The organism is Methanosarcina flavescens (assembly GCF_001304615.2).
Classification (GTDB): domain Archaea; phylum Halobacteriota; class Methanosarcinia; order Methanosarcinales; family Methanosarcinaceae; genus Methanosarcina; species Methanosarcina flavescens.
Map to the genome: position 1 here is coordinate 1095760 of NZ_CP032683.1, position 57671 is coordinate 1153430.

39 protein-coding genes and 2 pseudogenes (2 of these 41 only partly in view) are annotated in these 57671 nt (G+C 42.5%); 26 read left to right on the forward strand and 15 right to left on the reverse strand.

The features are described from left to right. Both AOB57_RS04955 and fdhD read left to right on the forward strand, forming a co-directional pair. A protein-coding gene (locus AOB57_RS04955) for a hypothetical protein (protein WP_054298395.1) crosses the window boundary here: on the forward strand, positions 1-1418 show its 3' portion. It extends 124 nt beyond the left edge of the window; only the last 1418 of its 1542 coding nucleotides appear in the window; the start codon falls outside the window, past its left edge; the stop codon is at positions 1416-1418. A gap of 84 nt (positions 1419-1502) precedes the next feature. Further along, complete coding sequence (fdhD, locus tag AOB57_RS04960) at positions 1503-2249, forward strand: formate dehydrogenase accessory sulfurtransferase FdhD (protein WP_054298396.1); 747 nt, start codon at positions 1503-1505, stop codon at positions 2247-2249. 23 nt (positions 2250-2272) lie between these two features. On the opposite strand, the gene AOB57_RS04965 is transcribed toward fdhD, so the two are convergent. Both AOB57_RS04965 and AOB57_RS04970 read right to left on the reverse strand, forming a co-directional pair. Then, a complete protein-coding gene (locus AOB57_RS04965) occupies positions 2273-2848 on the reverse strand; it encodes a flavodoxin family protein (RefSeq protein ID WP_054298397.1) in 576 nt (191 codons plus the stop codon). Between the two features lie 123 nt (positions 2849-2971). Continuing rightward, positions 2972-3538 carry a flavodoxin family protein gene (locus AOB57_RS04970; RefSeq protein ID WP_226999649.1) on the reverse strand — a complete coding sequence of 189 codons (567 nt, stop codon included), beginning with the start codon at positions 3536-3538 and terminating at the stop codon, positions 2972-2974. 309 nt (positions 3539-3847) lie between these two features. Between AOB57_RS04970 and AOB57_RS04975 the strand changes: the two are divergent. From AOB57_RS04975 to AOB57_RS04995, 5 genes and pseudogenes are all read left to right on the forward strand, one after another. Next, positions 3848-4083: pseudogene (locus AOB57_RS04975) on the forward strand (winged helix-turn-helix transcriptional regulator). A 130-nt stretch (positions 4084-4213) separates the two neighbouring features. Continuing rightward, on the forward strand, positions 4214-6538 hold the full coding sequence (locus AOB57_RS04980) for an ATP-dependent DNA helicase (RefSeq protein WP_054298398.1): 2325 nt from the start codon (positions 4214-4216) through the stop codon (positions 6536-6538). 436 nt (positions 6539-6974) lie between these two features. Then, entirely contained in the window at positions 6975-7481 is a 507-nt protein-coding gene (locus AOB57_RS04985; RefSeq protein WP_054298399.1) for a GerW family sporulation protein, read from the forward strand. A 108-nt stretch (positions 7482-7589) separates the two neighbouring features. Then, positions 7590-8468 carry a DUF2953 domain-containing protein gene (locus AOB57_RS04990; protein ID WP_054298400.1) on the forward strand — a complete coding sequence of 293 codons (879 nt, stop codon included), beginning with the start codon at positions 7590-7592 and terminating at the stop codon, positions 8466-8468. A gap of 34 nt (positions 8469-8502) precedes the next feature. Further along, positions 8503-8934, forward strand: a pseudogene (locus tag AOB57_RS04995) (beta-ribofuranosylaminobenzene 5'-phosphate synthase family protein); the annotation flags it as partial. 112 nt (positions 8935-9046) lie between these two features. Here the strand turns inward: AOB57_RS04995 and tnpB are convergent. Then, complete coding sequence (tnpB, locus tag AOB57_RS05000) at positions 9047-10159, reverse strand: IS200/IS605 family element RNA-guided endonuclease TnpB (protein ID WP_054297574.1); 1113 nt, start codon at positions 10157-10159, stop codon at positions 9047-9049. A 45-nt stretch (positions 10160-10204) separates the two neighbouring features. Between tnpB and tnpA the strand changes: the two genes are divergently transcribed. From tnpA to AOB57_RS05020, 4 genes are all read left to right on the forward strand, one after another. Further along, on the forward strand, positions 10205-10600 hold the full coding sequence (gene tnpA / locus AOB57_RS05005; protein ID WP_054297573.1) for an IS200/IS605 family transposase: 396 nt from the start codon (positions 10205-10207) through the stop codon (positions 10598-10600). Between the two features lie 88 nt (positions 10601-10688). Beyond that, positions 10689-11183 (forward strand): beta-ribofuranosylaminobenzene 5'-phosphate synthase family protein, encoded by a 495-nt coding sequence (locus AOB57_RS05010; RefSeq protein ID WP_226999650.1) that lies wholly within the window; start codon positions 10689-10691, stop codon positions 11181-11183. Further along, a complete protein-coding gene (locus tag AOB57_RS05015; protein ID WP_054297903.1) occupies positions 11180-12190 on the forward strand; it encodes an NOP5/NOP56 family protein in 1011 nt (336 codons plus the stop codon). Before AOB57_RS05010 ends, AOB57_RS05015 begins: the two co-directional genes overlap by 4 nt. Then, positions 12191-12871: a fibrillarin-like rRNA/tRNA 2'-O-methyltransferase gene (locus AOB57_RS05020; RefSeq protein ID WP_054297902.1), complete on the forward strand. Its 681-nt coding sequence runs from the start codon at positions 12191-12193 to the stop codon at positions 12869-12871. Positions 12872-13082: 211 nt separating this feature from the next. On the opposite strand, the gene AOB57_RS05025 is transcribed toward AOB57_RS05020, so the two are convergent. Beyond that, entirely contained in the window at positions 13083-13628 is a 546-nt protein-coding gene (locus tag AOB57_RS05025; RefSeq protein WP_054297901.1) for an ArsR family transcriptional regulator, read from the reverse strand. Positions 13629-14091: 463 nt separating this feature from the next. Here AOB57_RS05025 and AOB57_RS05030 point away from each other — a divergent pair, with 463 nt between their 5' ends. The 9 genes from AOB57_RS05030 (at position 14092) to AOB57_RS05070 (ending at position 37253) form a co-directional block, all read left to right on the forward strand. After that, a complete protein-coding gene (locus tag AOB57_RS05030) occupies positions 14092-14784 on the forward strand; it encodes a DUF2162 domain-containing protein (protein WP_054297900.1) in 693 nt (230 codons plus the stop codon). Next, positions 14781-15404, forward strand: coding sequence for a MotA/TolQ/ExbB proton channel family protein (locus AOB57_RS05035; protein WP_054297899.1), 624 nt, complete (start codon positions 14781-14783; stop codon positions 15402-15404). Before AOB57_RS05030 ends, AOB57_RS05035 begins: the two co-directional genes overlap by 4 nt. Positions 15405-15437: 33 nt before the next feature. Then, a complete protein-coding gene (locus AOB57_RS05040) occupies positions 15438-15830 on the forward strand; it encodes a DUF2149 domain-containing protein (RefSeq protein WP_054297898.1) in 393 nt (130 codons plus the stop codon). A gap of 147 nt (positions 15831-15977) precedes the next feature. Beyond that, the gene (locus AOB57_RS05045) at positions 15978-21215 is read left to right on the forward strand and encodes a cobaltochelatase subunit CobN (protein ID WP_054297897.1); all 5238 of its coding nucleotides are present in this window, start codon (positions 15978-15980) and stop codon (positions 21213-21215) included. Between the two features lie 456 nt (positions 21216-21671). Further along, positions 21672-23588, forward strand: coding sequence for a right-handed parallel beta-helix repeat-containing protein (locus AOB57_RS05050; protein ID WP_054297896.1), 1917 nt, complete (start codon positions 21672-21674; stop codon positions 23586-23588). Positions 23589-23614: 26 nt separating this feature from the next. Then, on the forward strand, positions 23615-24169 hold the full coding sequence (locus AOB57_RS05055) for a cobalamin B12-binding domain-containing protein (protein ID WP_054297895.1): 555 nt from the start codon (positions 23615-23617) through the stop codon (positions 24167-24169). Positions 24170-24781: 612 nt separating this feature from the next. Then, the gene (locus AOB57_RS05060) at positions 24782-30091 is read left to right on the forward strand and encodes a cobaltochelatase subunit CobN (RefSeq protein ID WP_054297894.1); all 5310 of its coding nucleotides are present in this window, start codon (positions 24782-24784) and stop codon (positions 30089-30091) included. Positions 30092-30374: 283 nt separating this feature from the next. Next, positions 30375-31169, forward strand: coding sequence for a DUF1638 domain-containing protein (locus AOB57_RS05065; protein ID WP_054297893.1), 795 nt, complete (start codon positions 30375-30377; stop codon positions 31167-31169). A 1737-nt stretch (positions 31170-32906) separates the two neighbouring features. Then, the gene (locus AOB57_RS05070) at positions 32907-37253 is read left to right on the forward strand and encodes a cobaltochelatase subunit CobN (RefSeq protein ID WP_054297914.1); all 4347 of its coding nucleotides are present in this window, start codon (positions 32907-32909) and stop codon (positions 37251-37253) included. A 359-nt stretch (positions 37254-37612) separates the two neighbouring features. Here the strand turns inward: AOB57_RS05070 and AOB57_RS05075 are convergent, their stop codons facing one another. Beyond that, on the reverse strand, positions 37613-37759 hold the full coding sequence (locus tag AOB57_RS05075) for a hypothetical protein (RefSeq protein WP_015411945.1): 147 nt from the start codon (positions 37757-37759) through the stop codon (positions 37613-37615). 16 nt (positions 37760-37775) lie between these two features. Here AOB57_RS05075 and cobN point away from each other — a divergent pair, with 16 nt between their 5' ends. Continuing rightward, the gene (gene cobN, locus AOB57_RS05080) at positions 37776-42329 is read left to right on the forward strand and encodes a cobaltochelatase subunit CobN (RefSeq protein ID WP_048038277.1); all 4554 of its coding nucleotides are present in this window, start codon (positions 37776-37778) and stop codon (positions 42327-42329) included. A 99-nt stretch (positions 42330-42428) separates the two neighbouring features. Here the strand turns inward: cobN and tsaA are convergent, their stop codons facing one another. Together tsaA and AOB57_RS05090 are read right to left on the reverse strand one after the other, a co-directional pair. Continuing rightward, positions 42429-42866: a tRNA (N6-threonylcarbamoyladenosine(37)-N6)-methyltransferase TrmO gene (tsaA, locus tag AOB57_RS05085; protein WP_011033548.1), complete on the reverse strand. Its 438-nt coding sequence runs from the start codon at positions 42864-42866 to the stop codon at positions 42429-42431. Further along, the gene (locus AOB57_RS05090; RefSeq protein WP_054297892.1) at positions 42859-43443 is read right to left on the reverse strand and encodes an FmdE family protein; all 585 of its coding nucleotides are present in this window, start codon (positions 43441-43443) and stop codon (positions 42859-42861) included. Before AOB57_RS05090 ends, tsaA begins: the two co-directional genes overlap by 8 nt. A gap of 860 nt (positions 43444-44303) precedes the next feature. Between AOB57_RS05090 and AOB57_RS05095 the strand changes: the two genes are divergently transcribed. Beyond that, positions 44304-45092, forward strand: coding sequence for a helix-turn-helix transcriptional regulator (locus AOB57_RS05095; RefSeq protein ID WP_054297891.1), 789 nt, complete (start codon positions 44304-44306; stop codon positions 45090-45092). A gap of 71 nt (positions 45093-45163) precedes the next feature. Then, complete coding sequence (locus AOB57_RS05100; RefSeq protein ID WP_054297890.1) at positions 45164-46087, forward strand: ribose 1,5-bisphosphate isomerase; 924 nt, start codon at positions 45164-45166, stop codon at positions 46085-46087. Between the two features lie 90 nt (positions 46088-46177). Here AOB57_RS05100 and AOB57_RS05105 read toward each other — a convergent pair whose 3' ends face one another. From AOB57_RS05105 to pyrH, 4 genes are all read right to left on the reverse strand, one after another. Then, positions 46178-46843: an ABC transporter ATP-binding protein gene (locus AOB57_RS05105; RefSeq protein WP_054297913.1), complete on the reverse strand. Its 666-nt coding sequence runs from the start codon at positions 46841-46843 to the stop codon at positions 46178-46180. Positions 46844-46934: 91 nt separating this feature from the next. Next, positions 46935-48050: an ABC transporter permease gene (locus AOB57_RS05110; RefSeq protein WP_054297889.1), complete on the reverse strand. Its 1116-nt coding sequence runs from the start codon at positions 48048-48050 to the stop codon at positions 46935-46937. A 159-nt stretch (positions 48051-48209) separates the two neighbouring features. Further along, the gene (locus tag AOB57_RS05115; RefSeq protein WP_054297912.1) at positions 48210-49385 is read right to left on the reverse strand and encodes a hypothetical protein; all 1176 of its coding nucleotides are present in this window, start codon (positions 49383-49385) and stop codon (positions 48210-48212) included. Positions 49386-49760: 375 nt separating this feature from the next. Beyond that, the gene (gene pyrH / locus AOB57_RS05120; RefSeq protein ID WP_054297887.1) at positions 49761-50462 is read right to left on the reverse strand and encodes a UMP kinase; all 702 of its coding nucleotides are present in this window, start codon (positions 50460-50462) and stop codon (positions 49761-49763) included. Positions 50463-50649: 187 nt separating this feature from the next. Here pyrH and larB point away from each other — a divergent pair, with 187 nt between their 5' ends. Together larB and larC are read left to right on the forward strand one after the other, a co-directional pair. After that, positions 50650-51456 carry a nickel pincer cofactor biosynthesis protein LarB gene (larB, locus tag AOB57_RS05125; protein ID WP_054297886.1) on the forward strand — a complete coding sequence of 269 codons (807 nt, stop codon included), beginning with the start codon at positions 50650-50652 and terminating at the stop codon, positions 51454-51456. Between the two features lie 34 nt (positions 51457-51490). Then, on the forward strand, positions 51491-52681 hold the full coding sequence (larC, locus tag AOB57_RS05130) for a nickel pincer cofactor biosynthesis protein LarC (RefSeq protein ID WP_054297885.1): 1191 nt from the start codon (positions 51491-51493) through the stop codon (positions 52679-52681). A gap of 106 nt (positions 52682-52787) precedes the next feature. Here the strand turns inward: larC and asd are convergent, their stop codons facing one another. From asd to AOB57_RS05150, 4 genes are all read right to left on the reverse strand, one after another. Continuing rightward, positions 52788-53816 carry an aspartate-semialdehyde dehydrogenase gene (asd, locus tag AOB57_RS05135; protein ID WP_054297884.1) on the reverse strand — a complete coding sequence of 343 codons (1029 nt, stop codon included), beginning with the start codon at positions 53814-53816 and terminating at the stop codon, positions 52788-52790. 89 nt (positions 53817-53905) lie between these two features. Next, entirely contained in the window at positions 53906-54088 is a 183-nt protein-coding gene (locus AOB57_RS05140) for an indolepyruvate ferredoxin oxidoreductase subunit alpha (RefSeq protein ID WP_054297883.1), read from the reverse strand. Positions 54089-54319: 231 nt separating this feature from the next. Beyond that, positions 54320-54628 carry a hypothetical protein gene (locus AOB57_RS05145; protein WP_054297882.1) on the reverse strand — a complete coding sequence of 103 codons (309 nt, stop codon included), beginning with the start codon at positions 54626-54628 and terminating at the stop codon, positions 54320-54322. A 91-nt stretch (positions 54629-54719) separates the two neighbouring features. Next, positions 54720-55817, reverse strand: coding sequence for a CobW family GTP-binding protein (locus AOB57_RS05150; RefSeq protein WP_054297881.1), 1098 nt, complete (start codon positions 55815-55817; stop codon positions 54720-54722). A 922-nt stretch (positions 55818-56739) separates the two neighbouring features. On the opposite strand from AOB57_RS05150, the gene AOB57_RS05155 reads away from it, so the two are divergent. Next, positions 56740-57671, forward strand: the 5' portion of a protein-coding gene (locus tag AOB57_RS05155; RefSeq protein WP_054297880.1) for a radical SAM protein. Its footprint extends 64 nt past the window's final position; 932 of the gene's 996 nt are visible here — the first part of the coding sequence; the start codon lies at positions 56740-56742; the stop codon falls past the right edge of the window.

Below are 57671 nucleotides of genomic sequence, written 5' to 3' on the forward strand. Positions count from 1 at the left end.
TCGTATTTACAATGGTTTCAATAGTCAGGCTTGAATATGTTCCTGAATGGAAATGTGCAGCAGAGCAGGATCATATGTATGAGATTTGGAATGACTTTCAGGAATTAAAAATAAGGATCGATATGCTTTCCAGGCTTATGGAGTCAAGCAGCTATCCTGCAAACGATTTCTCAATAACTGTGCCTTTCCGTATGGGGAAAGGAGATATCCCTGTTTTCGAGCCTTCGAGGTCAGATGGCAAACTTGAGGTAAATAAAGAAAGGTGTGTAATGATCATAACCCTGTATAATTCCACTAATGAGGTAATGAAATTTTACAATTTCAGCTGCGGTGGAATTACCTGCTACTTGCAGAATAAGCAGTATCCTGACCAGTTTTTCAGGTATGAAAACGGAGCCCTGATTCTTTCAGATGGTGCAAGTTCTGTAATGAGACAGCCGCCGATATTCACCATAGAAAATGAAACAATAGATGGCAGTAATAGTAATAGTAATAGTTATACCGTCAATATTCGTGCAGTTCAGCTTTCAGGTAAAGCCGATTCTGTTTCCTCAAATACCATTACTCCCCTTGAATTAACAGGACTGAGTAGCAACCAAGTATACGATAGCAGTGAAAATGAAAACACGAATCTCAAAGCCTTTAATTTGACAATTGCCACAAAATATCCCGATGCCTGGATCTCTTATCTCAACGAAACTGCAAAAAACGCAGGACTTAAGTATGACACGGACTATGAAATTGAAAAACGAGACCCCGATTGTGTATATTTTAAATTTATACACACCGATGACAAAAATCTCGATAGACTCTGTATAAATGAATCTGTTATCGAGGCAGCTCTGAGAGTTGGTGGAAGCAGCTTGAGCAGTGAAGATTTCGGTTCTCAAGAGTCTGGCGAAGGTGATGATACATCTGAAAGTGAGGAGGATACATCAGAAAATGAAAATACAATGAAGTTAAACCAGTGGTATTGTTTTGAAACCGTTTCTGGTACCAATGTAGATCTATCTAAGCTGAAGGACTATGATTCAAAAAGTAACTTTTTAACACAAAAATCAGGAAAGTTAAGTGATTACTCAAGCAATAATGCATTTGAACATAATTTAAATAATCAGCTAGAATCGACATTTGGGTTTAATAGTTTTACAGAGTTTGAATCTCAACCCAATTCAGTTACAATCTTAATGGTGTACCAGTGTAATCTTAATAGTGATCCTTACATGACTTTTGCGGGCAATAAACTTGATAAAACGTTACAGAAAGGCACTGGGAACAATTGGTATTTATATAAACAAGATATCTCTGCAGCATCAATAAATGACCCATCAGATCTAAAATTTTATTTAAACATTGACAAGAAAGGTGAGGGGAAAAAGTATATAAACATCGATTATCTTGCAGTCCGCCCTAACTGATGGAAAAGAAAAAGGTATATAAGGCATATAAGTCCCATAACCGTTTGCATCGAAAACCCGGATAAGCTGGAAAGATAGATAAACATGCCTGAAAAATACACAATTTTTTACCCTGCAAAAAGAGTTCATTCCGACGGCAGGGTTGAAAATTTGGAAGTGCTACTTGCCAGGGAATGCCCGGTTAAGATCATTCTTAACAGTAATCTTTTTACAACTCTTTTTGCCTCCCCACTCGAACTGAAAGAGCTTGCAGTCGGTCACCTGATTACAGAAGGAATTCTCAGTTTCAGGGAAATTGAAAATATTGAGGTAGAAGGAGGCGAGGTTCGTATCCTTACCCGGAAGGAAAAACAGACCCCCAGCACCGAAGCAGCCGGAGAAGCCAGAAAAGAAGTACAGGTTAACAAAGAAACCATTGTCGAATCGGACTCTGTCTTTGACCCGGAAGCTATTTTTGCAGGCACAGAGCACCTTGAATCCGATACCTATAGACTTACTAGAGGGACCCATCTGGCAGCCCTGATAGATAGGAAAGGGAAACTCGCAGTTCAGATCGTCGATGTCGGAAGGCACAATGCCCTGGATAAAGCAGTAGGAGCCGCCTTTCTCAGGGGCTTCGACCTTTCGCAGCATTATCTACTTTCCACTGGCAGGCAACCTGCTTATATGGTCACAAAAGCCGCAAGGGCAGGAATTCCCCTTATCGCAACCAAAGCCATGCCCTTCGACTCAGGCGTCGAAGCCGCAAAAAAAACAAACATATGCCTTGTAGGTCAGCTAAGAAAAGAATCAATACTTATCTTTTCCAGCGAATGGCGGGTCAAACTCTAACCTTTTTCAAAAAAAGGCTGTGATCACACATTGAGTTTCTTTAAAAGCCACGCCATGTTCTGACCTAAAATTTGCATAGTTCGAATGCCTTCTTCATCTTTTTCGACGTCCCCTTCGGCAAGCCCCATCCCCATATTCCAATAGCTTGATCCAGGGATTATCATTTGGGAAATTGTAAAGAAATGGTTGATGGAATCAAAAACGTGGATCGATCCTGCCCTTCGTACTGCAACGACTGCTGCTCCTACTTTACGCCTGAACATTTCGCTGTTAGCTTTAGCAACGAAACCTGCTCTGTCAATAAGGGCTTTAAGTTCAGGAGTCAGGTCTGCAAAATAGGTGGGCGAAGCCAGAATTATCCCGTCAGCTTCGAGCATTTTCTCAATGCATTCGTTGACTATATCATTGTCAATTATACATCTATTGTCTGCGTTTTCAAAACATTTCGTACAGGCGATACAACCATGAATAGTCTTTCCTCCAACCTGTACGATTTCGGTCTCTATCCCTTCTCTTTCAAGTTCTGCAAGTACGTACTTTATAAGAGCAGCCGTATTCCCTTCCTTTCTCGGGCTTCCATTAAATGCGACAACTTTCATTTTTTCGTTCCTCCGATGTACTGCCTTTATCTCTTCCCACTCATTTTTGCAGAAAAAAATGTATGTAGAAATCCGTAAATTACTTTTCAGGATTTCTTTTCGGATTTCCCTCTCTACTCCTCTTTACCTGAACAGATTCAAGCCTGTATTTTTCGCTTTTTCCATAAGCTCTATATTATTTTTTACTTCTCCCGGGGCGTGATAGCCAACCCCTACAAGCGTATCTTTTACGTCCATGCGCATGAAATTGGAAATCTGCCCTTTGAACTCCTCATAGACCCCTTGAAAAGCTGCCGGATCAGGAGCTCCCTGAGTTCCTATAATTACGGCCTTTTTCCCGGCAGGGAGGCGGGGAGAAAAGTCAGCATTTATAAGGGAATAACAGCGGTCAAGGAAGAGCCTCATCTGACCTGAAAACTGGCCAAAATAAATCGGAGCCCCAAAGACAATGCCATCAGCTGTTTTCATTTCCTCGAACAGCCCTGTAAGATCGTCTTCAAGCTTGCACTTATCATGGCTTTTGCAATAGTCGCAGGCCTGGCAACCTTTGTAGTTCATCTCGTTGAGAATAAATGTCCGGATATCGGCACCTGCTTCTGCTGCGCCTTCCAGGACCTGCTGGATAAGAATATTTGTGTTTCCGTTCTTTCGAGGACTGCCTACAATACCTATGACTTTCATTTTCTTCATCTCTCTTATTTTTAAAACGCTTAATCTGAATTCCGCTTCCTTTGAATTTATACCGGAATAAATTTTGAGTTTATTCCGATTCCTTCTTTCTTTAATCAAACATATTTATTCGATATCTAATTCACAGCAACTATACTTATATACTATACATACAATCCGAGTACTAATTAACGAAGTGGATACTATGAGCGCATAAGGTAAAAGTAGGATACAGAAAACAAAAATTACCAATGTCCTGTAGAAGCAACCCTAGAAGCAATAGGAGGCAAATGGAAACCCATTATCCTCTGGCAGTTGAGGACAGGAGAATTGCGTTTTTCAGGGTTTCAGCAAAGTATGCAGGTATTTCACCCAAAATGCTTACAAAACAACTCAGGGAAGTTGAGGAGGACGGGCTTATTCTCAGGACGGTTCATCCTGAAATCCCACCCAGAGTTGAATATTCTCTAACTGAATTTGGCAAAACCGTACTTCCAGTGTTGGATGCTCTTTGTAAATGGGGAAATGAGTATCTTGGTAGAGAATGTACACTGGATAAACAGTAACTGCCTGACAAAAAAATTTAATAATACCTTCAAAAATGTTTATAAATTTTCAAAGTTCAATTTCTTAACTGTCGGCAGAGAGGAAAGATACTGAAAACATCGGAAATCCGAGAGATACCAGGTTAAATGTATGACGCAGAAGAACGGATATATGCGATATTTTACAAAACAAAGCTGCTACCCCAATCAGGCAGAAGCCATGGAGAGAATTCATTCGGCTATCCAGCGGAAGAAAATCGTGCTCTTTGAAGGAGCTTGCGGGACAGGCAAGACCCTAAGTGCACTTGCTCCTTCTTTGAGTGTGGGGAAAAAACTCGATAAAGTCATTATTATAGTCACAAATGTACATCAGCAGATGGTTCAGTTTATACATGAGGCAAGAGAGATCTCCCGAGTTAACGATATAAAAGCAATTGTTTTTAAGGGCAAGACTTCTATGTGCCCTGAAAACCTTGATTATGAAGAATGCAGGCTTAAAGGGGAAAATACATATGATCTCCTTGACCTTGAGAGGGAAGTCTCTTCAAAGGAAAAAGAGCTAAAAGACGCTTATGAGAAGCACAAACGAACAAAAGACCCTGCCCTTCATGCCTTGCGAAATGAGCTTGAAAAAGAACTGGAAGAGGCAAGGACAAAAGCTCAGGCTTTAAGGAACAATTCCTGCCCGAAGCTTTATGAAGTGCTGAGATTTGAAGGAAACGAATTCTCCACCTGGCTTTTTTCCGATGTAAGAAGTCCAGAAGAAGTGCTTGAATATGCAGAAGACCGCGATATGTGCGGGTATGAGTTGCTTAAAAAGGAACTTAAAAATACCGAGCTTCTAATCTGTAATTTCCATCATGTGCTCAATGCCGAAATCTTTATGACTCTACTTAAATGGCTTGAACGCGACCCTGAGGATATTATCCTGATTTTTGACGAGGCACATAATATTGAAGCGTCTGCTCGCTCCCATTCTTCAATAACACTCTCGGAACTGACTATTGAAAAAGCCCTTTCTGAAGTAGGTGAGACTCCCGAGCATGACAATTCTCCTTTTTTCAAGGCAGAAACTGGTTCAGGCATCGGCATTCCTCTTGATCAGGACTATGCAGCTCGATTATATGCGAAAAAGCTGTTTACCTGTTTTCTGACCGCCCTCAGAGATACATATGACTCGAAATTGAAATTCGGGGAAAGAAACAGGCTTGGTAAGAACTGGCAGGACATTCAGATAAGTGACCCTTATGAACGTCTTGACATCCTGAAAGCCCACTTCTTGCGAAGTGCAGTAAAAGAAGGGTTTGGGGATGAAGAAAAGGTGCTTATTCGGTTACGTGAAATTGGTGAATTCGGTGGAAGGCTGGAAGAAATATATGCTGAAAATTACAAAAAAGGGCTGCTTTCCGTCCCGAAACGTTCCCAGATACGGTATGTTGCTGATTTTCTATCTTCTTATCTTGTGCTTTCGGACAGACAGAACTATTATCCTATCCTGAACGTGCGAAGGGATCTCAAAAGTGACAGGATAACTGGCAGGATAGAGCTTTTCACATGCATCCCTAAAAACGTAACTCAGCCTTTGCTGGATTCCGTTTATGCATCAGTGCTCATGTCGGCTACACTCCAGCCCTTTGAAATGATCAAATCTACACTCGGCATCTCAAGGGAAGTGGAAGAAATTTCTTACGGCACTACCTTTCCCAGTGAAAGAAGGCTCACACTTGCGGTTTCAGTTCCTCCTCTTTTTGCAAAGAACCGGGGCAGTCCTGAAACACTTGAGAGCCTTAAAGAAGCTTTGCTTGCAGCTACTGTTGCATCAGCCGGAAACGTAATTATCTATTTTCAGAGCTATGCTGAAGCGCTCCGTTATACTAAACTCCTGGAGCCTGAGCTTTCTATCCCCATTTTCCTTGACGAGACAGGGGTTTCAGCTAAGGAAATCCGCGAAAAGTTCTTTAGAATAGGGGAGCAGGGAGGAAAAGCCTTACTTGTAACCTATCTCTGGGGAACACTAAGCGAAGGTGTTGATTTCAGGGATTCAAGAGGCAGGACAGTAATTGTGGTTGGAGTGGGATATCCGGCTTTAAACGACCGTATCAAAGCTGTCGAGTCTGCCTATGACACAGTTTTTGGTTGTGGGGAAGGCTGGGAATTTGCAGTCCAGGTGCCGACAATCAGGAAGGTCAGACAGGCAATGGGAAGAGTGGTACGCTCTCCGGAAGATTATGGGGTAAGGATTCTTCTCGATTCCCGCTATCAGGGCTCTCAGGTACGTAAACTTGGGAAATTTTCGGTTTTTGATCATTTCCCGCCTGAAAAAAGGAAAGAATTCATTGATGTCGCGCCAGGGGATGTGGGTAGTCTCGTGGAAGATTTTTTTGCCCATATAACATTAGATAATCCCGAAAAAGAGGATCTGGAATCCCGGACTTCAAGTCGGCTGGATTTTGGAAGCCTTGCAGAGAAGCTTTGAAACTTTTTGAGCAGAGAAATTTAAAATTACGCGGTTTTGGTAAAAATAGTTGCTCATTATAGTTGTTCAAGTATACCCAATTATCTGGAAACTGATATTTTTATTTAATGAGCCTATTTCAAAGCTATCTCTAGTCGGTTTGAGTTAACATCTCGGAGTAGGTAAATTAAGATCAGCAGAACTAAACAGAATACCTGCTTTTAGTCAAAATACAAATTATCTTATAAATAATGTAAAAAATTGCTCTTAAAAACAATAAACTTCTTTTCTGAAATTGAAAGCAGCTTTAAATTAGTGGACGTAGATTATTTTATTAACATTAAATCCGAATATAATTTCTAAGAATTTTGATTAAATTAGATTAAAAACAAAAAATTATGGAAAATCTTTATTATCCTTATAGACGAAACAATATACAAAAAAAGGGGATGGAAAGTTGGGTGTAGAAGACACTATTAGAGAAATTGCAAGCGAACTTGAGAAAATCGCGACTACCAAAACCGTAGTAGGAGACCCTATTACTGCTGCCGGGAAAACAATTATTCCGATTTCAAAAATTAGTATGGGTTTCGGAGCAGGCGGAGGAGAGGGGAAGAGAGACTCTGAATCCGGATACGGTGGAGGCGGGGGGGCAGGCGCGAAGATTGAGCCTGTAGCGTTCATTATGCTTTCCGAAGAAGAAGCTAGAATCTTCCGAATCTCGGAAAGAGGTGATGCTGGGTCGCTTATTAGTTCGATTCCTGACCTTGTGCCTGAAATTATGGACAAGCTTAAAGGCATGAGAGGCAAGAAAAAAGAAGAAAAGGCTGAGGAAACAATATTTAAAGAAAGGGAAGTTTCGGAAAAAGAGATTTTGGAAAAAAAAGTTCCGGAGAAAGAAGTTCCGAAAAAGGAGACCGTAGAGGAAACAGAGATTAAGATTGAAGAGGGATGCGTTCACTGAATTTCTGGAATTTAAAACCTTTTAAGGGAATTTTTCCAGGGATTGGAATTTTAAAAATCCGGGCTTCGGGATAGTCAGGGCTATCCCTTTCTCCCTAACCTGTTTAGTATGCTGGCAATCTATATTCTCCTGTTTGTTCTCCTATTGATTTTATTCATACTTATTACAGCAATAGGTTTCACCTTCAAGCTTAATGTTCTCAGTCTGGAAGAGAAGAAAGAACTCAGAGGCATATTTACTGTAAAATGGCTGCTCTTTTCCCATACTTTCTCAGTTGAGGAACCTGGAGAAAGAGAGAGCCCTCTTGAAGAGCCCGAAATACCGATAGAGGGTGCAATAATAACAGGGGAACAAGGGGAAGCTGGTCCACAGGAACCTGAAAGAGTGCGAGCCGTTACAGAAACAAAGGATAAGGTTGAGACAGGGGAAAGAAGGGAGACTGAAGAAAAAAGGCTGAAAGAGGAAAGAGTAGAAGTATATGAAGATAAAAAGGAGAAAATACGCGAGGATAAATGTAAAAGAGGTATAATTGCAAGGATAAGGGGAAAAAATGAGCCTGAAGAGGAGAAAGCCCCACAAACGGGAATGACCACCAGGGAAAAACTTCATTGGGGCTTTGAAGCGTATAAATCCTTGAAAAAACCTATGCTTCGTTTATTTTTCGATTTGTTTAAAGGGATAAAAATTAAGCGTCTGGATTCTTACATGGCTTTTGGTCTTGACGATCCGGCAGACACGGGCATACTTTGTGGATTCATACATTCTATTGCGGGATTGGTCTACAACCGATGCAGGCACTGCAGTTTTTCTATTAATCCTGTGTTTATGAATCCGATAATGGATTTTCGGGGGAGTATAGAGATTCGTGTAAGAATATATTCTCTGATTTTCCCAATGCTAAGATTTATGCTAAACCGGAAAACTTTATCTTTTACCTATTTGATTATTAAGGAAAAAGTTTGGGGGAGATGGAAGTCCAACTCCTAAGCTTTAAGAATAGGTAATGAGGATACAGATAAACATGATTAGAGTAGTGTCTCCGGCCAGACTACATCTTACCCTAATAGACCTCAATGCAGAGATAGGCAGGGTTGATGGGGGAGCAGGAATTACCCTGGAATCTCCTGGCCTGGAAATCTCTGCAGTTGAAGCTGATACTATCGAAGTCATAGGTGATCCTCTTCTCGCAGGCAGAATGCGAAAAGCCGCACAGGCTCTTCTCCCGGCAGGAAAAGGAATAAGGATCCAAATTGATGATAGCTTTCCCGATCATGTAGGGCTCGGTTCAGGGACTCAGGCCGCACTATCAGCAGCAGCAGCCGCAAACAGAATATATGGACTCGGGAAAAGCGTCCGGGAACTTGCAGTTGCGGTAGGTAGGGGCGGTACTTCCGGAATCGGAGTCGCAGCTTTTGAGAACGGCGGTTTTATTCTGGATGGGGGGCACAAATTCAAAGGTGAACTACCACTGAGCTAAAGACTCAGTGGCTTCCTGTTTCATTCCCCTTTCTACTGAAAGCAAGTCAACAGGCTCTTCCCCGCGTTCCGCAGGTGTTGAATAGGTTTCAAACCCCTATTAGGTTTTGATCTATGAGAGCGAATTTCTTAATGTTGATAGCGGCGTTAATGTCCCTATCATGCTTTGTTTTACAATCTGGGCAAGTCCATTCTCTATCTTTCAATTGAAGCTCTTTATTGTGGTATCCACACACACTACAGAGCTTAGAAGAGGGTTCAAATTGTCCTATTCTCAGAACAGTTTTCCCAAACCATTGAGCCTTATATTCCAACTTTGTTACAAAACTACTCCATGCAGAATCACTTATAGCCTGTGCTAAATGATGATTCTTAACCATGCCTTTAACATTTAGAGTTTCCAGAGCTACAGCTTGGTTTTCGCTAACAAGTCTAAAAGAGAGTTTGTTCTGGAAGTCATTTCTCTGATTTGTTATTTTGTCATAGAGTACAGCAAGTCTTCGTTTAGCTTTTGCTCTGTTCTTAGAGCCTTTCTGTTTCCTTGATACTCTTTTCTGTAATACTTTGAGCCTTTTAAGAGAGTTTTTCAAGTACTTTGGATTCTCAACCGTTTCTCCTGTTGAAAGGACAGCAAAGTCTTTGATACCTACATCAATTCCTACTGTTGTTGATTCTGTGAAAGTTTCCTTTACTGGAAGTTCTTTTCCATCTTCAACAAGGATACTAATGTAGTAATCTCCTTTACAAGTCTTTGAAACGGTTGCTGTTTTCAACTCACCTTCAAAGTGTCTGTGCAGAACTGCTTTAATCTCTCCAATTTTAGGAAGCTTAACAGTGTTGTTTTCAAAATCAACACTATAGTGCTGAGGTACTGGGAAAGACTGTATAGGATTCTTTTTAGACTTAAATTTAGGGAATCCGTTCTTTTCTCTAAAGAATCTAGTGAAAGCGGACTCTACTTGTTTAGTCATTCCCTGTAATGATTGAGAGTTTACCTCACCTAACCATTCATTAGAGGTTTTTAAAGCTGGAATTAATTTGTTTAAGTCAAACCTAGAAATAGACTTTCCAGTTTGTTCATATGTTTTAATTTTCTGACTGAGTGCCCAGTTATAGACAAAGCGGCAGCTACCTATGTGCTGATTAAGTTTACCAGCTTGGGCTTCTGTCGGATATAGTCTAAACTTGAACGCTTTCATCATACATGGTATTATATGCTTTACCAACATATATAGTTTTTGGTAAATATGGAGTATGAGCACAAGAATCACAGTAAGTTTTTGCTTATGTACCATGTTATTTTTGTTTGCAAGTACAGGAAAAAGATATTAGAACCACTTAACGCAGAACTTAAACAGACTATTCACGATATTGAAAAAGAGTCTGACTTTGAAATACTGGAAATGGAAACTGACAAAGATCATATCCACATGTTAATTAAGAGTGAGCCTAAAGTTTCAGTTGTATCTATAGTTAGAAAACTGAAACAAGAGACTACAAATAGGTTATGGAAAAGTCAAGGCAACTATCTTAAAAGATATTATTGGGGAGAAAAGACTTTGTGGAGTGATGGGTATTTTGCCTCAACTATAGGAAATGTTAGTAAGGAAATAGCTGAGGCATACATCAGGAACCAAGGTTAAGTTGACGCTTACATCCACTAGGCTAAAGACCTAGTGGTTTTACGCTTCTTCCTATAAATGTGCATTTTCCCCTTCTGCAGCCAGCCATGTGCCTCCAGGACCTGTCCTCTTTAGAAGAAACTTCCCGGATTGGCCTATAGTCCTTGCAATTCCTAATAGCAAAGGGGCTCATGATGCTGAAGAGGTAGATATTTTTAAAAAATTCTGTCCAATTCCCCTTGCTGAAGTTCAGGAAATCTGCCATGTAATTCTAATGTTGATGCTTCCTGCACTTGTGGAGGAAGACCTGGAAAGTTTCGGCAGGGCAGTTAACTACTTCCAGACTGTAGGCTTTAAGAGAAGAGAAGTCGAGCTCCAATCTCAACCTGTTCTGGATATTATGAGATATATGCGTGATAATGGTGCAAGCGGCTCAGGCATCAGTTCTTTCGGCCCGGTGGTTTACGGAATTGTCGGAAGTCAAGGGGAAGGCAAAAGGCTACAGCAAGAAGTCCAGCGCATGCTTGACGAGTCCCTTGGCGGAAGAGCCCTGCTCACAAAGGCAAGAAACCGAGGTGCAGACGTTTTCGGGGGCCCGGATTGAAGATCAATACCTGGTTTGGAGTTCTTGAGACAGACATGGCCGGAGAAATTTTGGAATCCAGACTTCTCCCAAAAAATGTCCGGGAGCTTGCCCTTAATTCTCTTTCTCTAAGGGATGGCAGGTTGAATCTTCCTCCTGAAGGCTTTGATCTTAAAGCTGCAGCTCTTGAGAGCGGGTTTGCAGAATCTTCGGCTGAATATTACTCTATTTTACACGAAATTGCTCTTGAAGCTGCAAAACTCCAGGTTTCAGGTGCTCTCACCCCTGACCAGCGAATTATTCAGGCTGTGGAAGCGCTCGACGATATTAATGAGACGTCAAATGTCCTTTCTGAAAGGCTTTCCGAATGGTATGGAGGTTATTTCCCGGAGAGTGGGTTAAGTGGAGAAGACCTCGCCCTTTTTATTATAAAATATGGTTCTCGCGAAAATGTTGGCTCGGAAGACCCATTTTATTCGAAAGCAAGTACTTCGATGGGTGCAAAACTTGAGTCTGCAGACGAAGCACTCCTTAAAGGTTTCGCAGAAAGTGTGCGCAGCCTCTATGAGCGAAGGCGACAGCTTGAGGCTTATATTGAGAATAGCATGGAGTTGGTCGCACCCAACCTTAAACTTATTGCAGGTCCAATGCTTGGGGCAAGATTGATAAGTTTGGCAGGAAGCCTCGAAAAACTTGCTGAGTTCCCCTCCAGCACCATACAGGTTATAGGTGCTAGCAAAGCGCTTTTCAAACATCTCAGGGCTCGGGCTCCCTCTCCTAAGCACGGGATAATTTACAGTCATCCTCTGATAAATACTGCACCCTGGTGGGTAAGGGGAAAAATAGCGCGGGCTGTTGCATCAAAACTTTCCCTTGCTGCGCGAATGGACTTTTATTCCAGGGAAATAGATCCTTCTATTACGGAAAAACTTGAGGCAAAGGTTTCGCAGATCAGAGCTCAAAATCCCAGACCTCCTCTCAAAAGGCAGGAAATCGAAGCAAAGCCAAAGAAAAGGAGGAGAAGGTGAATGATTGAAGTCAAAAAGCTGTCTGATGGAATCTTTGAAGTCATAAAAGACAAAAAACAGCTTGCTACAAAAAACCTTGACCCCGGCAGAATAGTTTATGGGGAAAAACTGATCCCGGTAGAAGGAATTGAATACAGGACATGGGACCCTCGTAGGAGTAAGCTCGGAGCCATGATCCTTAAAAAGTTCAATATTCCCCTCAAGGAAGATTCGAAGGTGCTTTACCTCGGGGCAGCTTCAGGTACAACGGTCAGCCATGTTTCTGATATCGTCTCTGAAGGTGCAGTCTATGCTGTTGAATTTGCCCCGAGAAGTATGAGAGATCTGATAAGACTCGCATCAAGGAGGAAAAATATCTACCCGATTCTGGCTGATGCGGGAAAACCAGATAGTTACTCTCATCTCGTTGAGCCTGTGAACCTTATTTTTCAGGATGTTGCACAGCCTAACCAGGCCGAAATAGCTGCAAGAAACGCTGCCCGCTTTTTGAAAAAGGATGGAAACCTCATGCTTTCCATCAAAGCCCGGAGTATCGATACTGCAGCAAATCCAAAAGAGGTTTTTAAGGCAGAAGTGAAGAAACTCGAACAAGCTTTTGAGCCCAAATTTGAGATTCTTAATGCAAAGGAACTGAAGCCCTATCATGAAGACCACCTTGGAGTCCTGGCGAAGTTGAAGTGACATACCTACTTTTCAAGAATTATCTGGTTTTTCAGGGGAAAGTTTTTATATTTCAGAAGACTAACCATATTTTTTAAAGATCTCATGAGTAAATATTTTAAAGATTTCATGATTTTCATGAGTAGACATTTTGAAGATCTCATGAGTAAATATTTTGCAGACTCCGTGAAGGGACATTAGCCTCTGAAGGGGGTTCAACCTTGTGGGCTATTTACCTTCTGATGCTTACCAGCAGTCTTTTTTTCGTTACGGGCACTAGCTTTTTCCACTCTACTACGGCATCTTCATGAAATTCATATTCGTCTACCGTCTTACTCGAGAATTTGCCATCCACTTCATATACATAAAATCCTTCTTCTCCATCCGTAGAGACAACCTTGATTCTATTCCCCACTTTCTTAATTTCTACTGCAGCCACGCTTTTCAGAGCCTCGAGGAGGGTCGTGCCTTGTTCAACCTCAAGTTTCCTGTTTTCTGCAAAGTGATCCAGAAAAGAATAGATATTGCTCAGTTTGATGCCTATCATATGAGTATTTCCGAACTTTTTCCTTTCTATAAGTTCGGCTTTTTCCAGGATTTTCACATGTCTGGCAGCCACAGGCACGGAAATTCCTATTTCTCTTGCTAAGCCGGATATATGTTTATCCCCTTCACTCAGGTGTCCGAGAATTGAGAGGCGCGTGTCACTTGAAATCGCTTTAAAAAGGTTTTCTCCATCTCTATTCATTCCTGAATCCTTCATAACATTTGCTACCATGAAGATCCTTTATTTTTTCGCAAATATTTATAATTATTGCTCTCTATAACGCAAGTAACTCATAATATTGATTCTCTTAATTGTGTTTTTAATATATTACTTTAACAAATTTACTTTAATTTCCTTTTTCTGTTTTTCTTTTTTCTAAAATACTGCCTGGTTAATAGAGAGAATTTTTATGTAATTTTTGTTAAATTTTGATCTTAATTTGTTACCTCTGTCAGATGATCTTGTTTTAAAACAAAAAATATCTTAAAATATCTAAATCTCTTGCGATTCCTTCGGGCTAACTTATTTATTTATTTATTTATTTATTTATCTTCACCTTTAATCTGCAGAAAATGAGAAAAGTTTAAAATCATTCAAAAAGGTGTTCAATGGGCACTCGTTACCCTGGGAGGTAACAAACGTTATCCAAAAGCCAGTTTTTATTTAATCCTACTATAGATGCTCAGGAGATATTATGGACTCTGCGGCATTATCTCTTATTGGTATTTTGATAGGTATTCTTGTCTTTGGGATTAAAACTGGAATAGGTTGTGGATTTTCAAACATCACCACAAAAGAAATTCTGGCAATTGGAGGTAGTTACTTTTTTTTGGCTCTTTTATTCGGAACCGTTACTGACCGCATAAGCCTGGAAACCTTTGAGAGTTTTTCCTCAATGGGTATGGGAATTCATGTACTTGTTTCCCTGTTTCTTATAGTGGCCGGAGTTTACACCCAGAAAAAGTGGAATGCGGGAAAGGATGTATCCAGGCATACTTTCCTGGCTATATCCATGCCCTGTCCTGTCTGTCTGGCAGCCCTTGCAGCATCCTGCATGTTACTTTCAGGAAGCCTCAACTTTTCCGGGATAAAAATAGGGATTTTTGTAGGGATTGCTTTTTTTATAGCAGTGGTGGCCTCTTCTTTTCTTTTCAGGTTTGGGAAAATCAAGCTTGGAAAAACCCCTGAAACTATGGGAAGTGCCATGATGCTGATCGGAATTTATTATCTTTTAGGGGCTCTGCTAATTCCAGCTTATATACAAACAAAAAAGATGAACCTTGTTTCAACCGGAGGAGGAGAGACCGGAATCGTTCCTCTTATGGCTTTTGGGATCGTTGTCCTTGCAGGTTTCTTCCTGGAACGCATAAGGAGGCATGACCTGTGAGCATGATGGATTTATTATCTGACATGATGAATGTTTTCTCCTCGGCTTTGCTGATCCCTGTAATGCTGCTCCTTACTCTCCTTGTGTTTCTGTCCCTGATTCAACTGGGAGAATTCCTCTCCGAATACACAAAAAGGAATAGGGACTGGAGTAATCTGGAAACTAATTGTAAGAAAATTGAGCGTGATCTTCAAAATTCGGATTTTTCGGAAGCATCCAGATCTCTTGAGGACATAAAGCAAAATTACATGGTCACTTCTTTTGCAAAAGATGCCGCAAAATATCTGGAAGAGCGACATCTACCTGCAATTGAGAGACTTTCGCAGGAATATGAGATAAAGATGGCAAAACGGCTTGAGCATACAAAAATTATCTCAACCATTGGTCCCATGCTCGGGCTTATGGGAACTCTGATTCCATTAGGTCCTGCTCTTATAGGTCTTTCGTCAGGAGACCTCGAGACCCTTGCACGAAACCTCATGATCGCCTTTGCAACAACTGTTGTAGGACTTTTTGCAGCCGGAATAGGCTATGTACTTACACAGGTCAGAAGGCGCTGGTACTGGGAAGACATGTCTGATATCGATTACATCCTGGATACAATTGAGGACAACAACTGAAGCCTGGTATCTTTTAATAAGGAGGAAGAAAACATGCGAAAATCCAGAAGATTCAGGCGGACAGGACTTTTAAAAGACGAGGATGAGCAAAATCCCATGGCCACTGTTGCCAATGTTTTTGATGTCGCAATGGTCTTTTCTGTGGCTCTGCTGGTTGCACTTGTTATGTCATATCAACTTCCTGAACTTCTGAGCTCTAAAGAAGATTTTACGATTGTTAAAAATCCGGGAGCTCAGGATATGAAGATGATCATCAAAGAAGAAGGGAAACCCATTGAAGTTCTGAACATGACTGATAGTATTGGAGGGGGAACAGGAGAAGCCCTTGGAACGGCTTACAGGCTTGCCGATGGAAGGGTAATCTACGTACCTGAGGATGCCGAAGATAATAGTACATCCAGTTCAACTACGTCTACTTCAGACTAATTTTTTTCAACAACCAACGCAAGTTTAGTTGTTTCCACTTAAATATATTTTTAGTTAAACTCTATAAATACCAAAATTCCCCCGTTTTCCGTTCTTCAATTTGAAGAAAAATAGCATATTTAGTGTGATATTTAGTGAGTTGTAGGTATGAAAAAGAAACGTGAATATGGGAAAAAATTATTTTATGTGCTGATCCTGTTTTTATTATTTTCAGCACCTGTATCGGCAGACGAAAATAAGATAAACATAACTTATATTGCATATTCTCCAAGTGATGCTCTGGAGTTAGCCAGCAAGACAAATCAATATAGCAAATCCATAGAGTACACCTATATCCCTGCATATAATTCTACTACATATGGGGCAAGCGACGAGCTGCTTGCAGCAGGGAAGAGTGGATTCCTCAAGACACAGGATGTAATCTTCTGCCAGATGCTTGGTAAATCTGTATATGAATCAATGGATGAAAGTTTCAAAGCGGCTTCAGAAAGTGGGGTTTCACTTCTGGCAATTCAATCCTCAGATACACCTTCTTATTTTGCTTATGCTTCTAACGGTTCTATTAACGATTCCATAGGCAATTATTACAATAACATGGGCACTGAAGGAAACGGGCTCAAGAATGCGGAAGACCTATTGATCTATCTTGCAACAGAATACGGAGGGCTCTCGGAGACCAGTGCGGATTCAAATAACACTAATGAAAGTTCAGGTAATGAGTCTCTGGAAAACACTACTCCAGCTGCTGATTCTAACAGCACAAATGTAAACCTGGGCAACGAACTTCTTTTTATTCTCGGTTCGGAGGTCAATGAGCCTGCGCTTAAAAATGCTGCATCAAATCCCGGCATTTCATCGGAATTGAATGTAACTATTTTCACAAAGAACGAAGCTGTTCCGGAAGGGTTTGATTTCTCTAAATATTCGATGATCTTTATTGAGTCGCAGGAAGAATCCGCAGTAGAAAGCTGGAAAACAGGCATCGCTTCTGCTGAAGCAAAGGGTTCCATGGTTATAGGTTACAACCTTTCGCCTAACATTACCTTCCCTAACGTTGACCTGTACTCTGAGAACTACACTGACATTGAAAGATACTGGGTACAGGGTGGCGAAACGAACATGGAGAGCATGCTCAAATTAATGGGGCAGAAGTTCTCAGGTGTTTGGGAAGGAGAAACGATTGCTGAGCCTATAATCTTACAACCAAAGACTAAGATCACATACATTATCAATTCAGACTCCGGCGTTTCTTACCTCAAGCAGGTACTTGCCGAAAGGAAAGTCATCACAGATCTCTTCGATGTTAATGTTATGATAGGGCTCGAAGCTGTAAACACCACACTGAATGTTTCTGATAATGATGTAGTCATGCTGTATATGGTCGGAGCAAATGAGTTTCCTCAAATCAAGGATGAGCTTCTTGTAGCAAAGGGGAACGGTGCACAGATAGGAATGTTCGGTATGCTTCCAGACCCATACGGCATTGCAACTCTAAACATGTCGGAATCCCCTTACAGTGCAATGACGGATTATCTGTATAATGACGGCTATGAGAATATGGAGAACTGGATTCGCTGCATAGGGGCAACTCTTGAAGGTGTTTATATTGAGTATTCTCCTGCAGAAGAACCGGAAGTCTCTGAGGATGGTATTTACCATCCGGATGCATTTCCCAGAATCTTTGAGAACAGTACGGAATATCTGGAATGGTATGCTGGCCATGGATATAACCAGCCTGCTCCTACAATAGGAATAATCGGAAACAAATTTGGCAGTAGTTCTCTTGAATTCAATACCGGAAATGCCATAATCAGGGAACTTGAGTCCAGGGGATGTAATGTAATTTATACTTCCTACAAAGTATGCACGGATGATGTGGATTATTTCACCAGTAATGGGACAGTACTTGTTGATTCTATCATTTCATTGAAAGGTTTCTATCTCAACTATGATGACCAGGAAAAAGGGGTAGAATATCTCGAAAGATATAATGTCCCTGTAATAAAAGGAATAGAAGATTACTACCAGACTCCTGATGAATATAATGAAAGCGTATCTGGGTTAAGTTCCAGCTCAATTGCCTATCAAGTTGCTCAGCCTGAAATCGACGGCCTTACAGATTACATATGGGTGGCTGGAAAAGTCCAGAACGACGTTACAGGACAGTATTATTATGAGCCTCTGGATTCTCAGGTTGAATGGATCTGCGGCAGAGCTATTGCCTGGGCAGAGCTTGGAAGAAAGGAAAATGCAGATAAAAAGGTCACTATTCTGTATTATAACCATGACGGAGGCAAAAATAACATTGGAGCCAGTTATCTTGACATCGGCTCAAGCTTGTCCCTGCTTCTGGAGGAGATAAAGACAGCAGGGTATTACACTGGGAACAACACTACTCCAAACGGTAGTGAATTCATAGACCTGTTCATTGAAAGCAGAAATGTTGGGGCATGGGCACCCGGAGAGCTTGAAAAAGTTGTTGAATCCGGACTTGTAACCCTCCTGCCTGCAAATGAATATCTTGAATGGTATAATGCTCTTCCTGAAAGCGTCCGCGCCGAGGTTGAAGGAACATGGGGAGTAGCTCCAGGCAACGTCATGGTCTATGAAAACGAGAGTGGGAAGCATTTTGTAATTCCAACTATACAATTTGGGAATATCAACTTCATACCCCAGCCAACAAGGGCAGGGCTTTCCGATGAATCCCTAATATTCCATAATTCCTCGATACCTCCAACACACCAGTATCTTGCAACGTATTTCTGGATCAACAATGTATGCGATGCTGATGCCATGATTCATTTCGGCACCCACGGAACACAGGAATGGCTACCAGGAAAAGAGGTTGGGCTGTGGAGATATGACTATCCATCTATCATGGTGAATGAAACCCCTGTTATCTACCCCTATATCATGGATAATGTAGGAGAAGGTACGCAGGCCAAGCGTAGAGGAAATGCAGTAATTATCGACCATCTGACACCTCCAATCGTTGAATCAGGCCTTTATGGGGATCTTGCTACAATGAGAGATAAGATCGAGAGCTATCAGAAGGCTACACGTAATAATGATACATCAATGATGGCGCTTTATCGCAACAGCACGATAGAACTGTATAACAATCTAAGTCTTGTGGATGACCTCAATGTCTCAACCGATGAATTAAATGCAATGACTGATGATGAATTCGAAAATTTTCAGGACACCGTACTGCTTGACTATCTGGATGGTCTGGAATCCACACTAATGCCTTACGGACTCCATATTTTCGGTGTAGCTCCTGAAGGAGAAAAACAGGTGGCTATGGTAAAGTCCATGCTTGGAGGCAATTTCACTGACCATATTTATAATTCAATATCCAGCGGCAATATAAGTGAGGACTACCTGGAAAATGAACCGGGTTCAACTGCTCTTTTACTTTTGAATGCTACTTTGCTCAATGGAACAAACGTGTCAACTGCGCAGTTTGACATTCTCGGTGATACAGATGACAATATAAAATCTGATCTTAACCTGGCACTTGAGTATGCTGAGAACCTGAACCAGACCTCCCGTGAAATAAACCAGACTCTGCGTGCACTTAATGCGGAGTACATTAAACCGGGCACAGGAAACGACCCTATCCGCAATCCAGGAGCATTACCCACAGGGAAGAACTTCTACAGTTTTGACCAGAGAACGATTCCTGATGACGAAACTGAAAAAATGGGCAATGTTCTCATAAATAACTGGCTTGATGAGTATTATGCAGAAAATGGTACATATCCAAATAAAGTAGCCTTTACGCTCTGGTCTGTTGAAACCATGCGTCATGAAGGGCTCATGGAAGCAGAGATCTATGCGCTCCTGGGCGTGAAATTGGAAAGATCCAGTGGCAGGATAACCGGATTTAGTGTGATCCCTCAGGAAAATATGACACATCCGAGAATTGACGTGTTACTTGTACCTTCAGGACTTTACCGTGATACTTTCCCATATCAGATTGAATTGATGGACACGGCAGTACGTATGGTTGCGGAGCTCAATGAAACAAATGAGACAAGCTATGTAAGGTGGAATTCCCTGAAAATTGAAGATTCAATGCTGGAAAGCGGATATAATGAGAGTACGGCACATAATATCTCGATGTCAAGGGTCTTTAGTGAAGCTCCGGGTACTTATGGGACTGGAGTTACCGAGGCCGTAGAGGCAAGTGACACTTGGGATAATGAATCTAAAGTTGCAGATCTATTCATTTCCAGGATGTCTAACATTTATGGTCTTAATGATTGGGGCACCAATTACGAAGACATATTTAAAAAGAATCTGGAAGGTGTGGATACATCCATGCATAGTGATACATCAAACCTCTATGGACTCATAGACAATGATGATTACTATTCCTACTTCGGAGGCCTTTCACTTGCTGTGAGGTCGCTGACAGGAGAAACCCCTGATATGTACATATCTGACCTGACAAGTGTAGATAACTCAGAAATAGTCACGCTGAATGAGGCTTTCAGGACAGAGCTGCGTTCAAGGTACCTCAATTCCAAATGGATTTCAGGCATGATGGAGTTCGACTACCAAGGTGCCAGAGAGATGATGAAATTCACGGAATATATGTGGGGCTGGGATGCGACTACCCCTGAGCTTGTTAAGGATTCAGACTGGAACCAGATATATGATGTATATGTAAATGACAGGTATGATCTTGGCCTGGACGAATACTTCAAGGAAACCCCATACCAGTATCAGTCCATGACCGGAAGGATGCTCGAAACCTCAAGAAAAGGCTACTGGGATGCTTCTGATGAGGTCATCCAGAATCTGGTTAAAGAATATGCTGAATCTGTAGTCGAAAGTGGGGTCACCTGTTGTCACCACACCTGTGGAAATGCCCTGCTTGACGAATATGTTCAGGGGGTAATGTCAGTTCCGGGGGTTGTCGACCAGGCAACTGCAGATGAATATAAGAGATTGATGCAGGATGCAACAACTGCTCCGCAGCAACCCAGCGATAGTAGTAGCAATAGCAGCAATAGCAACAGTAGCAGCAGTAGCAGCAGTCATGGCAGTCACAGTATTGGGAAAGCTACTGTAGTTTCAAAAGATAGTACAGTCAACAAACAGACAGCAAGTGCCAGGGAATCGACTCATAATCAGACAGTTAAGGATTCAGATGCAGGGTATGGTATGGATTCTCCTGAGCCTGCTCCTGAAGCCCGGCAGACTTCTCAGACATCTGATTCCAACTATGTTGAAGGTTATGAGATGCAGAAAAATCCTGTCGAAGAAAAAGAAAGTGGAGGTACTTCCTTCTCGGGAGCTGATATCATAGGAATTCTCTTCGTGGTAGCAGCAGTGGGAGGAATTTATATGGGATTCAGGAAAAAGAAGTTTTAAATTAGACTCGAAAAGGGGTAAGCCCCTTTTCAAATTTCATCTGAAAAAAGGACTTTATTTTTGATCTATCAACTTGATGTATTAATTTTTTGTTCATGTTCTGTCCTTTGCTTCTTCATCCTTTTCTTCATTTTTTTTCATTTAGAGCTTCAGGGCGCCAGTGCAACTTTGGCAATAGTAGGAGCTTACAGGGCGGGGTAACGAATGTTACCCAAATAATCAGATCTAAATAATAATATTTTAATTCTTTTTTTAATCCTCTAATTGATCCATTAAAGATCACCTTTTGAGATTAGCTGGGTGTAGACTGTGAGAAATTGCTCGGCCAATAGACTTTTACTGTTTACCCTTGGAGTTTGCAGCCTCACACGCGCCGAGTAGAAAGCCTCTCCCAGCTTCCTTCTAGAACTCATGAGCGAAGACTAAACCTGGATTCATCTATAGGAAGATGATAACTTGAAATGGAAGAGAATACTCGTATTAACTGTCGTTTTTGCACTGTTAATCCTGATCTCAAGCTCCGCATCCGCAGCTACTCTTTATGTAAAGGAAGGAGGAGGTACAGGAGAATATGTAAACCTGCAGGAAGCCATAAATGCCGCTTCTGAAGGGGATGTTATCCTTGTCAAGGAAGGAAGATATAGTGAAAATGTACTTGTAAATAAATCACTGGATATAATCGCCAAAAACCCATGCCCTAATAAAACCGTCATCACTGCTCTGAACCCCGAGCACCCTGTGTTCCATGTGATTTCTGATTCCGTAAATATCAGTGGATTTACTTTGAAAGGAACAAATTTGACACATGGAATTTATCTCGACGGTGTTTCAGAAAATAATATCCGTAACAACTATTTTTCAGGAAACTGGAGAAGTATCATGCTAAAAAATTCGCATGAGAATTCTCTGGAAAACAATTATTTATCTAACAGTGACGATGGAATCTGGCTTGAAAGTTCTGGACACAATTTAATAAAAGATAATAAGGCTAACTTTAATCGGCATTATGGTTTCTATCTGAACGCGTCCGAAAACAATACCCTTCAAAATAATTGCGCGTTTAAAGGAGCAATTGGCATCTACATAACAAATTCTTCTGGCTGTCGTGTTATTGACTCGGAAACATCAAACAACTTTTATGGGATCTATCTTATAGGCTCTGGAGAAAGCCTGCTCGAAAACAACACCGCAAACTCAAATGAGATGTATGGTATATATTTAGGAAACTCGAATGGAAGTACTCTGGAAGGAAATCTTGCAAATTCAAACAAATGGGGGATTTATCTCGACTCAAGCTTCTGTGTGCTTAAAAACAACACAATGCCTTGCAACAGCAGGAATTTCGGAGCCTACACCTATCACTATACTGGAGAGATGAATAATACAATCGATACCAGCAACACCGTGGATGGAAAATCGATATACTATCTTGTAGGGGTTTCGAACCAGACTCTTGATTCGGGCTCAAATGCGGGAGTTATCTATTGCATTAATTGTGAAAATATTACTCTAAAAGACCTGGTCCTTGAAAATAGCAGTTTCGGAATTTACCTGTACAATACTCAAAACTCATTGCTTGAAGGAAACAATATTTCAAACAACGAACATGGGATTTACCTTGGAAATTGTTCGGTAGTAACTCTCAGGGGCAATGAGGTCAATTCGAATGAAGGTGATGCCTTCATCTTAAGCAGCTGCAACAATTGCCTTGTAGTGGAGAACAATGCTTCGAACAATATGGCTGGTATATGGCTCTGTGATTCCAGCAAAAACAATGTCCTTAAAGAAAATACAGTTACTTCGAGTAGCTGGTGCTGCATAGACCTTGGGGACACAAGCTGTAACAATACTCTTGAAGGAAATGTTCTTTCCGGGGCGTATGAAGGAATCTACCTTTACGGAGCCAGTGAAGAAAACATTTTGAACAACAACACTATCACAGCCAGTTCCTATGGATTATTTACAGAGGGCTGCGGCAACAATACTATCTCAGGGAATAGAATTTCAGAAAATGATGTTGGAATATCTCTTAACTTGAACTGGAAAGATGAGACAAATTCGAATTACAACACCATCTACAACAATTATCTGAATAACAGCAAAAACGTCGAAGACTACGGAACAAACACCTGGAACATTTTGAAAACCGAAGGTAGGAACATCGTTGGAGGACTTTACCTGGGTGGAAATTTCTGGGCTTCTCCGAAAGGAGATGGTTTTTCAGAGACTGCTTCGGATGAAGATGGAGATATGATTGCAGACCTGCCGTACAATGTAACGGAAACGAACTATGACTATCTTCCCCTTGTGTTCGAGAAGCCGGTAGAAAAAACCGAAACTGCGGACGGAAATAAGTGTAATAAGACAGAGTAAGCCTGGAGAAGAAAGGAGAGAAAAATATGTACGGAAAAAGTTTGAATTTATTTGTTCTGTTAATCCTGGGCATAGTTATTTCACAATTAGTCTTTTCGATGCCAGTAGGAGCTTGTTGCGGGCAGGAAAATAAGAGTGTGGGAACAGTAATAATCGCTACTGTTGAAGGAGATTCTCACACTTTTGGGAAGGATAGCATTGCGTCTGCACTTGAGGAGGAAGGTTTTGAAGTAATTAATCTTGGGAATGGTATTTCGGCTGAAAGTTTAGCTGCAAACGCAAAAGAAAAGAAAGCCGATTTTGTATTCAGTTCCGCCTCCATGAGTACTACCATGGTCCACCAGATCCAGATTGAAGAGCAACTCAAAGCTGCTGGTATCAGGGATAAAGTTATAACAGGTGTAGGAGGATCGCTGGTAACTCAGGCCTGGGCTGACCAGATAGGAGCTGACATTTATACTGCAGGCTCTGCAGACGCGGTGTCCAAAGCAAAATCGTCTCTACTGAAAAGTAACAATAATGTTCTAAAAAATCATATTAAAGTCAATGAAAGTACCAGTTGCAAAAGCTATCAAAGATAAATTCCTGTTTTAAATCCCTATTTGAAATGCGGCGCAATTAAATCGCCGTATTTTTTCATTTTATCTGAATCTGAATCTATTTTTTCATAAACTCTGCATATTTTTAGTTTTTTTTAATTAAGGCCTATTTACTGTTTTAATTTCGTAAATATGCTCTAAAATTCTCTTATTACCTTGAAAGCTAATAATTGTGAGCCAAAAACCTCTATTTATGTATTTTCTTCCCTAATGCTCCAACGTTGAATATTCCAAAACAGAATCGGCTGCTCATTTTTTTAAAAGGTTCTGGAGTGAATTAAAGTCAGAACCGAAAGCTTCCACTCGATCTTTTAAAATTTGAAGGCTGTTTCTGTGCAAGTTCCGACATTAGAATAATTTCAAATCAACCTTGTATTGTGGAGTGACATTCTGGTTTTTTTTCACCAGGTGGTCAGGATTCATAATACATTGGTGGGATAAGATACGTATGGCACAAAGTAGGTTACTGGTTTTATGTGCAGTAGTTCTTTTACTGCTAACACAGAATGTATTGGCTACTAAAAACAAGGTAAATAACTATAATTTTTCTTCTGTAAGGCCCCAAGACTCCTTGCAAATTATCTGAGGGATAATATGCATAAAAAAGCTTACTTGTTGTTCTTAGGTGCATTACTTTTCCTGATGTTTATACCAGGTGTACTGGCAGACGAAAATAAGATAAACATAACTTATATTGCATATTCTCCAAGTGATGCTCTGGAGTTAGCCAGCAAGACAAATCAATATAGCAAATCCATAGAGTACACCTATATCCCTGCATATAATTCCACCACAAATGGGGCAAGCGACGAGCTGCTTGCAGCAGGGAAGAGTGGATTCCTCAAGACACAGGATGTAGTCTTCTGCCAGATGCTCGGTAAATCTGTATATGAACCAATGGATGAAAGTTTCAAAGCGGCTTCCGACAATGGGGCTTCACTTCTGGCAATTCAATCCGCAGATACCCCTTCTTATTTTGCTTATGATTCTAATGGTTCTGTTAGCGATTCCATAAGCAACTATTACAATAACATGGGCACTGAAGGAAACGGGCTCAAGAATGCGGAAGATCTATTGATCTATCTTGCAACAGAATACGGAGGGCTCTCGGAGACCAGTGCGGATTCAAATAACACTAATGAAAGCTCAGGCAATGAGTCTTCTCTGGAGAATACCACTGATTCAACCACTGGTTCTACTACTGATTCAACCACTGGTTCTACTACTAATTCTACTACTGATTCAACCAATGATTCAACCAATGACTCTAATCGCACAAATATGAACCTGGGCAATGAGTTCCTATTTATTCTCGGTTCGGAAGTCAATGAGCCTGCACTTAGAAATGCTGCATCAAATTCCGACATTTCATCTGAATTGAATGTAACTATTTTCTCAATGAACGATGCCGTTCCGGAAGGTTTTGATTTCTCTAAATATTCAATGGTCTTTATCGAATCGCAGGATGAATCTGCAGTAAATGCCTGGGCAACGGGCATAAATTCTACCAAAGAAAGCGGCTCCATGGTTATAGGTTACAACCTTTCGTCTAACATTACCTTCCCTAACGTTGACCTGTATTCTGATAACTACACTGACATCGAAAGATACTGGGTGCAGGGCGGCGAAACAAATATGGAGAACATGCTTAAATTAATGGGGCAGAAGTTCTCAGGTGTTTGGGAAGGAGAAACTATTGCACAACCAGAAATCCTGCGGCTTAAAACCAATATAACGTACATCACGAATTCACATACCAACATCTTTTATCTAAATAATGTCCTTTCGGAGAGAAGCATTATCACTGATTTGTTTAATGTCAATGTGATTTACGGCATGGGCGGCAAAGAAATAGCTGCAAACCTATCCAGTCTTCCCCAGCAGGATGTTATCATACTGTACATGATCGGCTACAACGATCTGCCGGAGTTCAAGGATTTACTTCTCAGTGCCAGGGCAAATGGAACCCAGATAGGACTTGTTGCGACCAGCGATGTTTATGGATTAGCCACAGTAAACATGGATGATCTGCCATACAGTCCGATCAAGAGTTACATCTACAGAGATGGTTATATCAATATGGAGAATTTTGTCCGCTCGATTGGAGCAGTATTCAAAAACATATACATAGAGCATTCCCCTGCTGTAGCTCCTTCGATTCCTAACCATGGGATCTACCATCCGGATGCTTTCCCAAGGATTTTTGAAAACAGCACCGGATATCTCGAATGGTATGCAGATAATGGTTATAATGCCTCTGCACCCACAATAGGCTTAATCATAACTCATAATATTCCAAAAGAACGTATCTCCCTCTCTGCAGAGGATGCCATAATAAGGAACCTTGAGTCCAAAGGTTACAATGTAATCTGTTCGACTTATAAGGTCGCTGCAGAAGATGTGGATTATTTCACCAATAATGGGACAGTGCTTGTCGATTGTATAATTTCCTTAAAAGGCTTCACGCTGAATTATGAAGACCAGGAAAAGGGCGTGGAATACCTGAAGAAGTACAATGTTCCGGTACTTAAAGCAGTTGAAGATGCATCCCAATCACCAGACCAGTTCAATGAAAGTGAACGCGGCCTGGGACTCATCATGGCCCCATCTTCAGTGATCCAGCCTGAGATTGATGGATGTACAGATTATATCTGGGTGGCTGGATACGTTCAGGATCCTGAAACACAACAGTACTATTATTCACCACATCTGGACCAGGTGGACTGGCTGTGCAACAGGGCCATTGCCTGGGCGGAGCTTGGAAGGACCAATAACGCCGACAAGAAGGTCAGTATTCTGTACTGGAATCATGAAGGAGGCAAAAACGACATCGGGGCCAGCTACCTTGATATCGGGTCAAGTTTCACGCTACTACTTGAACAGATGCGTGCAGAGGGCTATTATGTAGGAAATGAGACTATCCCCAATGGCAGTGAGTTCATGGACCTGTTCATCGAAAGCAGGAACGTTGGCGCATGGTCACCTGGAGAACTAGAGAAAGTTGTAAATTCAGGAAATGTTACTCTCTTGCCGGTGAATGAGTATCTTGAGTGGTATAATACCCTGCCTGAAAGTGTGCGCACGGGTATTGAAGGAACATGGGGAGAAGCACCCGGCAATATCATGATTAATGAGAACGAAAGTGGAAAATACTTCGTTATCCCAACGGTGCAGCTTGGGAATGTCAATTTCATTCCACAGCCATCCAAAGCTGGACTTTCCGACGATTCTCTGATATACCATAACACTTCGATCCCACCCACACACCAGTACCTTGCAACATATTTCTGGATAAACAAAGTGTATGATGCCGATGCAATTATCCACTTCGGTACACACGGATCTCAGGAATGGTTAGCAGGAAAGGAACTTGGCATTTCCAGATATGACTACCCGGCGCTGATGGTAGATGACACTCCTGTTATCTATCCATACATAATGGATAACGTGGGAGAGGGCACTCAGGCCAAACGTCGCGGTAATGCGGTGATCATAGACCACCTTACACCGCCTATAGTAACGGCTGGAATTTATGGCGACCTTGCCACAATGGATGAAAAAATTAACAACTACCAGACATCTGTAAGTGAAAATGACACTGCTATGATGGCATTCTATCGCAACAGTACCATAGAGCTTTACACAAATCTTTCAATGGAAAATGACCTTGGAGTAACTCCAGATGAACTCAGAACGATGTCAGAAGACGAGTTTGGAGGTTTCGTAAGTAATACTGTCCATGATTATCTGGATCAACTAAAGTCTACATTGATGCCCTATGGAGTTCATACCCTTGGTGTTGCGCCAGAAAATGAAAAATTGGTGTGGATGGTCAAATCACTGCTTCGCAGCCATTTTGTAGACCATATCTATAATATCATGCCAAAGAACAGCAGTATTGAGGAAGACTGGGAAAGTGTGGCTGATGCCCTTGCAATGGATCTTCTGAATGCCACCTTGCTCAACGAAACAAACGTGTCCACTGCCCAGCTTGAGGTTCTTAGCCTGACAAATGATACCATTGCAGAGGATCTTAATCTGGGCATGGAGTATGCTGACAAACTGAACCAGTCAACACTTGAGATTAACCAGACACTGCGTGCACTTGATGCAGAGTATATCGAGCCAGGTCCAGGCAACGATCCTATACGTAATCCGGAAGCACTACCAACCGGCAGGAACTTCTATAGTTTTGATCAAAGAAAGTTCCCTGATGAGGAAACCACCGCAATGGGTACAATACTCGCAGACCAGCTGGTAAAGGATTATTACGACAGCCATAATGGCACATATCCGGAAAAAGTTTCGTATACCCTCTGGGCCATGGAAACAATGCGCCATCATGGACTTATGGAAGCCCAGATCTATGCCTTGCTTGGTGTAAGTCCTGTAAGAAACAATGGAGTGCTCACCGGGTTTACTGTAATTCCACTTGAAGAAATGAACCATCCAAGGATTGATGTGCTCATCCAGTCTTCCGGAATGTACAGGGATACTTTCCCATATCAACTTGAACTGATCGACACCGCACTCCGAACAGTTGCAGAACTGAATGAAACCAACGAGACTAACTATGTAAGATGGAATTCTCTGAAGATGGAGGATGAACTTCTTGCAAGCGGTTACAATAACACCACTGCAGAATACCTCTCAAGGTGCAGGATATTCAGTGAGGCAATAGGAGATTATGGAAACGGGATGCCCGATGCAATAGCTGCAAGTGATACGTGGGAAAATGAAACAAAACTTGCTGATCTGTTCATCTCAAAGACATCCTATGTATATGGGCAGGACCTCAGCGGAAATGGTCTCTGGGGTGAGAATCATGAAGACCTGCTTACAATGAACCTTCTGGATATAGATGCAGCTATACACAGTGACTCTACAAACCTGTTTGGTATCATTGATGGAGATGACTATTACGGCTATCTTGGAGGCATCGGGCTTACAGTAAGGGCATTAACAGGAGAAACTCCTGAAATGTACATAGCCAGTCTGGAAAATGTGGATAATCTACAGATCATCTCATTGAAAGAGGCTTTGAGGACAGAGCTGCGTGCACGTTACTACAATCCAAAATGGATAAACGGAATGATGGAAGCTGACTATGCAGGTGCCCGTCAGATGATGAAATTTACAGAATATATCTGGGGATGGGATGTTACGAACCCGGATCTGGTTACTGATTCTGACTGGAATGAGATCTATGACATCTACGTCAACGACAAATATGATCTTGGTCTTGACGAGTTCCTGAAAACGGATAACCCATACCAGTATCAGGCTATGACTGCCAGGATGCTCGAAACCTCAAGAAAAGGATACTGGGATGCTTCTGACGAGGTCATCCAGAATCTGGTTAAAGAATATGCGGAGTCTGTGGTTAAAGATGGCGTTACATGCTGTCACCACACCTGTGGAAATGCCCTGCTTGATGAATATGTCCAGGGGGTAATGTCCGTTCCTGATGTTGTTAACCAGGCAACTGCAGACGAATATAAGAGATTGATGCAGGAAGCAACGACTGCCCCACAGCAACCCAGCGAGAGCAGTAGTAGCAGTAGTAGTCACAGAAGCCACAGTACTGGAAGTGCTACTGTGGTTTCAAAAGATAGTGCCCCCAGAAATCAGACTTCAAGTGCCAGGGAATCGACTCATAATCAGACAGTTAAGGATTCGGATGCAGGGTATGGTATGGATTCTCCTGAGCCTGCTCCTGAAGCCCGGCAGACTTCTCAGACATCTGATTCCAACTATGTTGAAGGCTATGAGATGCAGAAAAGTCCTGTTGAAGAAAAAGAAAGTGGAGGTACTTCCTTCTCTGGGGCTGATATCATAGGAATTCTCTTCGTGGTAGCAGCAGTGGGTGGAATTTATATGGGATTCAGGAAAAAGAAGTTTTAAATCCCTATTTGAAAATCGGCGCAAAACAATGAGTGCCGTATTTTTTTCTTTTTACTCATTGTCAGAATATTGCCTTTGGCATTAAAGTGATTTCAAGTACTTTCATTTATTTGCTCCTGTTATGCGAAGAATTACATGTTCGTTTTTTAAAAAGTCGGCTTATTTGTGGACAAGAAAACATTGTAAGGAATGGTATATATAGATATATTTTTGCTTTCTGCTAAGAGTTATTAGCTCTCCCGTTAAGGATATTCTTTAATAGCTGAGGATCAAACTTATAGCCATGACAGTTCTGGGCATAGTTGGCTGCAGAGTTTTTGAGGACGAAATTGCCCACGTGCTCGCAAGCGACCCTGATATAGATTGGGTCTGCATTATAGAGGATGAAGAAAACAGCGGTCTTCTGCACAAGCTTGAAGCTGAAGGGATTGAACCAGTAGTCCTGCCTTTTTACAAAATCAAAAAAAACCTGAGATGTAGTAATGAATTCAGCGTTATTGTCCAGCTTCAGGGAATGGGACTCCATATAGACCCTGCCCAACTTAAAAGTAAGACGTACACAAACGTTAACCTCATGTCCCGGCTTGCGGATGGAATTCTACTTTTTTACGGCTCCTGTGGGCAGGCGTTTTCCAGAATACAAAGAGATTTTGCTCATACAGGATGCCTTCTAAAGCTGCTGCAGGATAGGAGCACAGGCCAATCAACCGAACCCCTTGATGACTGCATTGCAGCAGCCCTCGGGGGCAACTCTCGTTACCGGGAAATCCTGAAAAGCCACAGTGATACCTTCTTCTTAACTCCTATGTGGGCTGTAAACTGGAAAACTGCATTCAGAGTTGGCAATGAGTCACTTTCGGGTTTTGAATTTTCTCCTGAACGTCTGAGAAAACTCGGTTACCGAAAAGTTGCCAGGATTAACACAAAACTGTCTTATGAATCGGTTTTTGAGAAAAAAATTGAAGAATTTGCATGTAACTTCGGTTTCGAGGTAATAGAACTGGAAGGAAGCACTGAAATAGTGCAACAATCGTATAATCAGATGCGAAATATGCTTCTCAGGCCGCTTGATGTCTGATTTTTTAATTTAAAAGTTCTTAAAGAGCTTTAGATCTAATACTTTCCTTAAAAAATTATCTTTTTTGAAATTCAAACTTTCCTCTCTTTCTTGGTTCCTGCGCTTTCAATGATTTATGTTTTCATTTGATTTTTTCCAGGGATATTACTTAAGGTTATAGTTTTTGTTTGTGTAAATCTTTCCTGCATTGACTAGGCTTTCTCTAAAAAAGGATACTCTCTTATTTTTCGTATTTATATTATCTCTGAAGCTAAAATCCATTATTCAAATCCATATCCTTACTTAGTTCTCGAGTTTATTAGATGATGGTTAAAAATTCAATCCTCTATGTAAAAGTAAACAGACATAGTAAACAGACATGCAATAAGCTGGTGTTTATCCCGGGAGTGTGCAATCCCGGGATACATCGAGATAGAAAAAGAACAAATTCTTAAATGATATGAAATTCGGAGGAATAAGATGATTTGAGCAAAAACAATAGCAAGAGCCCTAAAGTCGTATGGAATTGATATCAGTGAAAATGGGATATCTTATCAGGAGAATTAAATGCTCCTATTTCCAGGTACTTCGGTGCGATAGATGAAGAATGAAATTTAGAAGCCTTAATGATAAAACCTAAAAAACAACCCAGTTTTCAAATACCTACCAAATATCTATCAAATATCGCTCGAGGGTAAATACTCTCGAGCAAACCTCCAAAAAAATATGTGATGGGTAATCCTCCAAAAAACCCTATAAAAAACCATGTAATACCTTGTCAAACATTGTTCGAGGGTATATACCCTCGAGCAAACCTCCAAAAACTTCATGTAGTTTATTATCAGAAATAGACATCTTTAGTTCTTTGTTTACACATTTGTTCTGGAGTATTATATAAATATATATTATGTCAAAACACTATCTATTAACCATTTCATCTGAATAACTAATAATCGTGAGCCAAAAATCTTGTTTTATGTATTTTATTCCCTAATGCTCCGAATGTTGAAGATATAATCCAGAATCAGCTATTCATTAGTTTTTTGAAAAATTGAAGTTTATCTCGTTGTAGTTTTCAAAAATTAGAGATGTTTTAGAACAAAATCGCCTAGCAGATCAGATATCCTGGTTATTTTTGCTAGGGTGCTCTAGGATTCGTAACACATTATCTGGAGATAACATGCAAGAAAAATCTATAACGATATCAGTTTTAGTCCTATTGTTGTTTACATCATTATCAATTATTCTGTATTGGCGGAGCCTACTTCGGATTCAAAAAGGTTAAATTAGCATTAAAATCTCAGTATGAAATAATAAATGTCATATTTTTCTTTTTCGGGGAAAAGAGTCTCAATTATTTAGAAATTCTTTTTCCAGACTTTATATAATTTGAACATACTCTGAACATATTCTGAAAATATTCTGAACATACTTGTCTAAAAACACTATTTATTAACCATTTTACCTAAACAGCTAATAATTATTAGCCAAAAACCTTGTTTTATGTATTTTATTCCCTAATGCTGAGTGTTAAAGATATAATACAGAATCGGCTGCTCATTAGTTTCAGGATGTTCTAGATTTTTGTTGCATGTTATATCGAGAGCTTCCAACTCCACTTTTGATATTTAGTAGCTGTTTATGTGTAAATATCTAAAATTCACAATCTTTTAAAATAAAATCGTTCTGTGTACCGGGCATTCTGGTTATTTTTCTCCCGGGTGCCCAAGGTTTCATTATGCAATGTTTGGGGATAAAATGCGTACGGCACAAAGCAGATTATTGGTTTTATGTGCAGTGGTACTTTTACTGCTAGCACAGAATGTAGCGGCTGGTGAAAATCAGGTAAATCTTACTTTTATCTGTTATGATGGAAGTGCTCTTGCTGCGGCAGAGGAGTCCAATCCATACAATGTGAGTATAAATGTAACGTACATCTCAGGTTATTCCAATTTTTCTAATATTGATCTGGGAAACCCTGACGTAATATTTACCTACATGCTCTGGAATCAGTTCGAGTATATAGGTGACGGCCTTGAAAGGGCCCATGAAAAAGGAGCTGCACTCATAGACATTACCTCTATGATGGACCCGACATATATCAACGCTTCAACTTATGATAAGATCTTTGCCGGGACTAAACCATACAATTCTACTGAAGAGAAATTCTTTTACAATATGGGTTCAAGAGGAGTCCTGAAGAAAAACGCTGAAAACTTCCTTATCTATCTAGCAAAAACTTATGGAGATAAACCTGAGCTTACGGATAGCTGGATTTATCAGGACCCAATAGATTTCCCTGAAGCCGGACTCTACCATCCGGATGCACGCTCTTCTACAAATGAATCTCAGCCCGACTGGTTTGAAAACACAACTGATTACCTTGAATGGTACTCTAACTCGGCTAACTTAACTAACTCAAACGAATCAAGACATATTTATGATAAGAGCAAGCCAACTATTGGAATATGGTTCCACGCTTCCGATTATACGGGTGATAACCTTGAAGTCATAGATGCGCTCATCCGTGACCTGGAAGGAAAGGGCTGCAATGTAGTTGCAGGTTTTGAGACCTTCAATGATATCCACAAGTTTTACTTTGATGAGAACGGAGAGCCTCTCGTTCAGTGTGTAATTTCTCTTAAGAGTTTCCGCTTGAATTACGAAGATCCTGATAAAGGTGTACAGGAGCTAGAAGACCTTGATGTTCCTGTTCTCACGGGATTGGTTGTTACAAACCCCTCTAATTCTATTGATGTGGCTGACAGCAACAGGGGTATTCCTAGCAGCGAAATTGTATACAAGACCCTGCTTCCAAGCATTGACGGGATTTTCGAGTACATTGTGATAGGATTTGATAATTACGATACCGAAACCGGTGAAAGCAACTACGAACCTCTGCCCTCTCAGATTGACTGGATGTCAAACAGGTCAATTAACTGGGCAGAACTAAAGTTAAAAGAAAATCAAGACAAGAAAGTAGCTGTCATCTATTACAACTACCCTTCGGGAAAAGACAATATAGCGGCAAATTACCTCAACACCACCCAGAGCATGTTTGATCTTCTCAAAGCAATGAATGAAAGCGGGTATGAGGTCTCCGGAATTCCGGATAACAGCAGCGAACTCCTGGAGATGCTTCAGGCGCAGGGTATCAATGTCGGTTCCTGGGCTCCGGGGGCCCTGAATAAAATGGTAGAAAATAGGGCTGAATGGGGACTGCACCTCATACCCATGGAGACTTACAGAGGATGGTTTGAGTCTGAAATTCCGGAAAACCTGAGGGCCAATGTAACTGCTGAATGGGGAGAACCCTGGTCTGAAGACCTGCCTCAAGACAAGAGTGTCATGATCTATGAGAACGAGACCGGAAAATACATTGTAATTCCCACAGTGCGTTTCGGGAATGTCTGGCTCATGCCTCAGCCTGCCAGGGGTACAGGGCAAAACAATGATACTCTTTACCATAGCAGTGTTGTGCCTCCCACACATCAGTACATAGCTTTTTATCTCTGGCTGAACCACGATTGGCAGCCAGATGCAGTTATTCACATGGGCACCCACGGTACGCATGAGTGGCTTCCTGGTTCAACTTACGGTATGAACCGGACTTCAGAGTGGTCTCCACTGCTGCTTCAGGACATTCCGAATATCTACCCTTATATTGTTGCTAATGTTGGAGAAGGGATAACTGCGGAGTATAGGGGAAATGCCCTTATTATCGACCACCTTACTCCGACTCTTGAACGCAGTGGGCTTTATGGAGGCTTACTGAACCTCTCAATTGGTGTCCAGCAGTACTACGACCCTAGCATTACTTCCCAGACCAGGGCAGGATATAGGCAAGCCATAATAAACGAGATCACAGCGCTCAACCTCAGTGTCGATCTGGGAATTGAAAACGTAACCTCTCTCCAGGATTACAGTGAAGAAGAATTTGAGACTTTCATCAAAAATGTCCTTCATGAATATCTTGAAGATGTAGGGAATGAAAATATCCCATACGGAATGCATATCCTCAGCCGTGTTCCCGGAACGAATATGACAGACCCTGAGAAAGACGAGCTCTCTGCAATGGTAAGGGCTATGCTTGGAGGAAGTTTTGAGAAGAATGTTACTGCTGCCTTTTACTCTGAATCTGCTTATCCTCTTGGAATTCCATTAAACGATACAAAAGTTACAAGACTTGTCTGGGAGGTTGTAACGAATAATACCAATGTTTCCAGTGCACAGCTTGCAGTTTATGGAAAAACCAATAGCACAGTTACACTTGATCTTGAACAGGGGCTGGATTATAGGAACCGGCTTCTTGACTGCGATGTAGAAATTGACAGGATTCTTTCAGCCCTGAATGGAGGATTTGTACCACCGGCTTCTGGGCTTGATCCCATAATGAATCCTGATGCCGTACCGACAGGCCGAAACTATTACAGTGTAAACTCAAAGCTCTATCCTTCGGAGGCGACCTGGGAAATTGGAAAATCCCTTGCAATCCAGTTACTTGAGGACTATTATAGTGAGCACGGGGAATACCCTGAAAAGGTTTCATTCTCAAGGTTCGGTGTTGAATTTATCGGCGACCACGGGACCCTGGAAGCCGAAATTCTTTACCTGCTTGGGATCCAGCCCGTATGGGACGAATACGGGTATGTGACAGGAGTCGAAGTTATTCCCGAAGAAGAACTGCTGCCGAATTACGACAGCTCAAAGCCAGGGAGGCCGCGTATTGATATTGTCTATAGTACGGCAGGGATAAGGGATGCTTTCCCGGATAAGATCAAAATGGTGGACAGCGCTGTAAAACTTGCAAGCTCTCTCCCCCCCGTAAACTATCCCAACTACGTCAACCAGAGTTCACTTGCACTCTACGGTTCCCTTGTTGAGACAGGATATGACAACGATACTGCAACAAAACTCTCAACAATGCGCTGCTTTGCGGTAATGGACGGCACCTACGATATAGGGGTCTCGGACGCTGTCAGTGCAAGCGGGACATGGGAAAACGAAGAAGCCATTGCAAACGTATACCTGGACAAGATGGGATACGCCTACGGAGAGGATTTCTGGGGAATACAGTCCAGAGGCCTCCTTGAAGGGAACCTGAAAAATGTTGAAGCATCGGTACATTCAGCCTCTTCAAACCTTTACGATTCTCTTGACAACGACGACTTTTTCCAGTATTTCGGAGGCATGAACCTTGCAACAAGGTATGTAAAAGGTGACGGGACAACTCCTGAAATGTATGTTTCTGATACAAGCAACCCCGACGGGGCTCAGATGCTTGGAATGCGGGAATACCTCAGCAAGGACCTGAGAGCCAGATATTTCAATGACAGGTGGATTGAAGGCATGCAGAACTCAGGGTATTCAGGCGGCAGTATGATGTCCGAATTTGTGGACAACCTCTTTGGCTGGGAAGTAAGTTCCCCTGAGCTTGTGGATGACACTGTCTGGCAGCAGGTGTATGAGACCTACTCCAATGACCCTGCCATGAGAGAATGGTTCAAACAGAATAACCCGGCCGCTTACCAGTCAATCACTGCCAGGATGCTTGAAGCTGTCAGGCACGATTACTGGGCACCTTCGGAAGACGTTATTGAAAGCCTTGCAACGGAATATGAACAGTCTGTGGCTGAGAACGGGGCTTCATGCTGCCACCATACCTGCGGAAACCCCCTGCTTCACGAGTTCGTAAGCGGGATGGTATCTGTTCCTGGCTATGCTGAGCAGATCGAATCAGCGACCAGAGTCGAGACCAAGGAAATAACAGAATCTCAGAGCAGCAGTAGCAGTAAAGGGCATCAGACAAGTGTTGCTGAAAAACTTAACCAGACATCCAGATCAGGTTCGGAATCACAGGAAAGCAACCAGACTGTTCAGGACTCCGGCACAGGCTATGGAATGGATTCTCCAGAACCTGCTCCTGAAGTCCGCCAGAATTCGGAATCCGATTACGTGGAAGGCTATGAGATGCAGAAAGAAACTCCTGTAACGGAAGAAGAAAGTGGAGGTCCGTCTTTCTCCGGCTCTGACATATTCGGAATTCTTTTCGTCCTGGCAGCAGTTGGAGGAATTTATCTGGGATTCCGTAAAAAGAAGGTTTAAATGCTTTTTGGAAGAAAAGGGCTTTTTTATGCTCTTTTCTCTTCATTTTCCTCTCTCTAATTCTCTCCTTTTTTTAGCCCTGACTTAAATTTTTCCTGATATTTTTTTCTTATCTTCCGTATCCTTTTCTGTTCTTTTTATCGCTTTTCCGTTCTTGTTATCTCCAAGGCTAATAATTGTTACCAATAATCGCAGGTTTTTATGCAAATAAAGTAAAATTGCGTTCAAATTATCCGGTATTATTTATGTTTTGAGGTGAGGTACTGATATTTTATTGGGCTATATCTATCAAAAACAGCTTTTGACAACCAATATTTGAGTGATGTTTTTCCCTGAATGACAGGTAAAGTTTACTTTTGTTATTTCTTTGCTGTGTAGTCCGGGTTTTCTACCAGAATGTACTGGTATCTCTGGCGGCGATATCCTGTAAATAAAATTATAAAGTATTTTGCAGGCATCCGAACAATTCCGCGATAAGTGGCTCTCACAGCAATAAGCTTAATCATATTCTGGAGCAGGATTATGAAAGAACAGGTTAATGTTGATAAAAATTCTTTTAACAAAAAAATTAAGGCTTCCGGATTGACAATTTTAATCCTTTTAATGCTATTTTCTTCTTCTCCGGCGGCGGGCAGTACAGGCACGGAATACGAACTTGTTGCTAACACTACAAGTGACGCTGAGGGAAACTATCTGCTTTCCGGTATTCCCAATGGAAACTATACTCTTGTTGCTATTTCCAGTGAGGACAAATGGCGTCGTGCCGATGAACAGATCCAGGTTCAGGGGGCAGATCTTTCTGTAAACCTCGATACTTCAAGCAGGGATATTGATGAAACCGAATCCCAGGCAATTCTTGACCTGAAGGGCAGTGGAGTTCCCCTGGAAGGAGCCTCTTCAATCCGCGGGCTCACCCGACAAAAACAGATGGGAGGAGACCCTATTTCTCTGGGGTTCACAGAAGTTCTTCTGCTGAGAGAGCAGGTAAAGGAAACTCCTGTAGACTCAAGCCCCGGTCAGCAACTTGATATTGCTATTGTTACCGGGTACCGGAGCCATGAACTTCCCCTCAAAAACCTGATGGAGGAGATCAACGGCAACAGCAGCCTGAACCTTTCCCTTAGCTGTTTTATGGCTGATTATGTTATGGAAAACGATGTTGACCTGAGCGGTATGGATATCATCTACATCAACATGCTCAGCCCTTCAACTGCCCGGAAGCTTACACCCACAGTAGACAGCGCAATTTCTAACGGGTGTGTGGTTATCGACGACGATACCCTGCTGAACGAGAGCATCCCTCTTCCTGCAGACCTGATAGAGAGCTACAGGGAAAAACTCAACAATTACTGGCTCAACGGGGCTTACGACCAGAGTAACCTGAAAAATCTTTTATTCTGCATAGCCAGTGACTGCTGCGGCAGAACTGACCTCCTGTACGAGGACCCACACACACTTCCTGAAAGGGCTATCTACCATACAAACATGACAGGTTACTTCACCGATTCCCTTGATACATACCTCACCTGGTACTCTAACAGGAGTGACGGAGGACATGTTTACGATCCGGCAAAGCCCACGGTTGCTATTACCATGTACCAGAGTTATTTCCCCTTCCAGATTGAGCCCATTGACGCTCTGATTTCGGAACTGGAAGCCAGAGAATACAATGTTATTGCTACTTACGGGTCTGATAACCTTTCCTCGGGAGATTTCTTCAAGCAGGGTGACGAGGTACTTGTAGACGCTATCATCTCTTTTACGTACTTTGGAAACAAGTTTGATGCCGAGGGGCTTGATGTGCCTGTAATCAACGGCATAGTTAACAATTACATGAACAGGACCGGGTATGAAGCTAGCAGCAGGCCGCTTCCCGCGGATAAAATGATGAAACTCGATTTGCAGGAACTTTGGGGAGCTATTGACCCGGTAATAATGGCTGCCACTGAAATAGATCCCGAAACCGGGACCGAGACTTCGGTTTCTATAGACTACCAGGTAGACTGGCTCATTGACCGGGTTGAAAGCTGGGTAAACCTTGGGGAAATTCCTGACTCCGACAAGAAAGTTGCTATCATTTATTATAACCACGGAGGAGGAAAGGACAACATAGGGGCTTCTTACCTCGATGTCGTCCCAAGTTTGTCAAGCCTGCTTGATGCTATGGCTGCCGGAGGATATGCCATTAATGAAAACCAGTCCCTGAATGAAACCGAGCTACTTAATCTGATGCTTACCCAGGGCATCAATATAGGTACCTGGGCTCCCGGAGAACTCGAGAAGATGGTTGCTACAGGCAAGGTAGTTCTCGTCCCTGAAAGCACATATGAAGTATGGTTCTCTGAACTTCCTGAAGAGAAACAGCAGGAGGTTATTGAACAGTGGGGCCCTGCTCCTGGAGAGATCATGGTCTGGGAAAACGAGAGTGGAAGATATCTTGTAATCCCCAGAATTGAGGTAGGGGATAACGTGCTTCTGGCTCCTCAGCCTTCGAGAGGCTGGCTTGATGACAGTGAAGCCCTTTATCACGATTCTGAACTTCCTCCTCACCACCAGTACATTGCGTTCTATCTCTGGCTCCAGCACTCCGAAGAAGAAGGCGGATTTGGTAGTGATGCCCTTGTGCATTTCGGCAGGCACGGGACTCAGGAATGGCTTCCCGGAAAAGAGTTCGGGCTTTCGAGATATGACTGGCCTTCCCTGATGATCGGGGACTTACCTGTTATTTATCCTTACGTTATGGACGGGCTTGGGGAAGGAAATGAGGCAAAACGCAGAGGAGGAGCAGTAATAGTCGACCATCTTGTCCCTCCGATTGTTTCTGCGGGAAGCTATGGGGATTATGCAAACCTGAGCGAAGCTATCCACAACTATGGGCAGGCAGAGGCAGATGCTTCCCTTAAAGCTGCTCACAGGTCTGAAGTTTTAAACCTAACCTTATCCCTCTCCCTGGATGAAGAATTCAATATGACAGAGGCGGAAAATAACGAGACTTACTTTAATGCCGTTTTCCTTGAAGGGCTTGAAGAGCTGCTGGATGAATACAAGGGCCAATCAATGCCTTACGGGCTGCATATCCTGGGTACAAGCCCGAAAGGGGAACAGCTTGTGGGTATGGTGAATTCCATGCTAGGGACTGACTTTGCCGATTCTGTTAGTGAATTCAATGAAACCGAAGGTTCCCAGCTCTATCTGCTTGATCTTGTCCTTAACCAGGGAGTCAATTCCACGGAGGCTCAGGTGCAGGTCCTCGGGACAGGCAATGAGACTGTCAGTACCTTCCTCGTCAGTGCAGAAGAATACGCTGCAAACCTGGCTCTCGGGGAAGAGGAAATCCAGCAGGTCCTAAATGCCCTTGAAGGCAGGTTCATCCCCGGAAACCAGGGAGGAGACCCTGTTAGAAACCCTGAAGCACTGCCTTCGGGGAGAAACTTTTATGCTTTTGACCAGAGGATAGTTCCGACGGAAGCCGCCTGGACTCTCGGGCAGGAGATGGCTGACCAGATGCTTGAAGCATATCTCGCCGAGCACGGGAATTACCCGAGAAAAGTGGCTTATGTCCTATGGGCAGGAGAGACTACCAGGCATGAAGGGGTTATGGAAGCAGAGATCCTCTCTCTACTCGGGGTAAAGCCTGTATGGAACAGCGGCAGGGTGGTTGATGTGGAAGCTATCCCTATGGAGACTCTGGGGAGACCCAGGATTGATGTGGTAATCCAGATCTCCGGGCTTTACAGGGATATGTATCCTGACAAGGTGCGCCTGCTGGATAAAGCTGTAAAACTTGCTTATGCCCAGGAGGATTCCCCTAACTATATCCGGGAAAATGCTGATGCTCTGAAGACCTCTTTGATGAGTGAGGGTTCCCTTAATGAAAGTGAGGCACTGGACCTTTCCTTGCTCAGGATTTTCGGGTCTGAGGACGGCGCCTACGGCACAGGGCTTCCGAACGCTGTTTCAGCAAGTGATACCTGGGAGAGCAATGATGCTCTTGCAGATCTTTACATCAACAGGATGTGCAATGCTTACGGAGAAAACGTCTGGGGCGAAAACCTTAAGGACCTTTTCAAAAAGAACCTTGAAGGGGTTGAAGCCACAGTTCACAGCCGGAGCACAAACCTTTACGGGACCCTTGACAACGATGACTTTTTCCAGTATCTGGGAGGGCTGAATCTTGCTGTCAGTTCCGTTTCCGGAGGGGAGTATCCTGATTCATTTATTACGAATATGCTGGCCGGAGGGGATGAGAAAACCGAAACCCTGGAAGAATTCCTCAAAAGGGAAACTTATTCCCGATATTTCAATCCCAGATGGATTGACGGCATGCAGGGAAACGGCTATGCAGGAGCAAGGGAAATGTCGGATTTCGTTGAAAACCTCTGGGGCTGGGAAGCCACAAACCCGGATTTGATCAGCGATGATATGTGGAATAAGGTATACCAGACCTATATGGCAGACCAGGAACTCAGCGACTGGGTAAAGCAGAACAACCCCTACGCATACCAGTCCATGACTGCCCGGATGCTGGAGACCGCCCGCAAGGGGAGCTGGGATGCATCGGATGATGTCCTCAAAAGCCTGGCTGAGGAATATGCAGAGTCCGTGGTTGAAGACGGGGTTACCTGCTGCCACCACACCTGTGGGAATTCTCTCCTCAACAACTACGTATCGGGCCTTGTATCAGTACCCGGTTTTGTCGAAGCGATTGAAGAGGCTACGCAGGAATCTCTTAAGCAGGAAAGGACTGAAGAGCATAGGAGCAGCAATGGGCACCAGACGAGTGTTGCCGAAAAACTTAACCAGACTGCCAAATCAAACACCGAAGAACCGGTCAGCAACCAGACCGTTCAGAATTCTGATGCAGGATATGGTGTGGATTCCCCTGAACCTGCCCCTGAGGTCAGACAATCTGCAGATCCTGACTACGTGGAAGGTTATGAGATGCAGAAAGAAGAATCGTCTGAAGGAGCGGAAAGTGGTGGTATGTCCTTCTCAGGAGCTGATATCATTGGAACTCTCTTTGTGGTAGCAGTGGTGGGTGGAATTTATCTGGGATTCCGGAAAAAGAAAATGTAAATGAAACTTAGAAAAGGGTAATTCCCCTTTTCTTTTTTATTTGAAAAAAGGCTTTATTTTTTGATTTATCGGTTTTAGATACTGTTTTTTTGCGATTTTTCACTTCGTATTTTCTTTCTCTTTTTCTTCAAGGTCTTTCATGTATGGCTTAATGTCCAGTACAGGCGTCCCATTGATGGCATCAAGGCCTTTTACATAGAGCACGTTGCCCTCTACTTTCAAGAGCTCCACAAGGGTAAGACCTATCCCATTGGGCCGGTATGGGCTTCTGCTTGCGAAGACCCCTGACATCTCTCCGTCATAACGGCGGCGGTGTATCAGCTTATAACCTTCCGATTTGCTGAAATAAAAGAGGATATAGAGTTTTTCAAGCTCTTCTACCCTGTAAAGGCCGTCTACCAGATCTTCTCTCAGGACAATTTTTGAAACCTTCTCATAGACCTCTTCTTTATACTCCGGTTTAAAGTAGTCATTTTCCACGTAGCCTATGGGGGTAAACTCAACTTTTTCGGGAGCATTTTCTGAATTTTCACTCATTTTTTGCCTCAAAACAGGAGATGCAGACAATTTCTCCATTTTTAACTCTTCCCAGGGGTTCCATAAATCCTTCTCCGCATTTGCTGCATATGACTGTGGGGTAGATTATGGCTTTCTCCGGGGGCTCAATATTCACTTCACTGACACGGAAAAGTTCCTCTTCCGGCATTTCCAGGATTCTCTGGCTTTTTGCGTTGTGAGATTCTCTAAACTCTTTTTCCTCCTCAGAGCTGGCAGTACCAGCTCTAAGCTTTGCAAAGAGTGCAATATGCTTTTCGTCCTGAGGGAGAGCATCGGGTTTCAGAGAAATCCTCAGGGCTTTGTTATCGCCCCTTTTGAAGTACGTGTAAACATGTTTCCCGTGATCCTTGAAAATAAGGTTCCCTTTCCCACAGGTGCAGCCGTTAATTGCCTGAATCGCATCCACGGCACAGGACCGGTTTTCTACAATTGCGACAAGCTCTTCATCTTTGCTTCGATCTTTGAAGCGTTCAGCAGCAAGTACTGCTACCCTGTAGCCAATGGAGAGCCCAGGGCAAACATGTCCATGAAATTGTACTGCGGTATCGAAATTCAACTTTTTGACTCCTGATTCTTTGTTCCTATTCCATTAAATTTTCATTTAGACTCATACGGAAGTGATTAACTTTGGTTAAATAATTTCATATAATCCAGATACTATTTATAGATTTTTTATTCAATTAATGTTACAAAAATAATTTCTCGTAATAAGAACAGGCTTGTCTTCGAAGCTCAGTTTTAATGAACCTCAACTCAGATTTAGTGAACATCAACTCAGATTTAATGAACCTCAACTCAGATTTAATGAACCTTAACTCAGAATTTTCCAATGTGCCTGGATACTTATGGAAAAATGCAGGTAGAATTTAACCTTTTCCGTTATTAGTGAAGGACGTGATTCAGTTTACTTTATATAGTATAAATAATCAATAATCTGTCCTGTCCAGTATATAAGTGAAAAAAGCCTTAAGAGTAATATCTTACTGTACATACGACTCTTCAAAAATAGTTGTTATAATTGGGAGCCTTTTGCCACCTCTGATAGGCTCCCAATCGCGTGATTCAACCCCTACGACTAAGAGAAAAACCCCTTAACTCTTAATCGTTGACTTCCTCTTTATGTTATAGACGTATATAACCTATACGACTTTGAAATTTGCCTCGCATTAAATTATTTAGCCGTCTCAAAACTCAATTTATTGGACTGAGAGTATGATCTGTACATTCTGTATTTTCTATACTTCAACGTTTTTAATGATCTCTAATATTTGATTCTGCACAAAAAATATATAATTTGGCATTAGTCAGACATTTATTTTAAGCCTTTAGCAGGTTGTTAATAGTTCGGTTCTCAGTATAATTGCATCTACATAATGAGGAAGATATTTATTAAGTAGCTGCATATATAACAAAAACATGAACAGCCAGCTTCTGGAATTGATTTTTCTCTCCGAAAAAAGGAAAAATCTTATTTTATTTTTGAAGGATGGGCCAAAATCAATCTCAGAGATCAAAGAAAGCTTGAACGTAGGTCTGGTGGCAATTCTTCCTCAGTTGAAAAAACTGAGAGAAAGCTCTCTGGTTTTAAAGGCAGGCGACGTTTACAACCTGTCTCCTCTCGGGATAGCGGTAGCTGGCAAAATGCAGCCAATGATTGATGTCCTGAACGTTTTCGGAAGTAAATACGAATATTGGGCGAATCATGCAGTCGAGTCCATACCCGATCCTTTGCGGAAACGGATAGGAGAACTGGCTAACTGCACGTTTTCCGAACCTCCTGACAGGACACGTTTGTTTGAGCCTCACAGGGAATTTGTAGAAAACCTTATGAAATCAAAAAAAATAAATGGCATTGCATCTATTTTTCATCCTCTTTATCCATCTCTTTTCCTTACTTTCGCAAAGGAGGGAGCTGAAATTTCCATCCTTGTAACCCGTCCGGTTTATGAAAGAACAAAAACGGAGTACGGGACCGAGTTAGGTGAGTTCCTTAAACTCGAAAATGCGAGTTTTTACGTCTGTGATGGCAGAATAGAACTCTCCCATGTAGTTACTGACAGGTTTCTGTCTCTTACCCTGCCTTTTTCTGACGGCACTTTTGACCATAAAGAAGATGTCCTGTGCTTCGATCCGGTTGCCCTCCAGTGGGGAGAAGACCTTTTTGCTTACTACAGAAATATCTCTCACAGAATAACCGAAATCTGAACTTCTGTCAGGGCAGGTTACAGAACAGGTGGAAGATAGTTATAAATTGCACTCTCACTATCCTTTATACTATGCAAAAAGTTCAGGAAACCGCAGAAAAAATCCGGACAATGGAAATCCGGGGCGCAGGCAGGATTGCAAAAGCTGCTGCTGAGGCTATAAGGGACTATGCCGCAGGGCTGGACGTAACCTCAATGGAAGAATTCAGTGCCAAAATAAGGGAAGTTTCGGATTTTCTCATAAGTACCCGCCCGACCGCTGTCTCCCTTCCAAATGCCGTAAAACTCGCTTCAAAGTACTCTTCGGGAAATGTGGAGGACGCAAGGCAGGAAATCATTACAAACGCAAACCTCTTTATTGAAAGAGCTGACAGGGCTCTTGGAAAAATTGGGAAAATCGGGTCAAGAAGAATCCGGGACGGGGACGTTATCATGACCCATTGCAACTCCCACGCTGCTCTTTCTATTATCACGACAGCCTTTGAGGACGGAAAAAACATCTCGGTATATTCCACTGAAAGCCGTCCCAGGTGCCAGGGTTTACTGACAATCCAACATCTTAACGATTTCGGAATTCCTACAACCCTGATTGTAGATTCCGCAGTGCGTTACTACATGAAAGACGTGGATAAAGTTATTGTCGGGGCTGACGCCATTGCAGCTAACGGCGCCCTGGTAAATAAGATTGGAACTTCCCAGCTTGCCCTTGCCGCCCATGAAGCCCGGAAAAGTTTCATGGTCGCTGCCGAGACCTTCAAGTTTAGCCCGAGCACTATTGTCGGAAACCCCATAGAGATCGAAGAAAGGGATGCAGAAGAGGTCATAGATCCAGCAGTCCTGAAAGAGCTTTCTCACGTGCAGGTAAAAAATCCGGCTTTTGACTTCACACCTGCCGAATATATCGATATGATCGTAACCGATATAGGAATCATCCCGCCTGCAATGGCATATACTGTTATAAAAGAGCATCTTGGCTGGGAGCTTGGAGAAATTTGAGAAAAGATAAATTTTGGTTTTTATATATTTCTTTTATTTTTATTCCATTTTCCGACACTTCTCCAGTTTCCAGCCACTCTTTCAATGATTTTAATTATCTTTAATAATCCCATCCGTAATCTTTAGCACCCTCGAACATTCTTTTGCTACCTCTGGGTCGTGTGTCACAACAAGAATTGTCTGCCCTTTTTCGCTCAATTCTTTAAAAATCCGCACAATCGAGTCCCTGGTCTTGCTATCCACTTCACCTGTAGGTTCATCAGCCAGGATAACGGCAGGTTTATTCGCAAGTGCCCTGGCAATAGAAACTCTCTGCTGTTCCCCTCCAGATAATTCCGAAGGCTTATGGGAAAGGCGGTCTCCAAGGCCAAGCTCTTCAAGCAGTACCTTTGCTCTTTCTTCCCTTTCTTTCTTCGGCACTCTGGAAAAGCGCAGGGAAAGCTCAACATTTTCAAGCGCAGAAAGGGTTGGGATAAGGTTATAGTGCTGGAAGATAAAACCTATTTTTTCCCTTCTCACGCGAGGAAGCAGTTTTTCAGGCACAGCTGTGAGGTCTATGCCATCAAGAATAACTCTGCCGTCAGTAGCTTTTTCAAGTGTGCCTATAAGGGCGAGAAAAGTGGATTTCCCTGAACCTGAAGGCCCCATTATAGCAAGTAATTCCCCTTTTCTCACGGTTATGCAGGCGCAGCGAAGGGCATGAACAGAAATTTTCCCCTGGGAATAGGTTTTGGAAAGGTTTTCAACCTGCAGTATGATTTTCTGACCTTTATTTTTCCAATCTTGCTTATCAACCTCTTTCCCCGGCTCTTTCAGAAATTTAAACCTTTTTACTTCAGTTACCACTTCAAGCATGCTTCAAAGCCTCCATAGGACTCATTTTTGAAGCCCTGTATGCAGGATAAAGCCCTGAGAGAGCCCCTATTAGCAAGGCAAACAGCATGGCAATTATAAGAAGCCTGGGCGTTATCAGGAAGAGTACAATCCTTGTATTTGCAAGCCAAGCATTCATGATATAAACAGCCCCTGTGCCTACAAGAATTCCAAGGATTCCCCCGAGGAAACCCATAACAGAGGCTTCTCCGAGAGTAAGAAGCAAAATATCCCTGGTCTCGGCTCCAATGGCTTTCAAAATCCCGAATTCCCTTGTCCTTTCGGCAACAGACATGAGCATTGTATTCATCACACAAAGCCCGCCTATGATTGCTGCAAGGAGACCTGAACTGATAGTGATTACGCTAAAAATCATAAAAGATTGCCTTGCCTGCACTTCAAGCTCACCTGGAGAAAGGGTGCTTGTGCCTTTAACGCTGAATTCTATGCGTTTGGAGAGCATTTCAGCATCTACCCGCTCATCAGGCACTGCGAAGATATAGGAAATTGAATCGCCTACACTATAGAGGTCCTGCGCAGTCTCGAGAGGTATAATTACCGCATTGTCAAAAATCGAGCCAGTGTAATCCAGGATTCCTACAACCGTAAAATATTTGTCATGGATCTCAAACTTGCTCCCTATCTGGAGTTTATATTCCCTCTGTATGTTGCTCCCGACAACAACATTGTATGAATCCCCGGGATTGAGGAAACGGCCTGCCTTCAATTCTACGGGATAAAGGGCAACACTGGATTTCTCTGGGGGAACACCCAGGATCTGTTTTCCGGTCATTCCCATTTTGTCCTCATCGAAAGTGGTCATTAAAAGCCCATAAGCGTCTTTTACACCTGCCACCCGGAGTACATCGCTTACTTTATCATCCGTGAGTCCGCCTCCGAAGACTCCGCTTTCGGCAAAAACCCGGATTTTATCGCTTGTCACACTCATGGAACGTTCAAAGGTCTGGTGGAAATTTTCAGACATTGCCCCCATAACGATAACTGCAAATATCCCGAGGGCAATCCCACAAACTGTCAGCCCGCTCCTGACCTTCCTGTTCATTATATTTCGAATAATGAGGTCAAACATGATGATCCTGTGTTTGAATTCTACAGCTTTAAACTTTCATAGCTTTTAAAGTTCTTAAATTCTTAAAATTCTAAGAATTTCCAGAGTTTCTGAGATTTTAAGGGCCCTAAAAATTTCTAAAACTCTCAAGCCTTTTCTCTCTTTTTTAGAGCTTCTTGCTTACTTTTTCCTACTAGAAAGAACTCCAGCACAGAGGATAATTCCCATAGCTGCGAGAAAGCCAGTGCCTGGGGACTCCTCGATAGGGTTTGCTTCGGTGACGGGCTCAAAGACCCTGAGAACCGTTTCATGGCTGTCCAGAATTTCTCCTTCGAGGTTCAGCACATAAATCTTTACATTATAGTCCCCCTTCGGGACTCCCTGCCAGATTATTCCTACAGTATCTTCCTTTCCCGCAGTCAGGATATCTGGAGTCTCTTCAAAAACCTGCACTTCTCCATTCTCAGACGTCAGCACAACCCTTATAAAGCCATCAAAAGGTACCTGGGATCTTCCGATAATAGTGATACTTGCTCCGTATTCATCCACATCGATATCAAGATCAAGAATCTCTACCTTTTCCTGGGCTATGAAATCTGATCTATAGGCTGTGGTAATGTCAGGAGAGTGGGAATGAACTTTCAAAAAAGCAGTATAGTTTTTACCTTTCTCCAGAAGGAAAGGCCAATAACTTGCGTTATAATAGGTGTTTGTAACAGGGATATTTTTCTGTTTTTCAGAGTATATCACATCCGTTCCCGAAAGCAGTTTCAGATCAAGATCTACCACACCGGGTTCAGGTAGCTGTACACTTCCAAAACCTGCAGGATTGGTAAGACTCATCAAAACGGAAGCCTTCTCGGAATCTGCCGAAAAATCCACAAGCTTAAGCTTTGAGAGCGCTGGATTCCGGTAGGAAAATGAGAGTTCTTTTAAGCCCACGCTTTCACTACCATTTTTCACAAAAACCTGTGCCGTATAAGAATCTCTGTCTTCTCTAAAATCCTTCTCAACTCCCCAGAACAGGACTTTCGTAAATTTCCGACCTTTTTCCACGGAACCCAGGAAGAAAGTTTCCGATTTAAGCAGTTTCTTTCCCGAATTCAAAGTAAAAATAAGAGAGGCATTTTCAAGAGGTTTTTCAAACTGGACTGTGACATCCGCAAATTCATTATCTGAGAAAAAATCTGTAATAACGGCATCCATTTGCCTTTTCTCTCCAATGGCTTTCTCACCTGCCGCTGCAAAAGCAGGATTGATCCAGGAGCAGACCATAATCAGAAGTAGAAGCGCGGAAAAAAAGCGGAAAGTAGTTTCTTTTTGTTTAAAAGAACTATTTTTTTCAAGCCGGTTCAAGACCCCAATCCTCCTTCTTTTTAGGAACTTCAGGATAGAAACCTCAGGAAACAGAAACCAGCATTCTGGTCTGTTTTCCATACATGGAACATATCAGAACTTAATTGAGATGTATATCTGAATCTAATTGGAGTGTACGTTAGAAGCTAATTGAAATGTATGTCGGAACCCCTATGTTTAACTTTTCATCTTCCGCAAGCCTTTTCAAAAAAGAGCTTGACCACAAACTTTTTGGAAAAAAGTTTGATCAAAAACAGCGTTTTCGGTCAAGCCTTTTCTTAAAAAGCTTGCAGCTCAACGATTTTGGTCAAGCGACGCCATGTTTGTGCTTGAACCAAAAACTGGGCTGAGCTTTGTCTGAGTCCTGTTTAACCCTTACAATTTTGCTGTGATCCAGGTTCCGCAGGATATGGGAGATTTTTTGGCGGTTTCTCTGTCGAGAATTTGGCCGAGCGTGGCAGGGTTCCGGGCATCCATAACAAGGGCATCGAGTTTACAGCGTTCGATAATTTTTGCGGCTACAGGGTCAACAGGAGATTTGGAGCCTGCCTTCATTTCGATTGACATGACTATGTTTATGAGTTTCTCAGGGGAGATCCGATCATATTTTACTGCCGAAGGATCACAATTGGGGTCTGCGGAATAAACTCCATCAATCGATGTTGCGATTATCAACAAGTCTGCCCGCAGGAACTCCGCAAGAATTGCAGCAACAGCGTCTGTAGTTTGGCCAGGAGTAACCCCGCCCATTACAACTACTTTCCCGGGACGAATAGCCTTTGCAGTTTCAAGATAATTCGTCGGGATTTCCGGAGAGGCATCGGGCCCGAGGGCTGCGGCAAGCAATCGTGCGTTCAGGCGAGTGATTTCAATGCCTATATAGTCGCAGGTTACTTCATCAGCACCAACTGCCCTTGCAGTATCGATATAACTCCGTGCCACTTCTCCTCCCCCGGCTACCACAAGCAGAGTATGTTTTTTGGAGATTTTCCGAAGGACTTCCGCATATTCTAAAAAACTATCAGGATCAAGATTTTTTGCGAGAATTGAACCGCCTAATGAGAGTACTATGAGCATGATGATCTCTACACATTAACAATTCGGATTTTTAAATATATCGCTGTGTATTTTTTCGCTAAGTTACCAAAAATCCCATATAACGAGAAGCCCTAAAAACCCCTAAACCATAAATTCTTGCTTGACCACTTATTGTTTAAGCTCATGGTTCTTTAAAGCAGGTAAATTTTTTTAGTGCAGGTGTTACATGGATCTTACTGATATACTTAGGGCTGTCAAGGAAGGAAAAATGGATCTTGAAACTGCAAAGCAGCAAGCACGCGGTCTTGGTTTTGTTTCCTATACCGATATAGCAAAGCTTGACTCTCACAGGAAAAGCCGGACAGGAGTGATCGAAGCCATCCTGGCTGATTGTAAGAGCCCTGACGATGTTGTGGAGATTGCCAGGGTCATGGTTGCAGAGAGCAAAAGAGCCCTTATTACGCGGGTTTCGCCGCAACATGTTGAAGTCCTAAAGCAAGCTTTTGGCGAGGATAAACTTGAATGGAACAGCAGGGCTCGCACAGTTGTTATCCATGACGGTACGCCTGCCCCCAGAACAGGTGGGATTGTAGGGATTGTTTCAGCAGGCACAGCCGATATCCCGGCTGCGGAAGAAGCCAGGGTTGTAGCCTCGGAAATGGGCTGTGAGACCGTTACGGTTTATGATGTGGGAGTCGCAGGAATCCACAGACTGATCCCGGCACTGCATAAATTGAAAGCTACGAAGCCGGGAGCAATCGTGGTTGCAGCCGGAAGGGAAGGGACGCTTCCCACCATAGTCTCGGGATTGGTTGACGCACCTGTAATCGGGCTTCCGGTTTCGACAGGTTATGGAGCGGGTGGCGGAGGAAAAGCTGCCCTGCTTGCCATGCTCCAGTCCTGTTCCACACTTGCAGTTGTAAATATTGATGCAGGATTTGTTGCGGGAGCGTACGCTGCCAGGATCGCAAATATGATCGCGGCTGCCTACACCCGCGGCAGGGAAGACAGAGTTGAGCAAGAAGGAAAGTAACAGCGGAGTGGACTGAAATGCAGGAAGGAGTCTTATGAAAGCTCTTGTATTCAACCCTTTTTCTGGAGCAGCAGGAGATATGATCCTCGGATGCACTCTTGACCTTGGGGCTGATCGAAATATGGTTAAAGAACTGATAGAAGCTTCTGCCAATGTATCCGTGGATATAAAAGAAGTTGTGAAAAAAGGAATAAAAGCCCTGGATGTCCGGATAAACGTGCCTGAAAAAGAGCATGTCCGCACATATCCTGAACTTGTGGACGCGGTAAAAGCTGCAGGACTGCCCCCCAGAGTGGAAGCAAGTGCTCTTGATATCTTCATGAGGCTGGCTGAAGCCGAAGCTTCTGTTCATGGACAGCCTGACCTTGAAAACCTCCATTTCCATGAGGTTGGTCAGAGTGATGCCCTTGCCGATATAATTGGCTCGTCTGCAGCTATCCATTCCCTTAAATGTGATTCCATCTACTGTACTCCTATAAACGTGGGCAGTGGAACAATAACAAGCGCACATGGTATTCTGCCTGTGCCGGCTCCTGCAACCCTTGAGATTCTCAGAAAAGGAAAATTCTATTTCAGGGGAGAAACTGAACAAAAAGAGCTTCTTACTCCTACAGGAGCTGCTATTCTCGCCCATTTCGCAAGATCCATTGAAGCTTTTCCTCAGGGCAGGGTGATTTCAATAGGTTACGGCGCTGGTGATTCCGAACTTGCAGGACCCAATGTGCTTCAGGGGGTGCTGTCTGAACTTGACTCCTGTCTGATCCCTGACATTATTGAAGTGCTTGAAACGAATGCTGACGATGTGAGCGGAGAAATCCTGGGCAACCTGTTTGAAGAATTGCTTGCTATGGGGGCAAAGGATGTCGCAATTCTCCCGGCAACAATGAAGAAAGGCCGTCCGGCTCATGTTATCAAAGTTATTGCAAAACCAGAGGACACTGCAAAGCTTGCCCGGAAGATAATTATCGAGACAGGGTCACTGGGAGTAAGGGTTATCCCTACCCGGCACAGATTGATGGCTGCGAGGTGGATAGAATCGGTTAAATTTGAGGTTGGCGGGCAGATATATGAAGCTGCGGTCAAGGTCGCCAGGGATTCTGAGGGCGTCCTGCTGAATATCTCTGCTGAGTTTGAGGATTGCAAAAAGATCGCAAAAGCGAGTGGAGTTCCTGTTAAAGAGGTTATGAGAAAGTCAGAGGAGGCTGCAAGAAAGCTTTTCTCCTGAGATTCACGAAAGGGTGCTGATATATAGAAATAAGAATATAATTCTAAAGCAAAAGCCTGAAACTTCAAGGCTTTCACTTCAATTTTCATTATTCTCTCTATCCAAGTCAGAGTTTGCCCATGGAATGCAAGAGTTCTGCGTTCAGTACACTTGCTCCGGCTGCGCCTCGGACGGTATTATGTCCCATTGCGATATAACGGATTCCTTCTCTTATACGGCCTACTGAGACGCTCATGCCTTTCCCCATGTTGCGGTCAAGGCGCGGTTGAGGTCTGTCGATTTCGTCCCTTACTATCAGGGCTCTCTCAGGTTCGGAAGGAAGTTCTCCAAGCTTTGGATCGAATCTTAGAAAAGCTTCTCTTACTTCTTCAGGCGTTGGTTTATCTCTCATTCCAGCCCAGATAGCTTCGGTATGCCCGTCGACAACAGGAACTCTGTGACAGGAAGCACTGACACTTATATCTGCAGGCACGATTTCAGAGCCGTTGAACTCTCCAAGGAGCTTTAAAGTTTCGGTCTCCATCTTTTTTTCTTCGCTTCCTATGTACGGAATTACATTGTCATAGATTGCCATTGCGGCAACTCCGGAAAAACCTGCGCCTGAGATAGCCTGCATTGTAGCCACCTGTATGGTTTCGAGCCCGAACTGCATAAGAGGCTTTAAGGTAAGGGCCATGACAATTGTGGAGCAATTGGGGTTTGTAATGATATATCCGTCCCATCCCCTTGTGTCCTGCTGGATTTCGAGAAGCTCGAGGTGCTCTGAATTTATTTCGGGAATTACGAGAGGAATATCCTTTTCCATCCTGTGGGAGGAGGCATTACTTGCGACTGCAAAACCGGCTTTTGCAAATTCGGGTTCTACTGTCAGGGCAAGGTCTGCAGGAAGTGCCGAGAAAACAACATCTGCATCTACGGTTTTTGGGTCTACCGGGACAACTTCGATGTTTTCGACGCTTTCCGGCATAGCAGTGTCTAACCTCCAGCCTGCGGCTTCTTTATACGTTTTGCCAGCGCTTCTCTCGGATGCTGCAAGGGCTGTAATCTCAAACCAGGGGTGGTTTGCAAGTGCTTCTACAAATCTTTGCCCTACAGCGCCCGTGGCGCCTAAAATACCCGCTTTAATTGCTACCATCTAAAAAGCTACCTCCGAAAAAGAAAAAATGATTGATAAAAAGGAAAAAGAAAAGTGGAATAAAGAGCTTATTCCAACTAATTGCCGTTTTATTCTTCTACTTTAATTGCCTGGTTCGGGCATGCCTCTTCACATGCGCCGCACTCTACGCATTCGTCCTGGTCGACCACTGCGACTCCTTTTTCTTCATCAAGGGTGATTGCTTCAGAGGGGCATTCATCGACGCAGCTTCCGCATCCTGAACATTCATCTGCATTAACTACTGTTGGCATATTTTTTTCACACTCCTTTTGGTTGCTCGATATATACCTGGAAATTGTACATCACGTTTTTGAAACTTCCATAGGTTATCGAAAAGTTTGGTCATAACGCCATTGACAAGATAAACATAAAAACTTATCGCTTTTTAACAAAATGCAGCCTTCAAAATCAGGATGGAGTTAACTAGCCGGGGATTAAAATATACTATTTAATTTATAAATAAAAAAAGTAAAAAAACGAATTCAACATACTGAATCATGCATAGCAATTCCGGCATCAGTCAGGCGATACATTCCTTCTTCATATTTAAGAAAGCCTTCTTTTAGCAGGAAGTCCATATTGAACTTAAAGAGGAAATCGTTTAATCCTGATTCTTCCTTTAATTGTTTTTCAGTCTTTCCGAAGATTCCAACTATCCGGAGAAGCTTTCTTCTTGCAGGATTTATGGCAACTTTTTCCATCATTATATGTTCCAGTTTGACAGCTTCGCCTTCAGTAGGCTCACCTATTTTATCGAAATACGCATCAAGTTCATCGACTTCTTCACTCATGCAGAAACACCATTATTTTTCTATTAAAGCCATTTCTTTTAAAAAGTTCCGAAAAGGATAAGTGTGTAATTGCAACTTTCTTAGTTAAGCCTCAAGTTTTCATATCTTTCAATATATTAACCCTGCATATTTGCTCCTTTTCATGTTCGATATGATTTCCAGTATTATACTCATGCTCCTGAATTTCTTTCTCAAAAACTATTCCTGATTTCCCAAGATTCTCTTCAAGAGTACTCTCCACAATCTCTATAAGCTTATTTTTCGGGACCTTTGTAACAGCGGAAAGAAGCCTGAGTTCTGCTTTCTCACTTTCCCCGGTCTGAATAAGTTCTATCTGAGGTACTTCTGTAGGAGAGGTTACACTGCCCTTGGCCGTAGATTCATAGAGTTTCATGGAAAGCTTCACATGCCCTACAAACTCAGAATTAATTTCCCGGATTTCATTCTGAATTTTCCGGAGATTTTCTTCTATAAATTGTTTGCTTCCTTCAGGACTTAGATACTGTGGTCCAAGGGTATAGAGAACTGAATAAGCCGAAACTTCGGAGAGTTCAACAGAGTTTTTCTTTTCTTCGGAAGGTTTTTTAAACCCAGGTACAGCAAGCTGCAGAAACAGCTTTTCGAAATTCTCATCTTCATGTTTTGCCGAGAATTTCAGGATTCTGGCTGCAGAATTTATCTCACAGAGCATTTTCTCAACTGCAAGGATAGTTTCGGTAGGGGTTATATCAATCTTGTTTATGCAGAGAATCTCAGCTTCCCTTATCTGATTTTCGATAAACTTTGGGATCTCTTTTGCTTCTGTCCCGAAACGACCGGGATCTACAAGAGTCACTACCGGGGCAAAAGAAAGCTCGGAGAGTTCCATCGTTTCTATTTCCTCCCTAATCTGCCCCGGGAAGGCAATCCCTGTCGGTTCGATGATAACAATGTCAGGCTCATATTCTTCTTCAAGGGTCTGAAGGGTATACTGCATGCTTATTCTGAGTGTGCAGCAGATGCAGCCGCTTGTGAGCTCTTCGGTTACAATTCCAGGGCTTGTAAGGATATCTCCATCAAGTCCGATCTCCCCAATCTCGTTTACAATGATTGCAGTCTTCTTTCCTGCATTGCTGAGCTGCCTGCTGATTCTCAGTATAGTGGTTGTTTTCCCGCTTCCGAGAAAACCTCCTATGATCATGACTTTCATGCCTTTTTCCTCTTTTTCGTGCAGTAATTTTGTTTTTAGGCGGTATGAGAAATATAATCTGTTTAATATATAAAATTGGCAGTCTCACCCGAGTTCCGCTTCGGGATCACAGAAAATCTTCGATTTTCTGGCAAGATAGCCGGTCCGAGAAATAAGGTACTTCGAAGGGAGGACCGACGATATAATTTAATTTTGTTGAAAATAGATTGCGTTCTCATCCAAGAACCTGGAAGTTCCGAACGACTTTAAGGGATTTATTCTCAGAGAAGAGATACTGAGGTATAGGGTTCATGGGTTGCGAGTTTTGATTGATTCTCTTTCCGATTTATCCACTTTCTTGCGGAGTAGATATTTAAATAGTGGGGTGTTAAAGGGATGAGAACGCAATTTATACTATGCATTAACTATATTTAAAATTTTTAACATATATCGTTATTTTATTTTCTATAAATTATTGCATAACTATAACATTAGCATGTTATTCTAACATCATACTACTGTTATAACATAGTTAGCCTGTGTTAGCTGAACTCTTGCTCTTCTTTTTATCCCGTTAAACTCGAGATTTGATTGATAGTTTAATGAGAATAGGATTTTCTTTAGAGCTATCTATGAAATAAGGTTAGTCTTACTAAGGAAATTTAGATACCTCTCAAGCTCGAATTTCAGGTTTGAGAGGATGAATTCAAAGCAAAACAGGAAATTTTCTCGGGTCCGGTCTGGCCGGAAACAATATAAATTGTGTCAAAAGAATAATTTATATATCTCCTGGTAAAGATGAGGGAAGATCGGAACTACAAAAATAATCAACTTGAATTCCTTTGTGTTAACATTACGATCGTTTGTAGCTGTTTATTATCACTTTACAATCGCTCTATAATTATATTAATTACATTTTGTAATTACTTTAAGGAGCATTTGCATGCAAAGCAGGTCAATTACACCGGAAATGAAAGCTTTCCTTATTTCAATAGGTTCAGTTTCCGTAGATCCCTCACTTATTCCACGAGCTCGGGGATCAACTGCGGGTCCCGGAGCGGGTACAGGCTCAGTATTCTTCAGATCGGGAAAAACGCGAGTAAGGCTGAGCGTAAGAGAAAACTCTCCACTTTCTATTCTGAAAGATGAGAACGAAGGTAGTGTTGCGCTTTTCTATATGGGAAAAAAACTTGTGGAGGGGAAACTTGAACCTGCGCTTGCCCACTGTCCTGATCAGGCTTTTATAACTCTTTGTGAGAGGTGCATATTTGACTGCAAATACTGCCCTGTGCCCAAATTGAAGGGACATATTAAAAGTGAGGAGGAAGTTCTGAGCATAATTGATGAGGTTTTACAGGCTGGAGATCTTAAAGCCATTTCCCTCACCTCTGGTGTTGAAACCTCTCTCGAAGGAGAGGTGGAGCGTGTGCTCAAATTGCTTCCTGCTCTCAAAAAGTACAACGTTCCTATTGGAGTTTCGGTGTATCCTACGGAAGGCTGTTCCAGAAAATTCTATGAGGCAGGGGTTTCTGAAGTCAAATATAATGTTGAGACTATGGATAGGGATATCTTCAAAAAAGTTTGCGAAGATCTCTCTATTGACTATATTCTGGATAGACTGAAGGAAGCTGTGAACATTTTCGGAAAAAACCGGGTTTTCAGTAACTTTATAATCGGGCTTGGAGAAAGTGACGATTCTGTAAGGGAGGGAGTCAATACACTTGCAAAAATGGGAGTAATCCCTATTCTGCGGCCGGTAAACCCGCATCCTCTGAGGGCTGGAGACTGTTTTACTGAGCGTCCGTCCCCTGAACGCCTGTTAAAACTCGCAAAACTTGAAGCCGAAATCCTCAAGAAGTATGGGCTCAATCCGGG

Bases quoted from the DNA above. Each gene is read 5' to 3' on its own strand.
- fdhD (WP_054298396.1), top strand. From the start codon at position 1,503: ATGCCTGAAAAATACACAATTTTTTACCCTGCAAAAAGAGTTCATTCC.
- AOB57_RS04965 (WP_054298397.1), bottom strand. From the start codon at position 2,848: ATGAAAGTTGTCGCATTTAATGGAAGCCCGAGAAAGGAAGGGAATACG.
- AOB57_RS04970 (WP_226999649.1), bottom strand. From the start codon at position 3,538: ATGAAGAAAATGAAAGTCATAGGTATTGTAGGCAGTCCTCGAAAGAAC.
- AOB57_RS04980 (WP_054298398.1), top strand. From the start codon at position 4,214: ATGACGCAGAAGAACGGATATATGCGATATTTTACAAAACAAAGCTGC.
- AOB57_RS04990 (WP_054298400.1), top strand. From the start codon at position 7,590: ATGCTGGCAATCTATATTCTCCTGTTTGTTCTCCTATTGATTTTATTC.
- tnpB (WP_054297574.1), bottom strand. From the start codon at position 10,159: ATGATGAAAGCGTTCAAGTTTAGACTATATCCGACAGAAGCCCAAGCT.
- tnpA (WP_054297573.1), top strand. From the start codon at position 10,205: ATGGAGTATGAGCACAAGAATCACAGTAAGTTTTTGCTTATGTACCAT.
- AOB57_RS05020 (WP_054297902.1), top strand. From the start codon at position 12,191: ATGATTGAAGTCAAAAAGCTGTCTGATGGAATCTTTGAAGTCATAAAA.
- AOB57_RS05025 (WP_054297901.1), bottom strand. From the start codon at position 13,628: ATGGTAGCAAATGTTATGAAGGATTCAGGAATGAATAGAGATGGAGAA.
- AOB57_RS05030 (WP_054297900.1), top strand. From the start codon at position 14,092: ATGGACTCTGCGGCATTATCTCTTATTGGTATTTTGATAGGTATTCTT.
- AOB57_RS05040 (WP_054297898.1), top strand. From the start codon at position 15,438: ATGCGAAAATCCAGAAGATTCAGGCGGACAGGACTTTTAAAAGACGAG.
- AOB57_RS05045 (WP_054297897.1), top strand. From the start codon at position 15,978: ATGAAAAAGAAACGTGAATATGGGAAAAAATTATTTTATGTGCTGATC.
- AOB57_RS05055 (WP_054297895.1), top strand. From the start codon at position 23,615: ATGTACGGAAAAAGTTTGAATTTATTTGTTCTGTTAATCCTGGGCATA.
- AOB57_RS05060 (WP_054297894.1), top strand. From the start codon at position 24,782: ATGCATAAAAAAGCTTACTTGTTGTTCTTAGGTGCATTACTTTTCCTG.
- AOB57_RS05065 (WP_054297893.1), top strand. From the start codon at position 30,375: ATGACAGTTCTGGGCATAGTTGGCTGCAGAGTTTTTGAGGACGAAATT.
- AOB57_RS05070 (WP_054297914.1), top strand. From the start codon at position 32,907: ATGCGTACGGCACAAAGCAGATTATTGGTTTTATGTGCAGTGGTACTT.
- AOB57_RS05075 (WP_015411945.1), bottom strand. From the start codon at position 37,759: ATGATTAAGCTTATTGCTGTGAGAGCCACTTATCGCGGAATTGTTCGG.
- cobN (WP_048038277.1), top strand. From the start codon at position 37,776: ATGAAAGAACAGGTTAATGTTGATAAAAATTCTTTTAACAAAAAAATT.
- tsaA (WP_011033548.1), bottom strand. From the start codon at position 42,866: ATGAGTGAAAATTCAGAAAATGCTCCCGAAAAAGTTGAGTTTACCCCC.
- AOB57_RS05095 (WP_054297891.1), top strand. From the start codon at position 44,304: ATGAACAGCCAGCTTCTGGAATTGATTTTTCTCTCCGAAAAAAGGAAA.
- AOB57_RS05100 (WP_054297890.1), top strand. From the start codon at position 45,164: ATGCAAAAAGTTCAGGAAACCGCAGAAAAAATCCGGACAATGGAAATC.
- AOB57_RS05110 (WP_054297889.1), bottom strand. From the start codon at position 48,050: ATGTTTGACCTCATTATTCGAAATATAATGAACAGGAAGGTCAGGAGC.
- pyrH (WP_054297887.1), bottom strand. From the start codon at position 50,462: ATGCTCATAGTACTCTCATTAGGCGGTTCAATTCTCGCAAAAAATCTT.
- larB (WP_054297886.1), top strand. From the start codon at position 50,650: ATGGATCTTACTGATATACTTAGGGCTGTCAAGGAAGGAAAAATGGAT.
- larC (WP_054297885.1), top strand. From the start codon at position 51,491: ATGAAAGCTCTTGTATTCAACCCTTTTTCTGGAGCAGCAGGAGATATG.
- asd (WP_054297884.1), bottom strand. From the start codon at position 53,816: ATGGTAGCAATTAAAGCGGGTATTTTAGGCGCCACGGGCGCTGTAGGG.
- AOB57_RS05140 (WP_054297883.1), bottom strand. From the start codon at position 54,088: ATGCCAACAGTAGTTAATGCAGATGAATGTTCAGGATGCGGAAGCTGC.
- AOB57_RS05145 (WP_054297882.1), bottom strand. From the start codon at position 54,628: ATGAGTGAAGAAGTCGATGAACTTGATGCGTATTTCGATAAAATAGGT.
- AOB57_RS05150 (WP_054297881.1), bottom strand. From the start codon at position 55,817: ATGAAAGTCATGATCATAGGAGGTTTTCTCGGAAGCGGGAAAACAACC.